General features: G+C 31.5%; 45 protein-coding genes and 1 rRNA gene. 27 read left to right on the top strand and 19 right to left on the bottom strand.

Translation table 11 applies throughout. The features are described from left to right. Window positions 1–236: 236 nt before the first annotated feature. From HY951_10240 to HY951_10275, 8 genes are all read right to left on the bottom strand, one after another. Window positions 237–1,193: a DUF3078 domain-containing protein gene (locus tag HY951_10240; protein MBI5540426.1), complete on the bottom strand. Its 957-nt coding sequence runs from the start codon at window positions 1,191–1,193 to the stop codon at window positions 237–239. A gap of 74 nt (window positions 1,194–1,267) precedes the next feature. Continuing rightward, on the bottom strand, window positions 1,268–1,504 hold the full coding sequence (locus HY951_10245; GenBank protein MBI5540427.1) for a NifU family protein: 237 nt from the start codon (window positions 1,502–1,504) through the stop codon (window positions 1,268–1,270). Window positions 1,505–1,512: 8 nt separating this feature from the next. Next, window positions 1,513–2,598, bottom strand: a complete 1,086-nt coding sequence (locus HY951_10250; GenBank protein ID MBI5540428.1) for an Mrp/NBP35 family ATP-binding protein — start codon at window positions 2,596–2,598, stop codon at window positions 1,513–1,515. A 39-nt stretch (window positions 2,599–2,637) separates the two neighbouring features. Beyond that, entirely contained in the window at window positions 2,638–3,009 is a 372-nt protein-coding gene (locus HY951_10255) for an MGMT family protein (protein MBI5540429.1), read from the bottom strand. After that, the gene (gene trmB / locus HY951_10260; protein MBI5540430.1) at window positions 2,987–3,703 is read right to left on the bottom strand and encodes a tRNA (guanosine(46)-N7)-methyltransferase TrmB; all 717 of its coding nucleotides are present in this window, start codon (window positions 3,701–3,703) and stop codon (window positions 2,987–2,989) included. The genes HY951_10255 and trmB overlap by 23 nt, the downstream gene beginning before the upstream one ends. An 11-nt stretch (window positions 3,704–3,714) precedes the next feature. Beyond that, window positions 3,715–4,188, bottom strand: a complete 474-nt coding sequence (locus HY951_10265; protein ID MBI5540431.1) for a gliding motility lipoprotein GldH — start codon at window positions 4,186–4,188, stop codon at window positions 3,715–3,717. After that, window positions 4,169–5,362: a hypothetical protein gene (locus HY951_10270; protein MBI5540432.1), complete on the bottom strand. Its 1,194-nt coding sequence runs from the start codon at window positions 5,360–5,362 to the stop codon at window positions 4,169–4,171. Before HY951_10270 ends, HY951_10265 begins: the two co-directional genes overlap by 20 nt. 91 nt (window positions 5,363–5,453) lie before the next feature. Further along, on the bottom strand, window positions 5,454–6,575 hold the full coding sequence (locus HY951_10275; protein ID MBI5540433.1) for a DNA polymerase III subunit delta: 1,122 nt from the start codon (window positions 6,573–6,575) through the stop codon (window positions 5,454–5,456). 95 nt (window positions 6,576–6,670) lie between these two features. Between HY951_10275 and HY951_10280 the strand changes: the two genes are divergently transcribed. The 8 genes from HY951_10280 to lpdA all read left to right on the top strand — a co-directional run bounded on the left by HY951_10280 (window position 6,671) and on the right by lpdA (window position 17,299). Continuing rightward, a complete protein-coding gene (locus HY951_10280) occupies window positions 6,671–7,921 on the top strand; it encodes a phosphoglycerate kinase (protein ID MBI5540434.1) in 1,251 nt (416 codons plus the stop codon). A 137-nt stretch (window positions 7,922–8,058) separates the two neighbouring features. Further along, window positions 8,059–9,345 (top strand): phosphoglycerate kinase, encoded by a 1,287-nt coding sequence (locus HY951_10285; protein MBI5540435.1) that lies wholly within the window; start codon window positions 8,059–8,061, stop codon window positions 9,343–9,345. Window positions 9,346–9,372: 27 nt separating this feature from the next. Continuing rightward, complete coding sequence (locus HY951_10290; protein ID MBI5540436.1) at window positions 9,373–10,557, top strand: M28 family peptidase; 1,185 nt, start codon at window positions 9,373–9,375, stop codon at window positions 10,555–10,557. A gap of 153 nt (window positions 10,558–10,710) precedes the next feature. Continuing rightward, window positions 10,711–11,841, top strand: coding sequence for a T9SS type A sorting domain-containing protein (locus tag HY951_10295; protein MBI5540437.1), 1,131 nt, complete (start codon window positions 10,711–10,713; stop codon window positions 11,839–11,841). Between the two features lie 4 nt (window positions 11,842–11,845). After that, the gene (locus tag HY951_10300; protein MBI5540438.1) at window positions 11,846–14,047 is read left to right on the top strand and encodes a M28 family peptidase; all 2,202 of its coding nucleotides are present in this window, start codon (window positions 11,846–11,848) and stop codon (window positions 14,045–14,047) included. 151 nt (window positions 14,048–14,198) lie between these two features. Continuing rightward, a complete protein-coding gene (locus HY951_10305) occupies window positions 14,199–14,573 on the top strand; it encodes a BlaI/MecI/CopY family transcriptional regulator (protein ID MBI5540439.1) in 375 nt (124 codons plus the stop codon). Window positions 14,574–14,575: 2 nt separating this feature from the next. Then, window positions 14,576–15,832: a M56 family metallopeptidase gene (locus tag HY951_10310; GenBank protein MBI5540440.1), complete on the top strand. Its 1,257-nt coding sequence runs from the start codon at window positions 14,576–14,578 to the stop codon at window positions 15,830–15,832. A 78-nt stretch (window positions 15,833–15,910) separates the two neighbouring features. Beyond that, window positions 15,911–17,299, top strand: coding sequence for a dihydrolipoyl dehydrogenase (lpdA, locus tag HY951_10315; protein ID MBI5540441.1), 1,389 nt, complete (start codon window positions 15,911–15,913; stop codon window positions 17,297–17,299). Window positions 17,300–17,436: 137 nt separating this feature from the next. On the opposite strand, the gene HY951_10320 is transcribed toward lpdA, so the two are convergent. Next, window positions 17,437–17,841 carry a hypothetical protein gene (locus HY951_10320; protein ID MBI5540442.1) on the bottom strand — a complete coding sequence of 135 codons (405 nt, stop codon included), beginning with the start codon at window positions 17,839–17,841 and terminating at the stop codon, window positions 17,437–17,439. Window positions 17,842–18,097: 256 nt separating this feature from the next. On the opposite strand from HY951_10320, the gene HY951_10325 reads away from it, so the two are divergent. From HY951_10325 to HY951_10390, 14 genes are all read left to right on the top strand, one after another. Next, window positions 18,098–18,472, top strand: a complete 375-nt coding sequence (locus tag HY951_10325; GenBank protein ID MBI5540443.1) for an NADH-quinone oxidoreductase subunit A — start codon at window positions 18,098–18,100, stop codon at window positions 18,470–18,472. 1 nt (window position 18,473) lies between these two features. After that, a complete protein-coding gene (locus HY951_10330) occupies window positions 18,474–19,010 on the top strand; it encodes an NADH-quinone oxidoreductase subunit B (GenBank protein MBI5540444.1) in 537 nt (178 codons plus the stop codon). 5 nt (window positions 19,011–19,015) lie between these two features. After that, the gene (locus tag HY951_10335; protein MBI5540445.1) at window positions 19,016–19,528 is read left to right on the top strand and encodes an NADH-quinone oxidoreductase subunit C; all 513 of its coding nucleotides are present in this window, start codon (window positions 19,016–19,018) and stop codon (window positions 19,526–19,528) included. Between the two features lie 3 nt (window positions 19,529–19,531). Beyond that, a complete protein-coding gene (locus HY951_10340) occupies window positions 19,532–20,773 on the top strand; it encodes an NADH-quinone oxidoreductase subunit D (protein ID MBI5540446.1) in 1,242 nt (413 codons plus the stop codon). A gap of 98 nt (window positions 20,774–20,871) precedes the next feature. Continuing rightward, the gene (locus tag HY951_10345; GenBank protein ID MBI5540447.1) at window positions 20,872–21,405 is read left to right on the top strand and encodes an NAD(P)H-dependent oxidoreductase subunit E; all 534 of its coding nucleotides are present in this window, start codon (window positions 20,872–20,874) and stop codon (window positions 21,403–21,405) included. A gap of 11 nt (window positions 21,406–21,416) precedes the next feature. Beyond that, on the top strand, window positions 21,417–22,727 hold the full coding sequence (nuoF, locus tag HY951_10350) for an NADH-quinone oxidoreductase subunit NuoF (protein MBI5540448.1): 1,311 nt from the start codon (window positions 21,417–21,419) through the stop codon (window positions 22,725–22,727). Continuing rightward, window positions 22,720–23,658 (top strand): (2Fe-2S)-binding protein, encoded by a 939-nt coding sequence (locus HY951_10355; protein ID MBI5540449.1) that lies wholly within the window; start codon window positions 22,720–22,722, stop codon window positions 23,656–23,658. Before nuoF ends, HY951_10355 begins: the two co-directional genes overlap by 8 nt. After that, entirely contained in the window at window positions 23,658–24,689 is a 1,032-nt protein-coding gene (gene nuoH, locus HY951_10360; protein MBI5540450.1) for an NADH-quinone oxidoreductase subunit NuoH, read from the top strand. Before HY951_10355 ends, nuoH begins: the two co-directional genes overlap by 1 nt. Before the next feature lie 12 nt (window positions 24,690–24,701). Continuing rightward, the gene (locus HY951_10365; GenBank protein ID MBI5540451.1) at window positions 24,702–25,277 is read left to right on the top strand and encodes an NADH-quinone oxidoreductase subunit I; all 576 of its coding nucleotides are present in this window, start codon (window positions 24,702–24,704) and stop codon (window positions 25,275–25,277) included. Window position 25,278: 1 nt separating this feature from the next. Then, window positions 25,279–25,773: an NADH-quinone oxidoreductase subunit J gene (locus HY951_10370; GenBank protein ID MBI5540452.1), complete on the top strand. Its 495-nt coding sequence runs from the start codon at window positions 25,279–25,281 to the stop codon at window positions 25,771–25,773. A 4-nt stretch (window positions 25,774–25,777) separates the two neighbouring features. After that, window positions 25,778–26,107: an NADH-quinone oxidoreductase subunit NuoK gene (nuoK, locus tag HY951_10375; protein ID MBI5540453.1), complete on the top strand. Its 330-nt coding sequence runs from the start codon at window positions 25,778–25,780 to the stop codon at window positions 26,105–26,107. Between the two features lie 2 nt (window positions 26,108–26,109). Next, window positions 26,110–28,014 carry an NADH-quinone oxidoreductase subunit L gene (gene nuoL / locus HY951_10380; protein MBI5540454.1) on the top strand — a complete coding sequence of 635 codons (1,905 nt, stop codon included), beginning with the start codon at window positions 26,110–26,112 and terminating at the stop codon, window positions 28,012–28,014. A 1-nt stretch (window position 28,015) separates the two neighbouring features. After that, the gene (locus HY951_10385) at window positions 28,016–29,470 is read left to right on the top strand and encodes a NuoM family protein (protein MBI5540455.1); all 1,455 of its coding nucleotides are present in this window, start codon (window positions 28,016–28,018) and stop codon (window positions 29,468–29,470) included. Window position 29,471: 1 nt separating this feature from the next. After that, window positions 29,472–30,848, top strand: a complete 1,377-nt coding sequence (locus HY951_10390; GenBank protein MBI5540456.1) for an NADH-quinone oxidoreductase subunit N — start codon at window positions 29,472–29,474, stop codon at window positions 30,846–30,848. Window positions 30,849–30,870: 22 nt separating this feature from the next. Here HY951_10390 and HY951_10395 read toward each other — a convergent pair whose 3' ends face one another. The 5 genes from HY951_10395 to HY951_10415 all read right to left on the bottom strand — a co-directional run bounded on the left by HY951_10395 (window position 30,871) and on the right by HY951_10415 (window position 35,013). Further along, window positions 30,871–31,473, bottom strand: coding sequence for a hypothetical protein (locus HY951_10395; GenBank protein ID MBI5540457.1), 603 nt, complete (start codon window positions 31,471–31,473; stop codon window positions 30,871–30,873). Between the two features lie 450 nt (window positions 31,474–31,923). Beyond that, window positions 31,924–32,571, bottom strand: coding sequence for an NAD-dependent epimerase/dehydratase family protein (locus tag HY951_10400; GenBank protein MBI5540458.1), 648 nt, complete (start codon window positions 32,569–32,571; stop codon window positions 31,924–31,926). Window positions 32,572–32,746: 175 nt separating this feature from the next. Further along, window positions 32,747–33,742: a hypothetical protein gene (locus tag HY951_10405; protein MBI5540459.1), complete on the bottom strand. Its 996-nt coding sequence runs from the start codon at window positions 33,740–33,742 to the stop codon at window positions 32,747–32,749. A 166-nt stretch (window positions 33,743–33,908) separates the two neighbouring features. Further along, on the bottom strand, window positions 33,909–34,619 hold the full coding sequence (locus tag HY951_10410; GenBank protein MBI5540460.1) for a hypothetical protein: 711 nt from the start codon (window positions 34,617–34,619) through the stop codon (window positions 33,909–33,911). A 109-nt stretch (window positions 34,620–34,728) separates the two neighbouring features. Continuing rightward, window positions 34,729–35,013 (bottom strand): hypothetical protein, encoded by a 285-nt coding sequence (locus HY951_10415; protein ID MBI5540461.1) that lies wholly within the window; start codon window positions 35,011–35,013, stop codon window positions 34,729–34,731. Window positions 35,014–35,150: 137 nt separating this feature from the next. Here HY951_10415 and HY951_10420 point away from each other — a divergent pair, with 137 nt between their 5' ends. Continuing rightward, the gene (locus HY951_10420; protein ID MBI5540462.1) at window positions 35,151–36,395 is read left to right on the top strand and encodes a pyridoxal phosphate-dependent aminotransferase family protein; all 1,245 of its coding nucleotides are present in this window, start codon (window positions 35,151–35,153) and stop codon (window positions 36,393–36,395) included. 219 nt (window positions 36,396–36,614) lie between these two features. On the opposite strand, the gene HY951_10425 is transcribed toward HY951_10420, so the two are convergent. From HY951_10425 to HY951_10445, 5 genes are all read right to left on the bottom strand, one after another. Continuing rightward, on the bottom strand, window positions 36,615–37,718 hold the full coding sequence (locus HY951_10425; protein MBI5540463.1) for a glycosyltransferase: 1,104 nt from the start codon (window positions 37,716–37,718) through the stop codon (window positions 36,615–36,617). A 1-nt stretch (window position 37,719) separates the two neighbouring features. Beyond that, window positions 37,720–38,493, bottom strand: coding sequence for a radical SAM protein (locus tag HY951_10430; protein ID MBI5540464.1), 774 nt, complete (start codon window positions 38,491–38,493; stop codon window positions 37,720–37,722). Window positions 38,494–38,641: 148 nt separating this feature from the next. Continuing rightward, a complete protein-coding gene (locus HY951_10435) occupies window positions 38,642–39,937 on the bottom strand; it encodes a T9SS type A sorting domain-containing protein (protein ID MBI5540465.1) in 1,296 nt (431 codons plus the stop codon). Between the two features lie 6 nt (window positions 39,938–39,943). Beyond that, complete coding sequence (locus tag HY951_10440) at window positions 39,944–41,443, bottom strand: hypothetical protein (protein MBI5540466.1); 1,500 nt, start codon at window positions 41,441–41,443, stop codon at window positions 39,944–39,946. Beyond that, a complete protein-coding gene (locus tag HY951_10445) occupies window positions 41,433–41,996 on the bottom strand; it encodes a sigma-70 family RNA polymerase sigma factor (GenBank protein MBI5540467.1) in 564 nt (187 codons plus the stop codon). The genes HY951_10440 and HY951_10445 overlap by 11 nt, the downstream gene beginning before the upstream one ends. Window positions 41,997–42,195: 199 nt before the next feature. Here HY951_10445 and HY951_10450 point away from each other — a divergent pair, with 199 nt between their 5' ends. The 4 genes from HY951_10450 to HY951_10465 form a co-directional block, all read left to right on the top strand. Further along, window positions 42,196–46,920 (top strand): gliding motility-associated C-terminal domain-containing protein, encoded by a 4,725-nt coding sequence (locus tag HY951_10450; GenBank protein MBI5540468.1) that lies wholly within the window; start codon window positions 42,196–42,198, stop codon window positions 46,918–46,920. Between the two features lie 2 nt (window positions 46,921–46,922). Next, a complete protein-coding gene (locus HY951_10455) occupies window positions 46,923–47,933 on the top strand; it encodes a PorP/SprF family type IX secretion system membrane protein (GenBank protein MBI5540469.1) in 1,011 nt (336 codons plus the stop codon). A gap of 4 nt (window positions 47,934–47,937) precedes the next feature. Continuing rightward, window positions 47,938–49,866 (top strand): hypothetical protein, encoded by a 1,929-nt coding sequence (locus HY951_10460; protein ID MBI5540470.1) that lies wholly within the window; start codon window positions 47,938–47,940, stop codon window positions 49,864–49,866. A gap of 581 nt (window positions 49,867–50,447) precedes the next feature. Further along, window positions 50,448–50,813, top strand: a 16S ribosomal RNA gene (locus HY951_10465); the annotation flags it as partial.

The raw sequence follows: 50,813 nt of genomic DNA on the forward strand, positions 1-50,813 counted from the left end.
ATGCATGAAGGTTGGAAGGGTACTGTAAAAGGTGGTGATAAGGCTCCAACCGGAAATTACTCATGGCTGTGTACATTCAGAGATTTTAAACGCATACTGCACGAGAAGACCGGAACGGTAACGGTTATAAGATAAAAATAACAAGGTACAATTAAATATAAAAAAGACCAGAAAATTTATTTTCTGGTCTTTTTTATATTAGAATACCGAAGTCTTTTATATATTGTTAAAATATTTTAAAATTTAAAGGTAAATCCAATAGCTAAAACTTCTTTAAATTGTATGCGTGGACCGTTTTCTTCAATTATACCATCGTTGTTTTTGTCAACAGCATTTATAACATCATCATCATAAATTAAGTTTGTTGAGATAGTGGCAGCAATGTATTTATTTACTTTCATTGAAACCAATGCTTCCCAGTTTATGTCAATATTTTCTGGATGTTTAATATAATTTGAAAAGAAATCTATTTTTGACTGGAAAGTAACATTTTTCACAACATCAGTTTTCCAGAATACTCTCATGTATCCTCCAAACTCAGATCTCATTTTTTTACCGTGAGAAATTAATTTTCCTGTAGTGTCATATGTTGCAGCTTCAACACCATATGAGCCGGCATCTGCCAGCAAAGTGCTGTTTACAATAGTTATTCTTCCAGTAACAGGAGCAATGAAAACTGATAGATTTTCACCTTTTTTAAAGTCCATACCTAATGCAGTTGTTAAGTAGGCAGGTGCAAGAAAATCAGATATTGTGACAGAATCATTAGGGTATTTATAACCAGGCGTCATTTGGGATTTGAAATTTATAAGAGCCGCATAAAACCAGTTTTTAAAAGCATCTCTACCATATTTTGAAGTGAAATCAAGCTTATCATCTGTCTTAATAATCTTTCCATCTGCACCTTGTTTTTGCATTCCATATCCTAAGTCCAGAAAGTTATCCCATGATGAGTGTTCACTTTTATATTTTGCAGAAAGGCTGAACAAGCTATTTATAGCAATACTATTTTGACCGCCGGCAGCCCAATTTGTGAAAGATGATTGAGAGAAATTTACACCTATTACACTACTGGTTTTCCACCCGTTTAAAGTATCACTATCTTTTGTTCTTAATTGTTTTTCGGGATCGACAACTTGTGCAAATGCTATTTTAGTGAACATTATTGCAACAAATAGAAGATATTTATTCATTTTGTTAAGTTTTTAAATTTTATAAAAAATAAAAACCCTTACGGATTGCAAGGGTTTAAAATATATAATAAAAATTATACTCCTACAACTTCTTTTATTTCAGGAATTTCACGACGAATTGCCATCTCAACACCATTTTTTAAAGTCATTAAGCTATGAGGACATGAACCACATGCACCTTGTAAATGAACTTTTACAACCAAATCGTCTGTTACCTCAACTAATTCGATATCTCCACCGTCATCTTGTAAATATGGACGAATAGAATCTATTGCTCCGTTTACTTTGTCTAAAATTTCTTGTTTTTCCATGATTATTTTTATTTAGTGATTTCTACTTTTTTTGTTTTTTCTTTTTGATTTCTTTCTTCAAGTGCAATTAATACTTTTTCAGCTAGGTTTGCAAAAGCCTTCCCATCTGCTCTATTGTTGTTTAATGCTACTGGAGTTCCTGCATCACCAGCTTCACAGATGCTCTGTACTATAGGAATTTGTCCTAATAAAGGAACTTCTAATTCTTCGGCTAATCTTTTACCTCCGCCATTTCCAAATAAATAATATTTATTTTCCGGAAGTTCTTCCGGTGTAAACCAAGCCATATTCTCAACTAAGCCAAGAACCGGAACATTAATGTCTTTATTTCTAAACATATTAACGCCTTTAAGTGCATCAGCTAAAGCAACTTCCTGAGGTGTGGTAACAATAACAACACCAGTAACAGCTACTGACTGAACTAATGTTAAATGAATATCACTTGTGCCAGGAGGCATATCAAGAACAACAACATCAAGTTCGCCCCAGTCGCCTTCTTCCATTAGTTGTTTAATTGCGCTGGTAGCCATTGCTCCGCGCCAGATTAATGCTTGTTCGCGACTTACAAAAAAACCTACCGATAATAATTTTACCCCAAATTTTTCTACTGTAGATATATATTCACGACCATCTATTTTTTTCATTGGAGGTTTTTCATCTTCTACCCCAAACATTTTTGGAACCGATGGACCATAAATGTCGGCATCAAATAGACCAACCTTTAAACCTTTATTTGCAAGAGCTACAGCTAAATTTGCTGCTACTGTTGATTTTCCTACTCCACCTTTACCAGATGCAACAGCAATAATTTTTTTTACATCTTTAAAAGGGATTCTTTCTTCTATTTTTCTCTGAGGAAAAATATTTTCAATCTCAAATTCAAGTTCGTTTCCAAATTTTTGATTTAAAGCCTGGATGCAAGCTCTTTTTACAGAATTAGCTAAAGCATCAACGGGTTTCTTGAATTGTAAAATGATTTTTACTTTCTTTTCATCACCTGAAATATTTACCAATATTCCTGATGAAACAATATCAGTCTTTTCTTCAGGGTGGTTAATTGTTTTTAGTACTTCAATGATTTTATCTTTATCCATCACAAATATTTTTCGCAAAATTACAAAAAAATAATTTATTTAGATTAATTCTTTACAAGGATCCCAAAAATGTTTATTAAAGTTGGTTATTTTATCGTTAATGATTTCTATCCCTTCATTTTTTAGTAAAATTTCCATTTCGTTTTCTGATGAAAAATGATGTTTACCGGTTAATAATCCTATTCGATTTACTACTCTATGGGCAGGAACATTTTTTAATCCATGTGTTTGGTTCATTGCCCAGCCAACCATTCTTGCCGATTTTGCAGAGCCTAGAAATTTTGCAATTGCACCGTAAGATGTAACTCTACCGTATGGAACTTGTCGGGCAACTTCATATACTTTTTCGAAAAACCCTGACTTGTTATCTAATAATGGATCCTGAATCTTATTGCTGAGTTTCTTCTTCATCTGGTGGTTCAGTTAAAGAGTTTTTGGAGTGAATCCTGAATTTTAAATATGTAATATTTTCACCTTTTTCCATAAATAAGGTTTCGTAATGGGTGCGAATACTTCTTATATCGTCGGCAAAATTTGTAGAATATAAATTATCAGTTTCAGTTAATATAGGCAAGTTGTTATAATTTAGTAATTTTCTTGTATAACTAAAAAGTGGAAAACTATCAGTTTTTAAATGTACTATTCCATCATTTTTTAAAAAAGTTCTGTACTTTGTTAAGAATGGTGATGAAGTAAGTCTTTTCTTTGTTCTTTTATTTTTTAATTGAGGATCGGGGAATGTAATCCAAATCTCATCAACTTCTGAATTGTCAAAAAAGGAGTCGATTAATTCTATTCTGGTTCTTAAAAATGCAGCATTAGAAATGTTTTCGTTAAATGATTGTTTTGCACCAACCCACATTCGCGATCCTTTTATATCTACACCTAAAAAATTTTTTTCGGGAAATCGTTTTGCGAGTCCAACTGTATATTCTCCTTTTCCGCAACCAAGCTCTAAAACAAGAGGGTTTTGATTCTTAAAAAATTCTTGTTTCCAGATTCCTTTAAACTTAAAAGTTGTGTTTAAAGCCTGATTAAATGGTACCTGCACAACGTTTGGCAAAGTTTCCATCTCGGCAAAACGTGCTAGTTTATTTTTTCCCACAATGCCAAAAATTATTTTACTTTTTCTATTCTAATGCCAATGTCTTCAACATTTTTAAGATTATCCATTCGCATTGCCTGTTCAATCTCAAAAGTATAGTTTCCTGAAGTTGGAAAAGTAATATCCTTTTTATATAAAAGCTGATTACTATAAATGTCGCCTAATCCACTACCTAGCCATTTCCCCTTATCATCTGCTAAAAGGCAGTTTACTGTATCTCTTAATTTATTACCGTTTGGAGCAATAATATTTATAAAAAGATACATATTACTTTTTTCGTAAAGTCCATTGTGTCGGATGTTAACATATACATTATTTATTGAATGTGTATCTGTTACAGGAACTGTAAACGAAATTATATTATTTCTGTTCCATACTGTTCCAGGTATTTCTTTGTTTTCTTCAAAATATCTTTTACTGTCGCATGAAATTACAACAGATAAAAGCAAGCAAAAACAAAATGTTTTAAATGCCTTTGTTAACATTACCTTGAGGTTTATTTCGGTTGCCCTGATTCCGACGGTTAAAATTATTTTTATTGTTTCTGTGTTTATTGTTATTGTTCTTTTTCTTGTCAAAACGGGTTAAGCTTTCTTGTCCCACAACATTTGTAAAGTCAAGGTTTTCGTCATTTTTAATTTTTTTCTCGACTTCATTAGTAACTTCAGCTTTAATCCCTTGTTTGTTTTGTGCCTGAATTTCAAGTAATCTTTCAACAGAAACAGCTATTAAATCGTTAAGATTGTCTTTTTCTTTTGAATACCATAACAATTTGCGGAAGATATCGGTTTTCTGAATATAAAGTGTTCCTTCTGTAGTTTCAATTTGTTCATATTTTTCAGGAAATCCTTTTCGTGCATCAACGTAAACATCTAGTTCGTAGTTTAAGCAACATTTTAACTTGCTACATTGTCCGGCAAGCTTTTGCGGGTTTAATGAGATATCCTGAATTCTAGCTGAATTTGTAGAAACAGAGTTAAAGTTTGACATCCAGGTAGCACAACAAAGTTCACGACCACAAGCACCAATACCGCCTATTCTTCCAGCTTCCTGGCGAGCTCCGATTTGTTTCATTTCAATTCTGACTTTGAATTCGGCTCCAAGAACTTTGATTAACTCTCTGAAATCTACTCGCTCGTCTGCTATATAATAAAAAATAGCTTTAGTTTTATCGCCCTGATATTCAACGTCACCTATTTTCATGTTAAGATTCAGGCTTACTGCCATTTTTCTTGCCCTGATCATAGTTTTTTCTTCAAGTGAAATAGCTTCTGCCCATTTTTCAATATCAGACCCTTTAGCTTTTCTATAGATTTTTTTAATGTCTGGATTGTCAGGCGAAACATTATATTTTCGCATTTGCTCAGAAACGAGATCTCCTATTAATGACACAATACCAATATCATGTCCGGGATTACTTTCTACAGCAACAACATCACCCTTTTTTAGTGGTAGATCATTTACATTTCTGTAAAAATACTTTCTGCTGTTTTTAAATCTTATTTCAGCAATATCTGTAACTGTTGCTGATGAAGGTACATCTTCTAACCAGTTAAATACATCAAGTTTATTACATGAGCTTGAAGCGTGGCATTGAGTAACGTTTCCTTCAGAACTTTCTATTTGGCATCCTCTTGTTATGCAATTTATATTATTCATTATCAGACCTATTGATTGAAAAAACTTAAAGGAGTTATTCTAAATTTTATTAATTCCTTTAATTTATTTAGAATGCAAAAATAGTCAGAAATTACGATTTAATAACACGTGCAATAGAAAGCATCATATCTAATAAAACAATTTTAGCACTTCCGTTTCTTTCTATGTGAAAATGAGCTTTTTCTACTTCGTCAACTATTTTAAAAACATTTCTTTGATTAATAAAACGATGAAATTTTGTACTGAATTCTGCTTCTTCAGGTCGTTGAATAACTTTTGTTCCGGCACCTTCGGTAATTAAAAAATTATCTCTTATAGTTTTAAGCATGAAAATTAAAAAATCTTTCTGTTTTTCTTTTGAATAGGAAGCAATTTCATCTACCTGCTTAATAATATCAACAATTGTAAAAGTAAAAGAAGCGCGCATTAAAAGTATGAAATTCTCTAAAAATTGCTGATTATTACCAGTATTTTCGAGCATTATAGAAGCTTTTATCATATTCCCTTCTGCAAGAAGAACTGCATTTTTAATATCATGCTCAGTTAGGTCTGACTGTTTTTGCAATGCTTCATATAAATCGGAATCTTTAATAGGTGGAATTTTAACTATTTGACATCTTGATAATAAAGTCGGCAAAAGTTGTTCGGTTTCTTCAGAAACTAAAATAAATACAGTTTTATCAGGTGGTTCCTCAAGAATTTTAAGAAGTTTATTTGCTGCTGCAATATTCATTTTCTCTGGAAGCCAAATTATCATACACTTATATTCGGCTTCAAAAGTTTTTAAATTTAGTTTTTTTATAATTTCAGCAGCTTCTTCTGCATAAATAACTCCTTGCTTATTTTCTCTGCCAATATGTGCATACCATTGCAGTGGAGTAAAATAAATGTCGGCTAAAAGCATTTCACGCCATTCTGCGAGAAATTCATTACATACCAGACTTTGTTCACCTGCCTTCATTAAAGGAAAAACAAAGTGCAAATCAGGGTGAATGAGTTTTTTATATTTTAAACATGAAATGCAGGTTCCACAACTATCGTCCTCCTGAGGATCTTCACAGTTAATATATTGAGAAAAGGCTACTGCCAGTCCAAGTTTTCCACATCCTTCGGGTCCGCTTAATAACAATGCATGAGGAATTCGGTTTTCTTTTTTAGCAAAAACGAGCGAACGCTTTACATTTTTTTGTCCAACTATCTCTGAAAACTTCATTTAACAATTGAAATAATTATTTTTTTATGCATTCAAAAGTAATTAAAAAATAATTCATAATTTAGGAGCCATTAAATAACTAAAACTTTTTATTCATGTTTTCAATCAACGACATAAATTTTAAAGGTAAAAAAGCCCTTATCAGGGTTGACTTTAACGTTCCTCTGAACCACAACAGGCAGGTAATGGACGATACTCGAATTAGAGAGTCAATTCCTACAATAAATAAAGTTTTAAATGATGGCGGTACGGTTATTTTAATGACTCACCTTGGTCGACCAAACGGATATGAAGCAGATTATTCTTTAACTCCAATAGTTCCTGTTTTATCAAAACTTCTTGGGCGTAATGTTATTTTTACACGTGATCTTTTTGGACCAAATACATTTAATGTATGTGGTAAAATGAAACCGGGTGAAGTTGCGATGATGGAAAATCTTCGTTTTTATCCTCAGGAAGAAAGTGGTGACGAAAAATTTGCTAAAGATATTGCATCATTAGGGGATGTTTATATTAATGATGCATTTGCAACATCACACAGAAGCCATGCATCGGTTTGCACTATTGCAAAATATTTTAAAGGCAGAAGCTACTTTGGTCTTTTACTTGAAGGCGAAATAAAAAATCTTGACAGAGTGTTATTTGATGCCCAGCCTTCATTTACAGCAATTATTGGTGGTGGTAAAGTTTCCACTAAAATTGGTATTATTAAGAATATTATAAACAAAGTTGACAATTTAATTATTGGTGGTGGAATGTCTTTTACATTTATGGAGGCATTGGGTGGAAAAGTTGGAGATTCAATAATTGAACGCGATAGAATTGATTTAGCAAAAAGTATTGTACAGGAAGTAATGTTAAAAGGAGTAAATTTATATTTACCAACTGATGCTGTTATTTCAAATGGCTTTTCAAACGAAGCACAATTTAAAACTGTTTCGTCTGATCATATTCCAAACGGATGGATGGGTTTAGATATCGGACCAAAATCATGTCGTCGTTTTGCTGAAATTATTAACCACTCTCAAACTATTTTATGGAATGGACCAATGGGAGTTTTTGAAATGGAAAATTTCAGACAGGGAACTAAATCTATTGCAATTGCTGTTGCCAGTGCAACAATCAGTGGCTCATTCTCATTAATTGGAGGTGGAGATACTGTTGCTGTTCTTAATCAGTTTAATCTAACCGATCAGATGAGTTATGTTTCAACCGGTGGTGGTGCTATGTTAGAATACCTTGAAGGTAAAGATTTGCCTGGCATTGAAGCAATTCGTGGGCCACAAACTGATGCCTTACCTGTAAAAGCGAAAGCAAGCGCTTCTAAATCGCATAAGAAAAAATAATAAATATTATTTTTTGATAATAAAATAAGGAAGAATCTATTTATAATAGGTTCTTCTTTTTTTTAACAGATGTTTTTCATTATAATTTATGTGAATTTTAGTTCATATATTTGAGTAATTGTTATAATTATAATTTTATGATACAAAATTTAAATATTCGTGGCTTGCAGGAAGCTGATTTACGTGGAAAAATTGTATTGGTTCGTGTTGACCATAACGTCGTAAAAAAGGGAGTTATTTATGATCCTTATCGTATTGATGCAACTTTTGGAACTCTATATTATATAAATGCAAAAGGTGGCAAAATAATACTTATGACACATGTTGGTCGTCCAAAAAATAAAAAAACCGGTGAGATAGAAATTCATGATAATACTTCTGTTGAGCCTATTGTTAATTATCTTCAGACAAAATTTCATATAAATGTAAGTGTTCCCGAATTTCATGCACATGAAAAAGATGGCTATTTGGGAGTCGAAACTTCTGTTAATCATTTAATCCGCGATTTAAAAGAAGGGAAAACAGATTGTATTTACCTCCCTAATACTCGTTGGTTTCAAGGTGAAGAATCAAAAGGTGACGAAGCAGAACGTTTCGCAAATCAGTTAGCAGGCTTAGCTGATATTTTTGTTAATGATGCTTTTGGTTCATGGCAACCTCATGCTTCTACGGTAAGAGTAAATAAATATTTGCCATCATATGCTGGTTTTTTAATGCAGAAAGAATTAATAAATCTTGAACGCATTTTTAATCCAGAACAACCATTTGTGGCAGTTGTTGCAGGTTCAAAATTTGACACTAAAATTGAACCTTTGTATGCATTGTTAAAAAAAGCTGATTACCTTGTTCTCGGAGGTGTAATTTACAATGCATATTTATGTGCAAAATATAATTTGCAGATAAGAGGTATAGAACCTGATGATATGGAGCATGCCAAAAAATTTGTTGAATATGCACAGCAGTTTCCAGGTAAGCTTATTGAGCTTCCATATATTGTTGAATCTGACACAATGGATGGTAAAATTGAAGGCAAAAACCGTGTACACGATATAAGAAAAATAGCTTCGGGCACAAGTTTAAATTATGTGCTAGATGTTGCAGCAGAATCATTTCATGAAGAAAATGTTATTGAGATTTTCCATAGTGCAAAAACAATTTTTGTAAACGCTGTTATGGGATTTACTCCTCATTTTAATGAAGGCACAATAGCGCTTGACGAACTTATTGATAAAAGTCCTGAGTCTGTTAAACTTTACGGTGGAGGAGATACAATGCAGGAATTAAAACGATTACTTCCAGGTTTGTATATTGTTGCTCTTGATAGTCCAAGGTATTATATTTTTACAGGTGGTGGAGCAGTTTTAAAGGCAATACAAGAAGGCACTTATGAAGGAATCGCACCGGTAAAAGCATTAATGAAATAGCTGGTTTTTATTAAGTAGTTTTATGTCATGAGAATTTTAGTAGCATTTGTTATTTGTTTTATCTTTTTAATTCAGAGTAGTTTTTCTCAGAATCATTCAGCATTTTATCAGTCTGTTGTTAATGATGTAAAATATGATTCAGTATTAAATTATCTGAAAAAAGTGGAATTATTAGGAGTTAAAAGTCCTGGAACTAATGCACTTGTTAATGCTAAAAACTGGTTGGTAAATAAATATACTTCTTTTGGTTATTCAAATATTCAGATTGATACGTTTACAGATAACGGAGATGTGTTGTATAATGTTATTGTAACTAAAACGGGAACACTTTATCCTAATACATATTTAATTGTATGTGGTCATTATGACTCAAAATCCGGATGGAGTGGAGGAAGTCCCGGTGTTAATGATAATGGGAGTGGAGTTAGTGTAATTTTAGAAATTGCAAGGTTACTTAAAAATGTAAATACAGAATATTCTATAAAATTTATAAACTTTACTGCCGAAGAAACCGGATATACCGGAAGTTTAAATTATTTAAACAATATTGTTATTCCTCAGAACTTAGATATTCGACTTGTTTTTAATATCGACGAGGTTGGTGGAGTAGCAGGGCAGGTAAATGATATTATTAAATGCGAGAGCGATCAATCAAGTCCTTTAGTGAATAATGTTACTTCAGCTGCATTTACTGACACTTTAATGACTTTAACCAGTCTTTATTCAAATCTGGGAACAAACAACACTAATGCATACGGGAGCGATTATGTGCCATTTCAAAATCAGGAATATATAATTACAGGTTATTTTGAGAATAATCAGTCTCCTGTTGTTCATAGCTCAAATGATGACCTGTCACACCTGGATACTTCTTATGTGTATGAAATAGCTCAAGCAGCAACAGGCGCAACTCTTTATTTAGCGCGAGCTTATGAAAATTCTAATGTAATTAGCGAACAGGAAACAAATGTGATTATAAATGTATTCCCCACACCTGTTCAAAACCAGCTTAATATTAATTCTTGTGTTCAAATTTCCAAAATTGAGATATTTGATATTCAAGGCAAGTTGGTATTGAAAATGGCTTTGCCAAACCAATATCAGAACAGTATTAGTTTTTCAGATTTTAAAAATGGAATATATCATTACAGAGTAATTGATACCAATGGAGATATTCTTAAATCAGGAACTTTGGTAAAAGCAACCAATTAATTATTTTAACTTTTTTTTACAGTTAAAATCCTAAAACGTTTATTTGGGAAACCCATATACGTTGTTAGGAAACTCGTTATTGTATTTTGTGTATTCTAGAAATATATTTGATGAAAAAGTGAGATGATTAATGTTTACTAAAATCCAAATATTATGAAAATAGCAATTTTTAGCTTTATGCTTATAATTCTTGGTTGCTTAAATTCAAAAGCACAATGTCCAAATGCAGGTATAGATTTTAGTGTATGTGGTAAATTTGCATATGTTTGTGCAACACCTTGTACAGGCTTTACAAATGGGCAATGGCATGCACCTGGTAGTGGAATTGCTTATTATGATGCCTTAAATGGAACATACACTCCTTCAAACCAGTATTTGCCATGTACTTGGATTAGATACTCTGGAATGAATGACACTGTAAATATGGTATGGTCTGAATTTAATGGTTCTATCTATTTATATGACACTGTTAAAATATATTTTGCTTCTATTCAGCCAGCAATTTCTTTAGTTGATCCGGCAGATTCCATGGTATGTGGTACTGTTTATACATTGTTAAGTGCACAGTATCCTGCATATGGTTATGGTTATTGGATTGATGGCGATAGTTTAACAGCATTTACACCGAATCCTTTAACCCCATCGCCAATTGCTACTGTAAATACAAATAATTATGGTGATCATAATTATTATTGGGTTACTGTTAACGGATTATGTAGAGACACATCTGATGCAGTTCACGTGAATTTTATTGAATATCCAATCGCTAATGCGGGTCCAGACACATCTATACTTGGCTTAACAACTGCTTTTAGCGGTGTTTGGGATTCGATTGGTGTTGGACAATGGAATTGCATAAATAGCATTTATTCTTATGTTTTTGATGTGCATTCGCCAATGTCAAATGTAGAAGTGTATACTGCTGGAACATATATTTTTGTATGGCAAGTAAATAATTTTGGTTGTTTTGATTCAGATACAGTTCAAATTACATTTAATAATGTTAGTTCAAATTATTCCGAAGATTTTGAATATAATATTAAATTTTATCCAAATCCTGCAAATAATAATATTAATATAAGTATTGGTAACTATTCAGAGGAGGTTAATATTCAAATTAATGATAAATTAGGAAATGAAAACATTAAACAAATAATTTCACCAAATAAGCAGTCAATTGAATTAAATATTCAGAATTTAAATTCAGGAATTTATTTTATTAAGCTTACTGATAAAAATGGGAATATTTTAGGGACTGAAAAGTTTATGAAAGAATACAAGTAACATTATGAAAAATATAATTCTAATATTTGTTATATTTAATTTGTTTTTAATAAAAATTAGTGCTAGTGATATTAATAATAAAACTATGCATACAGAAACAATAATAAGCAATTGTCTTTCCGAAATAAATGCCGATAGCATAAGAAGCACCATGCTGGCATTAGAAAATATGGGAACTCGATATTATTTGGCTAATAATAGAAAAGCAGTTGCAGTATGGATTAGAAGTAAATTTCAGTCATATGGTTATAATAATGCATATATTGATTCTTTTGAAGTGACTAATTCTTTAGGTACTACAATGCAATATAATGTAGTAGCTACTTTAGAAGGAACAACAAATCCGGAGATTTTTTATGCTGTTGGTGCACATCATGATTGTAGTTCGAATTCAACTCCATTACTTTTGGCACCTGGTGCAGATGATAATGCAAGTGGTACGGCAGCTACTTTAGAAATAGCTCGTATTCTGAAAAAGACAAATTTTCATTCTGTGTCAAGTATTCGATTTATTACTTTTGCACTAGAAGAAGGTGGGCTTCGTGGAAGTGAATTTTACGCATTAAAAGCGCGTAAAACCAATCAGGATTTGCGTATGTTGATAAATTGTGATATGATTTCAAATGCTCAAACACCTGCTCCGTGGACAATTCATTTACAAAAATATGATAATTCTGCCTGGGTTTCATCACTTGCAAAATATATTATATTAAATTACACGCTACTACAAATACATGAAGTAATGTATAATAGTAATCAATCTGATAGTTATAGTTTTTTTAGTTATCACTTTCCAACAATTTTTTTAGAGGAACTTGAATTCAGTAATTTTTATCATTCAAATGCCGATACTGTTGGAAATTGCAATGTGTTATATTGTGCTGAAATTACAAAAGTTGCATGTGGAATGTTATTGCAGCAATCATTGCATCCGGAAGTTGTAAATGTGCAAGCTGTTATAAAGAATAACTATGTTAAAGTTTTATGGAATAAAAGTAAAGAAACTAATGTTATTGGTTATAATGTCTATAAATCATTAAATCCTGCTTCTGGCTTTACTAAATTGAATAGTGCTCCTATTAACAATAATGATACAATTTTTATTGATCCATCACCTACTCCATTGATACAATCTTACTATTCAGTAGTTACACTTGATTCTGGTTTAGTTGAAGGTGAAATATTTAATTATGATTCTGTGATGAAACTTCCACTAAATCAAGGAATATTAATTGTTGATGATTCTAAAAATGAATATTTAAATCCCATAGATTCTGTTGTAGATAGTTTTTATGATTCGTTATTTAGTGCATACACTATTCATAAATATGACATTGAAGCTTCCGGGGCACTCAAATTATCAGATATAGGTAATTATAGTACTGTAATCTTTTATGGAGGTTGGTTTACTCAAAATTCTCCTAATTTACAAAACGTACTAAAATATTATTTAAAGTCAGGTGGTAATTTGTTAATTACAGTAAATCGCTTTCATCAACTTTCTGACTGGAATAATTCTAATGTGTTTTATCCAAATAGTATTTGTTATGATTTTTTAAAATGTGATAGTTTTTATGTCGATAATAATTCCTGTTTTTTTAAAGCAAACCCATTATCGTCAGGCTACCCTACAATGCAGATTGATACTTTAAAGACTCCAACTTTAAATAATCACCATCTACGATTAATAGAAGCTTTGTATAAACAGAATGATGCAAATTATATTTATTCGTATGATACTAAATTTGATTCATCTAGTGTGCAGGGCAGTATGAAAGGGATGCCGATTGGTATTGAATATATTGGAAATGATTATAAGTTGATTGAACTAAGTTTTGCACTTTGGTATATGAACTTTAATGATGCAAAAGCATTTATTAATTATACTATGCAAAATGTTTTTAACGAAACTTCTTCTGTTCCCGAAACAAATGCAAATATTGGTAACAATGTGCTATTTAATTGTTATCCTAATCCTTTTAGCTCAACAACTACAATAAAATATTATTTATCTGAATCAGATAATGTAAATCTTGCAATTTATGATATAACCGGAAAATTAGTCTCTGAATTAGTAAATAAGCCACAATCTTTTGGAGCATATACTTATACTTTTAATAGTGAAAAATTAAATAATGGTATTTATTTTTGTAAGCTTAAAACAACTAAGTATTCCGAAACAACTAAAATGGTACTTTTAAAATAGCTTATTACTAAAATATAAATGGAGTAATATTTCAACGTGAAATTATTATCCCTAATAATCAGCCAAATACAAATTATTTTTCAATTAACTATAATATTAGTTGACAAACTAAGTTTATAGTTGTATATTTGTATTGAAAAATTATTTGATAATGAAAGAACTTACAAAAGCAGAAGAGCAGGTAATGCAAAATCTCTGGAAATTAGAAAAGGGATTTGTGAAAGATGTAGTCGAACTTTTTGATGATCCAAAACCTGCATATAATACAGTTTCAACAATAATTAGAATTCTTGAGAAAAAGGGATTTGTTTCATATAAAGCATATGGAAATACATATGAATATTTTCCTGTTGTTAGCAAAGAAGAGTATACTCAAAAAACAATGAAAAAATTTGTAGGAAATTATTTTGAAAATTCCTTTCAATCTATGTTTTCGTATTTTTCTAAAAACGAAAATCTGTCGTTAAAAGAACTCGAAGAACTTAAAGCGATTATTGAAAAAGAAATTAATTCTAAAAAGAAATAAATATGACTGATATTTTTTTATATCTGCTTAAAGTAACTGCATGCACTGCGGCATTTTACTTTATTTATTTTGCTTTTTTAAAGAACGAAACTTTTTTTAAGCTAAATAGGTTTTATTTAATTTTTACGGTTGTAAGTTCTTTTATTCTGCCACTGTTTCATTTTTCTAATCAAACAATTAAACTTCCATCAACCTTTTCAGAAACTTTAAATACTGTTAATGTCTTTTCAAATCAATCTTTGGTTTCGAATTATAGTTTAAACATGCTTTCAATAATTCTATTTTTATATATAGGTATTACATCATTTTTTCTATTCAGATATTTATTTAGAATAATAATACTGGCTTCAAATTTTATAAATAAATCAGAAATTATTTCTGGTGGAGATTATAAGTTGATAAAAACAAATAAAGACATTCCACCTTGTTCATTCTTTAATTATATAATAATTCCAAACAGGCTTATAGACTCAAGTGATTTGCCCAAAATTTTAACTCATGAAAATGTTCATGTAAAGCAAATGCATAGTGTAGATAATCTTTTAATAGAGTTAATCACAGCTTTGTTATGGTTTAATCCTTTTGTCTGGAAAATTAAAACTGCAATAAAAAATACCCATGAATATCTGGCTGATGAAGGAGTTGTTGAGCAGGGCTTCGACACAACCGGATATCGTCTGCTCCTTTTAGAACATGCTGTTGGTTTTAAGCTTGGGTTAGCCAACAACTTAAATCAATCAATAACTTTAAAAAGAATGCTTATGTTAAACAAATCAAAGTCAAATTGGGCGGCAAAACTAAAAGTATTGTCGGTTATACCTGTATTGTTTCTTCTGATAGGAGTTTTTTCCTGTGAATCTGAAATGAAAAATCCTGAAAACATTGTAAAAGATGCTTTGTCATCAGATCAATCAACAGAAGCTAATGAAATAAATGCTACAGATTCAGTATTTAATGAAGTTGAAAATGCTCCTGAATTTCCGGGTGGTACTAATGAATTAATGAATTTTATTGCTACTAATGTTAAGTATCCTCAGGTAGCGAAAGAAAACGGTATTACCGGAAAAGTATTTGTGCAATTTGTTGTTTCAAAGGATGGTAGTGTAAAGGATGTTAAAATTGCAAAAGGTGTAGATAAATTTCTCGATGAAGAAGCCATGCGTGTAATAAAATCTTTACCAGACTGGACTCCTGGTAAAAACAGAGGTGTAGCTGTTAATGTTCAATTTACAATTCCAATAAATTTTCAGCTTAATTAGCGGATAAATTATTGTAAACGGGCAGAATTATTTTTTCGTTAAAACATATTACCTTAGCAAAAAATAATTCTACCCTTTATGAATTTCGATTTAATAGTTTTAGGATCTGGACCTGGTGGCTACGTAGCAGCAATCAGAGCATCACAATTAGGATTAAAAACAGCAGTTATTGAACGCTCAGAACTGGGCGGAATTTGCCTTAATTGGGGATGTATTCCTACAAAATCATTATTAAAAAGTGCTCAGGTTTTAGAGTATGCAAAACATTCAGCAGATTATGGAATAATTGTAAATGATGCCAGACCTGATTTTGAAAAAGTAATTGCTCGTAGTCGTGCTGTTGCCGAAGGAATGAGTAAAGGTGTTCAGTTTTTATTAAAGAAAAATAAAATTGAAGTAATTGCAGGTACAGGTAAATTAATCGGGAATAAAGAAGTTCAGGTTACTGCAGCCGATGGAAATGTTCAAACATTTTCTGCAACAAATATTATTATTGCTACAGGAGCTCGTTCGCGTGAATTGCCAAGCTTAAAACAGGACGGAGTTAAAATAATAGGATATCGTCAGGCACTAACTTTACCAACATTGCCAAAATCAATGGTAGTTGTGGGTTCCGGAGCAATAGGCAGCGAAATTGCATATTTTTATAATGCAATGGGAACAAAAGTTACAATAGTTGAATTTATGCCAAATATTGTTCCTTTGGAAGATGAGGAAGTCAGCAAACAACTTGCACGATCATTTAAAAAAGTGGGAATTGAGATTTTACTTGAGGCTAATGTTACAGGAGTAGATTTCGAAAATGATATTTGTAAAGTTAATATCGAAACTAAAAAAGGAAATCAGACAATTGAAGCAGAAATAGTTTTATCGGCAGTTGGAATTACTCCAAATTTAGAAAATATCGGAATCGAGGAATTAGGAATTGAATTGGAAAAAGGAAAAATAAAAGTAGATGATTTTTATAGAACAAATATTCCTGGTGTTTTTGCAATTGGAGATATAGTTCATGGACAGGCATTAGCCCATGTGGCTTCTGCAGAAGGAATTATTTGTGTTGAGAAAATAGCCGGTCAAAATCCTCATCCACTTAATTATAATAATATTCCAGGATGTGTTTATACAACTCCTGAAGTAGCATCAGTTGGAATGACTGAAAAACAAGCAATAGAAAAAGGTCATGAAATAAAAGTTGGAAAATTTCCATTTTCAGCATCAGGTAAAGCAAGTTCAGCAGGAAATAAAGATGGCTTTATAAAACTTATTTTTGATGCAAAATATGGTGAACTTTTAGGAGCTCACATGATTGGACTTAATGTTACAGAAATGATTGCTGAATTAGTTGTTGCAAGAAATTTAGAAACAACGGGTCATGAATTAATTAAATCTGTGCATCCGCATCCAACAATGAGTGAGGCAATAATGGAAGCTGCTGCTGCTGCATACGGCGAAGTTATACACCTATAAAACTTTAATACTTTTTTTGTGTACTAAAAGAATCTTGCTCCAAATTATTTTGCAGTGTTGTTACTCTGAGGTACTCAAAGAGTGACAATGTCATACTTCGAGTGCCTCAGTATGACTTTGGGATTTTAGAAATCAAATTACATCTTAGTGTAAGTAGCGGTTACATTCTCTGGTCCATTACCTTCATCTACAGTATATGTCCATGATATGGAATTATTATTAGAAGCAATGGTTCCGGTTCCATTAAAAATAGTCCCTTGTTGAACAGCATTCGAAATAGTAAGTGATTGTCCACTTTGGCTTGCGGGTACAGTTTTACCTAAACCTAAACCAAAAAAATTATCAATAATTATTTTATTTGATGATGTTGTATCTTTTGAAATATCTACGTAATAATTTTGTGCTCCGTAAGTGGCACTGTTCTCGACACATTTCCAGGTTCCTTCAATACTAGATGGATTATTGGTGGGATCCTCGTCTTTCTGGCATGAACTTAAATATGCAGTTGTTAAAACTAGTAAAGCAAATATTATCTTTTTCATAAAAATCATTTATTAAACAAACCTACATGAATTTTCAAAAATACACAAATTTGGTTTGAGAGTCAAGCAAAAACCAAACCATTGATTAAATCAAAATAAATTGCTATTAAAATATTAAGTTTTTCAATATTTGTTATTAATCTCTGATATACAGAGATTAAATAATATTTTTAATTCTAGATTAGAATAATTCCAAATAACTTTATTTTTCTGTATTAAAATGATTATTTTTGCACACATAAAATTAATCATGAGTCTGGCAAACATATATACTCCGATTGATTATTTACCTATAATGATTCAATCATTTGTAGTGTTAGGTTTTGTTGTAACTACAATGATTGTAACTCATATGCTTGGTCCGAAAAGAAAAACCAAGCAAAAACTCGAAAACTTTGAATGCGGAATAGAGGGAATGGGGAATGCAAGAAGTCCGTTTTCGGTTAAATATTTTGTAATTGCCATACTTTTTGTTTTATTTGATGTTGAAGTCATATTTTTATACCCGTGGGCAGTAAATTTTAAAGAGTTGGGAATTCAGGGATTTATTGGAATCGTTTCTTTTTCTGCTTTATTGCTTTCAGGTTTTGGATATTTAATGCTAAAAGGAGCATTTGATTGGGAAAAATAAAATGGTAAACTACGCTGAAGCACCGGATGGAGTTAGTGGACATGGTTATTTTGCAACCACGTTACAGAAAGCTGTTGGTTTAGCTAGAAAGAATTCGATATGGCCTTTACCATTTGCCACTTCATGCTGTGGAATTGAGTTTATGGCAACTATGGGTGCTCATTATGATTTAGCAAGATTTGGTTCAGAGCGTTTAAGTTTTTCGCCACGTCAGAGCGATTTATTAATGGTAATGGGAACAGTTGCAAAAAAAATGGGACCGGTTCTTAAAGAAGTATATATTCAAATGGCTGAACCACGTTGGGTAATTGCAGTTGGTGCATGTGCTTCAAGTGGAGGAATTTTCGATACTTATAGCGTAATGCAGGGAATTGATAGAGTTATTCCTGTTGATGTATATGTGCCTGGTTGTCCGCCCAGACCTGAACAAATTATAGATGGTATAATGAAAATTCAGGATTTAATTGGTAGTGAAAGTTTGAGGCGTCGACAAAGCGAAGAATACAAAAGACTTTTAAATTCTTATGGTATAGATTAAAAATTATGTTTGTTGTTAATAACAATATAGTAGAAATTCTTAAAAACAAATTGCAGGAGCATTTTGGCTCAGATGTTTCATCATTTGAGATAATTAAGGATATTCCTACTTTTACTATTACTAAAAACAGAATTGTTGAGCTTTTACGCTTTTTACATAAAGATAAAGAATTGCAATTCCAGTTTTTAACAACTCTATGTGGAATGCATTTTCCGGATTCAGATCAGCAATTTGGAGTTGTATACCACTTACATAGTTTTAAAAATAATTTACGAATCAGAATAAAATCATTTACCTCTGGTAATAACCCTGAATTTCCTTCAGCTACAGGAATTTTTAAAGCTGCAAACTGGATGGAAAGAGAAGCTTATGATTTTTTTGGGATAAAATTTTCCTGTCACCCAAATTTGAAACGTATTTTAAATATGGAGGATATTGATTTTTTCCCGATGAGAAAAGATTATCCTTTGGAAGATCAGACAAGAGAAGATAAAAACGATAAAATGTTTGGAAGATAATTAATGGAAAATCTGGAAGAAGATATTAGTAAATATATTGATCCCGCAGATATTGCGCACGAGGAGCATAAAGAGTTTATTACTCTTAATCTTGGTCCAACGCATCCTGCCACTCATGGGGTTTTCCAGAATATTCTTACAATGGATGGTGAATTTATTGACCATACAGAACAAACTATAGGATATATTCATCGTGCATTCGAAAAAATTGCAGAACATCGTCCATTTTATCAGATAACACCATTGCTCGATCGCATGAATTATTGCTCGTCGCCCATAAATAATATGGGTTGGCATATGACAGTTGAAAAACTTTTAGATATTCAATTACCCAAACGAGTAGAATATCTTCGGATTATTGTTATGGAACTTGCAAGAATCTCAGATCACCTGATTTGTAATTCGGTTATAGGAGTTGATAGTGGAGCTTTAACCGGTTTTGTTTACCTTTTTGAAAAACGCGAAGAGATTTACGAAATATACGAAGAGATTTGTGGTACTCGCCTTACAACAAATATGGGTCGTGTTGGTGGTTTCGAAAGAAACTTCAGTGATCTGGCCTGGGTAAAAATTAAAAAGTTTTTAAAAGAATTTCCAGTTGTTTTAAAAGAATTTGAAAGTCTGTTGTTACGAAATAGAATTTTCATGAACAGAACTATTGGTGTTGGTCCAATTGAAGCAAATAAAGCTTTGAATTATGGCTTTGCCGGACCAAACCTTAGAGCTGCAGGTGTTGATTATGATGTTAGAGTAATGAACCCATACAGTTCATACGAAGATTTTGATTTTGATATTCCTGTTGGAACACAAGGCGATACATACGATCGGTTTACAGTTCGTGGTGAAGAGATGTGGCAGAGTCTTAGAATTATTCAACAGGCAATAGAAAAAATTGAGAAAATGGATGATAAGACAATATTTCAGGCGGATTATCCAAGCGTAGTTTTACCTAAAAAGGAGAAAGTCTATAACAATATGGAAGCATTAATTTACCATTTTAAAATTGTGATGGGTGAAATTGATGCTCCAAAAGGAGAAATTTATCATTGTGTTGAAGGTGGTAATGGTGAACTTGGATATTATCTTGTAAGTGATGGCGGAAGAACACCATATCGTTTGCATTTCAGAAGACCTTGTTTTATTTACTATCAGGCATTTCCTGAAATGATTAAAGGAAGTATGTTATCGGATGCAATATTAACAATGAGCAGTATGAATGTTATTGCAGGAGAGTTAGATGCATGATGAAAGTAATTAATTAAAGTCACCTTGAGCGTAGTCGAAAGGTGAACACACTTCGACTACGCTCAGTGTGCCAAAAAAAGTGAAATGTTGAAATAAGAATGAACGTTGAACAAAAAATAATATTCTCAGAACAAACCCTTGCAATTGTAAGCAAGATTGTTTCTCATTACCCTGAAGGAAAACAAAAGTCAGCGTTGTTGCCTGTATTACACATTGCACAAGCAGAATTTGGTGGATGGCTCTCAGTTCCTGTAATGGACTATGTTGCTTCAATTTTAAATATTCTTCCTATTGAAGTATATGAAGTAGCAACATTTTATTCAATGTATAATACAAAACCAGTTGGTAATTGTGTTATTGAGATTTGCAGAACAGGACCATGTTGGCTTTGTGGTGCCGAAGAAATTATTTCACATTTAGAAAGCAAACTTAAAATAAAAGCAGGCGAAACAACTGCTGATGGCAAGTTTACAATAAAACTTGTAGAATGTTTAGCCGATTGTGGAAATGCACCGGTAATTCAGGTGGGTTGGGATTATCATGGAAACATGACAAAAGAAAAAGCAGATGAATTAATAATAGATTTTGATAAAAATAATAAAGTAAGTCATAAAAACCCTTACGAAATATAACAAATTGTAAATTGGAAAAGAAAATTCTTTTGGCGAATATAGAAACTCCTGATTTCGGAAAGTTTGAAACTTTCAGGAAACAGGGTGGTTATGCGGCGGTTGAAAAAGCGCTCAAAACCATGTCGCCAGAGAATGTAGTAGATGAGGTTAAAAAATCAGGATTACGTGGTCGTGGTGGTGCGGGATTCCCTACAGGATTGAAATGGAGTTTTATTGATAAAAGCACAAACAATCCACGTTATTTGTTATGCAATGCTGACGAGGGTGAGCCGGGAACATTTAAAGATCATTATTTGATTCTTAAAAACCCACACTTACTTATTGAAGGAATGATACTTTCGAGTTTTGCTTTAGGTGCAAATACTGCTTATATTTTCCTTAGAGGTGAATGGTTTTACCTGATGAAAATTCTTGATCAGGCTATAGAAGAAGCATATGCAAAAGGGTATTTAGGTAAAAATATTTTAGGAACAGATTTTTCTCTTGATTTATATTGCCACCCTGGTGGTGGAGCTTATATTTGCGGCGAAGAAACCGCATTGATTGAAGCTCTGGAAGGCAAACGTGGAAATCCACGCATGAAACCACCATTCCCTGCAATTAAAGGTTTATACCAAAATCCAACCTGTGTTAACAACGTGGAAACAATTGCTGCTGTTCCATGGATAATAAATAATGGAGGTTGTGAATATGCAAATGTGGGTATTGGAAAAAGCACTGGAACAAAATTGATTTCAGCATGTGGACATATAAATAAACCTGGAGTTTATGAAATTGAAATGGGTTTACCTGTTGAAGAATTTATTTATTCTGAAAAATATTTAGGTGGAATTAAAAACGGGAAAAAGTTAAAAGCTGTAATTGCGGGAGGAAGTTCGGTTCCTATTCTTCCAACTGAACTAATTTTAAAAACTGCTAAAGGTGAGCCTCGCTTACTTTCTTATGAATCACTTGCAGATGGAGGTTTTGAAACAGGAACAATGATGGGTTCGGGTGGATTTATTGTTATGGATGAAACAACGTGCATGGTTAAAAGCCTTTTAAATTATTCAAGATTTTATCATCACGAATCGTGTGGACAATGCAGTCCATGCCGTGAAGGAACAGGATGGATGGAGAAAATATTGCACAGAATTGAGCATGGACAAGGAAATATGCATGATATTGATTTGTTGGTTGATATTGCAAAACATGTTGAAGGTAATACAATTTGTCCTTTGGGTGAAGCTGCAGCATGGCCGGTAAGATCAAGTATTTTGCATTTTCGTAAAGAATTTGAAGCACATGTAATAAATAAAAAATGTACTTTTAACAATGGTTAAAGTAACTATAGATAATATTGAAGTTGAAGTTGAACCCGGCACCACTATTTTGAATGCCGCACGTAAGATTGGAGGAAAAATTGTTCCACCAGCAATGTGCTATTATTCAAAATTAAAAGGAACTGGTGGAAAATGCAGAACCTGTCTTGTTAAAGTAACAAAGGGCTCAGAAAAAGACCCTCGCCCAATGCCGAAATTAGTACCTTCATGTTCAACTGCAGTGATGGATGGAATGGTAGTTCAAAATATTACCTCACCTGAAGTGCTTGAAGCAAGAAAAGCCATTGTTGAATTTTTACTAATAAACCATCCGTTGGATTGTCCAGTATGCGATCAGGCTGGTGAGTGCGATTTGCAGAATCTTTCTTATGAGCATGGATTATCTGAAACCAGATACGAAGAAGAAAGAAGAACATTTGAAAAAATAGATATTGGCGATAAGATTCAATTACACATGACTCGCTGTATTCTTTGTTATCGTTGTGTGTTTGTTGCTGATCAGTTAACTGAGAAAAGGGTTCATGGCATTATGAACCGTGGCGATGTTGCAGAAATCAGCACCTATATTAAAAATTCTGTTGATAATGAATTTTCCGGTAATATGATTGATGCGTGTCCCGTTGGTGCATTAACAGATAAAACTTTCCGTTTTAAAAGTCGTGTATGGTTTGCTAAAGCTTGCGATGCTCACAGAAATTGTACACATTGTGGCGGAAAAGTAACAGTATGGATGGCCGGAAATGATATTTTAAGAGTTACTGGAAGAAAAGATAAATACGGAGAAGTTGAAGAATTTATATGTAACGAATGTAGATTTGAAAAGAAAGATTTAAAAGATTGGGTAATTGAAGGTCCGCGGAAAATAAGCCGTGAATCGGTGATTTCACAGAATCATTATATGAATAAAAACAAACCCGAAAAGAAAAAATAATGGAATTTGCTACCATTTTGTTCAAGACCATACTGCTATTCGTAATATTTGTTATTACGTTACTTGTAGCAATGTATGCAACATGGGCAGAAAGGAAAGTTGCTGCATTTATTCAGGACAGGCGAGGACCAAACAGGGCAGGACCAATGGGATTATTACAACCTCTTGCAGATGGCTTAAAAATGTTTATGAAAGAGGAAATTATTCCGATGACCGCTAATCGTGTTCTCTTTATTATGGGTCCAAGTATTGCAATGACTACTGCATGTTTAACAGGAGCAATAATTCCATGGGGTGGGAATTTAACAATTAACAATAAAATATATTCGCTGCAGATTACCGATTTAAATATTGGAATACTTTACATTTTTGCAATGGTTTCCATTGGTGTCTATGGTATAATGATTGGTGGCTGGGCATCAAATAATAAATATTCTCTACTTGGTGCTATTCGTGCAGCTTCGCAGATGATAAGTTACGAATTAGCAATGGGATTATCCATTATTACCCTAGTCTTAACAACTGGTACACTAAGTCTAAGCGAAATAGTAGATCAACAACAAGGCTGGCACTGGAATATATTTTATCATCCTTTGGGTTTTATAATTTTTTTAATTTGTGCATTTGCAGAGTGTAACCGTTCTCCTTTTGATTTACCAGAATGTGAAACGGAGTTAATAGGTGGTTATCATACTGAATATAGCAGTATGAAACTTGGTTTTTATCTTTTTGCAGAATATATAAATATGTTTATTTCAGCTGCTGTTATATCAACATTATATTTTGGCGGATATCATATGCCATTTATACATCATCTTGATTTATCACCAAATGTTATGACATTAATTGGAAGTGCATTTTTCTTTTTAAAAATATTCTTTTTTATATTTTTATTCATGTGGGTAAGGTGGACATTACCACGTTTCCGTTTTGATCAATTAATGAATTTAGGCTGGAAAAGGTTATTACCATTGGGAATAATAAATATGTTTATTACAGCATTAATAATTTTATTAAACGAATATTTGTAGGTAACATTGTATATGGAAAAGTTAACAGGCAGATCAAAAGTTGTTTCTAACAAAAAGTTATCTTTTTGGGAGAGCATATATTTGCCTGCAATTATTGGAGGAATGTTTATAACAATAAAGCATTTTTTCAGAAAAAAAGTAACTATTAATGTACCGGAACAAACTAGAAAGAGATCTGATGTTTATCGTGGAATGCATGTTTTAAAAAGAGATGATGAAGGTCGTGAGCGTTGTACGGCATGCGGATTATGTGCTTTGTCGTGCCCTGCAGAAGCGATTACAATGGTTGCTGCTGAAAGAAAACCAGGCGAAGAACATTTGTATCGTGAAGAAAAATATGCAACTATTTATGAAATAAATATGTTGCGTTGTATTTTCTGTGGCGACTGTGAGGAAGCCTGTCCTAAAGAGGCAATTTTCTTAACCGACAGATTAGTTGAAAGCGAATACAAAAGAAAAACTTTTATTTATGGCAAAGATCTTTTAGTTGAACCATTAGAAAAGGATAAACGTATTGATGTTTCAAAACGTCAGACACCAGAAGTATTAGAATTTAAAAAGAATAAAAAATTAACACATAACAAATAAGATGGCATTTCTATTTTACCTATTATCTGGAATTGCTTTATTAAGTGCACTGATGGTGGTCTTGTCAAAGAGTCCCATTAATAGTGTGATTTATCTTATTGTTTGCTTTCTTGCAATTGCCGGTCATTATATACTTTTAAATGCTCAGTTTCTTGCAGTGGTTCATATTATTGTATACACTGGTGCTATTATGGTTGTGTTCCTTTTTGTAATTATGCTTTTGAATCTTAATAAAACCAATGAACCGCATAAATCTGTACTTACTAAATTTATGGCAGTAATTTCGGGTGGAATGTTATTTCTTGTGTTGATTGCAGCTGCCAAAGGTGTAAATGAAATGATAGTTGCAAATGAATTTGATGCAAATATTGGATTGGTTGCAAATCTTGGCAAAGTACTTTATACTGATTATATGATTCCTTTTGAAGCATCATCTGTTCTGTTCTTATCAGCAATGATAGGCGCAGTAATGCTTGGAAAGAAAGATAAAAAATAAGATAATGGAAAATATAACATCAGCGATAAGAATTATACCCCTCGAACATTATCTGTTCCTTTGTCTGGCATTGTTCTCTATAGGAGTAATTGGTGTTCTTTTCAGAAGAAATACAATTGTAATTCTAATGTGTATTGAGATGATGCTTAATTCTGTGAATCTTTTGTTAACTGCATTTTCAGCATACAGATCTGATTCTTCGGGACAAGTATTTGTGTTCTTTATTATGGTGGTTGCAGCCGCAGAAGTGGCAGTGGGATTATCCATATTGGTTATGATGAAAAGAAACGTTGATTCAATAGATATAAACTTATTAAATAAATTAAAAGACTGAGCATGTTTCAGAATTCCTGGCTCATATTATTGTTCCCTTTGTTAGGATTTGTCGTTACCGGCATTTTCAGTAAAAAGCTTACAGGAAAAACTTCTGGTATTATTGCCAGTCTTATGGTTCTGGCATCATTTGTTTATTCTGCAATATTATTTTTTCAATTAAAACAAATTACAAATTCATCTGTTTCTGTTGAACTATTTAATTGGATAAGTAGCGGCAAACTTTCAATCTCATTTGGATTTTTAATTGATCCACTTTCGGTAACAATGATGATGATAATAACAGGGGTTGGGTTCTTGATTCATCTATTCTCTATTGGTTATATGCATCATGACGAAAGAGTAAATACATATTTCTCACAACTCAATCTTTTTGTATTCTCGATGTTGTTACTTGTTATGAGTTCCAACTATTTATTAATGTTTGTTGGTTGGGAAGGTGTTGGTTTGTGTTCTTACCTATTAATTGGTTTCTGGTATAGAAAAAATGCTTTTAACAATGCTGCCCGTAAGGCTTTTATAATGAATCGTATTGGTGATTTAGGTTTTATTATAGGTTTAATTGCAATCTTCACAACATTTAATTCATTAGATTTTAATACAGTATTTTCCCAGAGTTCACATTTTTTAAGTGGAGAAACTATAATCACTTTTATAACTTTAATGTTATTTGTTGGTGCAATTGGTAAAAGTGCACAAATTCCATTATTTACATGGCTACCTGATGCAATGGCCGGACCAACTCCTGTGTCAGCATTAATACATGCAGCAACTATGGTAGCTGCTGGTATTTATCTTGTTGTTCGTAGTAGTTCATTATTTATTCTGGCACCAATTACTATGGACGTTATACTTGTTGTTGGAGTTACTACTGCTTTAGTTGCTGCAATAATTGCATTATTACAAAACGACATTAAAAAAGTATTGGCTTATTCAACTGTTAGTCAGTTGGGTTTAATGTTTATTGCGCTTGGACTTGGTGCTTTTTCTACTTCATTGTTTCATGTAACAACACATGCATTTTTTAAAGCATTATTATTCCTCGGAGCAGGCAGTATTATTCACTCATTGCAAGGACAACAGGACATTCGTTTAATGGGAGGTATTAGAAAAAGTATGCCTATAACATTTATCACATTTTTTATTGCAGTACTTGCAATTTCAGGAATTCCGCCATTTTCAGGATTCTTTTCAAAAGATGAAATTTTAGCAGAAGCATTTCATTCAAATCCATTAGTATGGGGATTAATTGTTATTACTTCAATACTGACAAGTTTTTATATGTTTCGATTATTATTTTTGGTTTTCTATGGCTCATATAGGGGGGATTCTAAAACTTTTGGGAAGATTCATGAATCACCTAAAATAATGACCATTCCGCTTATTGTTTTGGCTGTTTTAGCGTTTGCAGGTGGGTTTTTAAATATTCCAGCTATGTTTGGAGGAACTGAAAATTTTGCAACTTTCTTAAAGCCTTCAATAACTTTATTTAATGATTTTGGATTTGAAACTAAAAACCATTTGACTGAAATATTACTTGCTTTAGGAGTGCTTCTTTTGATTATTGTTACAATTCTAGTTTCCTGGTATGTTTTTGTAAAAAAATCTGTGTTGCCAGTTTCAGATTCTACAAAAAGAGGAATAATTTCGAAATTTATTTATAATAAATTTTATTTCGATGAAATTTATAATTTCTTTATAATTAAGCCTTATCATTGGTTCTCAGAAAAATTCACATCATTTATTGAAACTAATATAATCGATTCAATTGTAAATGGAATAGGATCGATAGTTGTTTTTGTAGGAAATAAAGCGCGTTTATTACAAAACGGGAATATTGGTTTTTACATGTTTGTAATGATAATTGCTATGATATCAATGATTGCATGTATAATATGGTTAAAATAGAATGTATACTTTAATACTCATATTAATTCCGTTGCTTGGAAGTCTTGCAGTTCTTTTCTTTAAGAACCAAAAGATTGTTCGACCTCTTGCACTGTTGATTTCGATAGGTCAGCTTGTATTAACAGCGTACACATATTATATATTTGAAAGAGTTTGTCCTTGTAACTTTAAAGAAAATATTCCATGGATTCCTTCTCTTGGAATTAATTTTCACATTGCTTTGGATGGTGTTGGGCTGCTAATGGTATTACTAACAAATATTTTATTTCCCTTAATAATTCTTTCGGGTTTTGGTAAGAATCAGGAAAGAGCAAATATCTTTTATTCTTTAATTTTGCTTATGCAGGCTTCATTAATTGGAGTTTTTGTTTCGCAGAATGCTATATTATTTTACATTTTTTGGGAGTTGGCCCTTATCCCAATATATTTTATTGTTCTATTGTGGGGAGGTGAGCGTAGGCAATCTATAACATTAAAATTCTTTATTTATACTCTTGTTGGTAGTTTGTTTATGTTAGTTGCATTTATTTATTTGTTCTATCTAACTTCAAATACCTCATTTGAAATAAAAGAGTTTCATAAACTTACAATTTCTGCATATGACCAGAACTGGATATTTTTATTTATGTTTTTGGCTTTTGCAATTAAAATGCCATTGTTCCCTTTTCATACTTGGCAACCTGATACATACACAACTGCACCTACACAAGGCTCGATGTTGCTTTCTGGTATAATGTTAAAAATGGGTATTTTTGGAGCAATAAAATGGTTATTGCCAATTGTTCCGTTAGCACTTGTAAAATGGCAAAATCCAATTATTATACTTTCAGTAATCGGTGTCGTTTATGCTTCATTCCTTGCATTCAGACAAAAGGACTTAAAGCGAATGATTGCATATTCTTCAATTGCACATGTTGGATTGATAGGTGCAGGAATATTTGCGGGAACATTTAATTCTCTACAAGGTGTTATGGTGCAAATGTTTGCTCATGGAATCTATGTGGTAGGATTATTTTATATATCAGATATTATTGAAGAAAGATTACAAACCAGACAAATCGCAGACCTTGGCGGTATAAGAAAAATAGCCGGTAATTTTACAATTCTGTTTTTTGTAATTGTATTAGGAAGCATTGCTTTGCCACTTACAAATGGTTTTGTAGGAGAATTTTTATTGTTGTTAGGAATTTACGATATAAATGTTTGGTATACTGTTGTTGGTGGTTTAGGAATGATAATGGGAGCAGTATATATGCTTTTTACTTATCAAAGAATTATGCTTGGTGAATCTAATAAATTAACAGATAGCTTTATTGACATTAAAAAGCATGAGTGGTTTGTACTTATTCCTATTTGTATTTTAATATTATTTTTTGGAGTTCATCCACAACCATTAATTGATTTAACACAATCCACAATATTAGAAATTGTAAAACAAATAAATATTATTAATTAAAATGTTTTCATTAATAACCATAGCAATTACAGGTGTTCTACTACTTTATCTGGGGTTTCTAAAAAACCGCTGGATATATATTTCTGTGGCTATTACCGGATTAATTACTGCACTAGCATTTTCTGTTTTTTCGTGGAATTCTGTAGAAAGCAGTTTTAGTAATATGCTAATTGTTAATAATTATGCTGTTGCCTTTAATTCATTAATGATATTTACCACATTACTTATTTTTCTTCTTGCTCCTCATTATTTTAAAGGTATAGAAAAAAATGTTCCTGAAATATATGCTTTGCTAATATTCTCGCTTGCAGGTGCATGTATGGTAACATCATTCGATAATTTAACTATGCTTTTTATTGGGATAGAAACAATGTCGATTCCATTATACATACTTGCAGGAAGTAAGAAATTCTCAATTCGCTCCAATGAGGCATCATTTAAATATTTTATTTTCAGTTCTCTTGCTACTGCAATTTTCTTATTGGGAATTACATTAGTTTACGGAATGGTAGGCTCATTTCATGTAGGTGATATTTCTAATTATTTTACAATAACAAAGGAAATACCTTCAATTTTGAAAGTAGGAATTGTATTACTTGTAATAAGTTTTGGATTTAAAATAGCAGCAGTTCCATTTCATTTCTGGGCTCCTGATGTTTATGAGGGTTCGCCTACGTTGATAACGGCATTTATGGCGACGGTTGTTAAAATTGCAGGATTTGCAGCATTCTATAAATTGTTATCTTCTTGTTTTATTTTAATTCCAGACACATGGCATCACCTTATCTTAGGTTTGTCAGTATTGTCTTTAATTGTTGGAAATGTAGGAGCTATTAAGCAAAAAGATGTAAAAAGAATGTTGGCTTATTCCAGTATTTCGCATACGGGATTTATGTTATTTGCAGTTTTGTCTTTTAACACTTTTTCGGCAAGTTCTTTATTGTACTACTCTTTTGCTTATGCTTTATCAACAATAGCGGCATTTGGAGTCTTAATGGTTGTAAAAAATCACATGAGCGCTGATGGTTCTATTGAGGCGTTTAATGGGTTGGCAAAAAAGAATCCTATACTGGCAATTGTTATGACAATATCAATGCTCTCTATGGCAGGGATTCCAGTAACTTCAGGATTTTTTGCGAAATATTATATTTTTGTTTCGGCTATTCAGGGAGAATTGTTGTGGATGGTAATAGTTGGAATTATTGCAGCTCTTGTTGGAGTTGCATATTATTTAAAATTAATTATTGCCATGTTTGCAAAAACCAGCGAGACTGAGAAAATTGTTACTAGCCCACTTTATGTAACATCTTTACTTGTAGCTGCAATATTAATTCTGATAGCAGGGATATTGCCGAATTTGATTGTTTCGTTGATATAGCATTTGGTATTATTGTAATAAATTAAAGGGTTTGTTTTTGATTATTTGTACGTCTATAAACTTTTCTTGTATTTATACCAATACCTACTTTAATTTCAGCAAAAAATTCACTTTTTTGATTACATGTTTTATTGGGTATTATATATCCAACTTCAATAGATGCTACAGTTCTGATGCGTCCCATTGAATAATTGTTAGTTGTTATACCGTAACCAATTTTAACATTATAGTTGTTTTTATTTATAGTTTCATTTTCTACTTGTTTTAAGCTGTTTTGAACTATCAAATATGGAATAATTCTGTGTTTACCAATTTTTTTAAATAGTAATTTGCTATAAATACTTATTAGGTTCATTCTAAATTTTAATCCATATTCGTTATAGTTTTTAATAAAACTTTTATTTATGCCAATTGAATAATATGGAAGAAAAAGTTTATTTGAATTTCCTCTTTCAAAATTGAAGCTAAAAGTATTAAGATATCCCGTTTGGCTGCTATAATAGCCACCTGCTAATAATGAAAATGTTTTAAAATTTGGTCCGCAATGAGCGTTTGTTAAAACAGGAATAATTACAATTAATATTATTAATACCTTTCTCAGAATAAATACTTTTAAGTTATTCATGAGTAAAACTGTAAGAAATAATATTTATTGTTTAATAGAAATAGAATTTGTTATTTAATTGAGTTCGATATAAGAGCAATGAATACATTTTAAATATAGTGCAAACATCTACATTGTTATGCTGAGCATCCTTCGCCGTAACAGAACAGCAGATGAAGTATTAATTTAATTGCTCCTTAAAGATCTTTTTTTAATTTCAATTTTATTTTTCTTTTTTCACCAACAAAAAAGAAACAAAAAACCCTCCACAAAGACTAACTCCAATTTTTATAATTAGTTCATAATAATAAATTAATAGATGAAAATAATTTATTGTAACACCGTGTATAATTAGCCCAAAAATTGTAGTTCGCACACTTTGTGGACACCCTACCGCACCGCTTCGATTAAAACTATAAAAAAACTTATAATCTTAATTAGATTAAAGAAACTATAAAAACAAGTAATTATTTAGAATAATGCTAATTCTTTAATCTCTCCAGAAAGATATATTGTTGTTCCTGTTTTTTGATTTATAACACAATGTACTAATGCTTTTGCAATGTCTTTGGCCTTTATAGATTTGTAATGTTTTAATGATCCAAATAGCAATGGGTTAAAGATCGTAATAAAGATTAAACCCATTTTTTCTCCAAATCTTTTTTCTTTTCGTGGTCCTGAAATAATTGATGGACGAAGTATTGAAAAACTTTTAATATTTATGTTTTTCATAGCTTCTTCCATTTGTCCCTTTACTTTGTTATAAAAAATAGATGAATTAGGATTTGCACCCATTGAAGATATTACTGCAACTGTATTACATCCATTATTAATTAATTTATCTGCTAAATAAACAGGCAATTCAAGGTCGATGCTTTTAAAAGCTTCTTTGGTTCTTGCTTTTTTAATTGTAGTGCCTAAACAACAAATAAAAGCATCAGCTTTAATTATATCTGACAATTTGTTATTATCTAATAAAACTTCTTTAAGTTTGTCATGTTTTATACCTGTTTGTTTTCTACCAATTGCAATTACACTTGAAATATTTTCGTTTTGCAATAATTCCTGTAAACAAAAACTTCCTGTTAAACCTGTTGCTCCTGCTATTGCTACTATCATTTTATTTTTGTTCTAAAATTATTTACTAATGTTTAAGATACCCAATACAATGTGATTTCTTGCAGTCCGCCGCGGCGGATTGTCAAGCCGCTGAAATGTATGAATATTGTTATTCGAGTTAAGTTAATCATAACGGCTTGTTGTTATTGAAGGTGGTGTTAAACAAAGTTATTGATTAAAGAAAGGAAGTGTAATAGCGGTTGTTTAACTGAAAATTAAATAGAACTGTTAAAGATTCTTTAGTGTTGCAAGATTTTAAATAACAATTTTTTATAATAAAATATTTATTACTATACTCGCCATACATTAATAAATAAGCATTATTAACTTTCCCACCAAACAACACTTTTTGCAGTGAGTCTGAATTATCTAAAATTGAATTAATTTCATTTTGGCATTCATTGTTGAGTTTATTAACATTATCAATATTATAATTAATCTTAAACGTATAATCATTAATACATTTATAAATATTTTCAGTTATTAATATGTGTTTCTTAATAAAAGTGGAATCCGTATTTTTAGTATCAATAGAATATTTTAATGCAAGATAGTTACCAACTACAGAACAAATAGCTTCGTTATATTTAATATCTATATTATATTTTTTTTGATCAATATAATTATGCATAAGTTCATGAAATACAATAATACTTAACCCTTCCTTTGTTGATGGTAAATCATTATTTAATAATGTCATTGAGTTTAAATTACCATTTAGAATAAGAACATGGTAACCTTTTTTCTTATATTCTTTATATTTTTCTTTTATTCTTTTAAGAACATTGTCGCTGTAAAAATCATAAGTAATGTATTTGTCCTCTTTTTTGATTTTATAACTCTTCATTAAAAATGACATTAAACTACTAATTTTCTGTTTATAGGACGGCTTCTCAACTTTATTTGGTAATGATACACCCAATATATAAAGTGAATCTTCAATTTTAGCTGAATCTGTATAAAAACTACCTTGAAGTTTAAATCCAGTTTCTTTAAAGAAATAGTTTTTGAGATCTTTTATAAATGTGGAGTCGCATTTAGAATTTGTAACAATGTTCTGGTAACTTATTGTTGTAGAATCATGATTATTAAAAGTTCTAACTTTATTGTCATTAGTATTACAACAAATAAACAAAAAAGAGATTAATAAAAAATGAACTATAATTCTCATAATATCAGTTTATTCCAAATTATTTTTAATAGTTTTGCATAACGTTTGAAACTACGTAACTACTAGCAATTGTTTGCAGTCGGTGTCCGCTAAGAATTTTATTTAATGTTAAAATTGCAAAATTTCGCACATTGCTAGTTGTTTTCATAGGTGGTGTTAGCACCTGTTATTTATGATGCCGTTTATAGAATCTTTTCAATTTTTTGTTTATTTTTCGAACTGTTATATTTAAGTTTCTTTCTATTGGAAGTGTGTCAAAAGTCCTAACATAATATGGAAAAGGACGTTTTAATTGTATGAACTTTTCACTTTTAATTACTAATGCACCAAAATCCATTTCTGTTCCGCCATAATAATGGCTAACTTTTTTAACACTCCAATTACCATTAGGTTCATACGAGTAATGTGAAAAACGCTGAATAGTGTCTTTTTCTATTGCTCCAAACTCTGCAATAAGAAAATACTTATTATCAAATTTAATAGTCGTGTCTGCACGTAAACTATCATTAAGAAACACTACTTTGTCAAAAAGACCATCTTTAATATTAATTGAATTATCACTTAAAAAATAATATACAGAACAAAAATTAAAATTTGTCTTAAAAGCATTTAGAATACCTAAATTATATTCGCTTTGTTTTTTTTCGAGTTTAATTGCTTTTTCATTCTTGCCTACTTCTTTTAAAGCTTCAATAGAATTTCTTTTTGTTTGTAATCTAATAAATAATGCACCGTCTTTTAATTTATTTATTTGTTCTTTGCTTAATATTCTATTTTGTTTCCTATTACTAATTTTATTCTTTTTAGTTGGTGTCTCTTGTCCAACCAATGATATAGAAATAAATAGAAATAATATTAAAATAATATTCTTAGGCATTTGTTTTAATAATTGGTGCTAACACATCGCTACTCTTACATTAATAATTTGCAATCATTTAATATCAAAAATATGCATTAACAAATTATAAAACAAAAAAATAAAGCTGTTATTTAACTTTTGTTCTTCTTCTGCGTAGTTTTGTTTGCGATTTGTTAAATGATGCAGGGAAATACTTTTCATGAATTTTCGGAATAACATCAAGGAGAATTAAAACTATTCCAACAAGAATTATTAACCCAATAAAAATATACATGCCCGGAGCCCATAATTTAATTCTCCATGGAGAAATATATGTCCTTATATAAGTCAAAAAAAGTCCAATTAATCCTAGTCCAATAACTTTTAAACCAATTTTTATGTTATCGTTTGGTATTAATTTAAATAGCTTCATTTAACTAGTAAAATTTCAGATTCTGCAAATTTACATTATTAAATAAATGATTATTTTTTTAACAGTGCTTTTTAAATTATAAATGGTATAAAATAAAACTTTAACTTTGCACAAAAATTAACTAAACCCTTTTAGCAATGGATATTTTTGATAAAATCAAAGACCAGAAAGGTCAACTAGGTCAATACCAGAGCGTTGCTCATGGCTATTTTGCTTTTCCAAAATTGGAAGGTGAAATTGCTCCACGTATGAAATTTCGCGGAAAAGAAGTTTTAACATGGAGTTTGAATAATTATTTGGGTCTGGCTAATCATCCTGAAGTTAGAAAAGCTGATGCAGATGCAGCTGAAAAGTGGGGAATGGCATACCCAATGGGAGCAAGAATGATGTCAGGTCATACTTCAATTCATGAAGAATTAGAACAAAAACTTGCTCAGTTTGTAGGTAAAGAAGATGCATACTTATTAAACTTTGGATATCAGGGAATGGTATCAATTATTGATGCATTAGTAAATCGTAATGATGTTATTGTTTATGATAGCGAGGCACATGCCTGTATTATGGATGGGCTAAGATTACATATCGGAAAACGTTTTGTTTACCCTCATAACGATATCGAAAGATTACGTCACCAATTAGAACATGCAAAAAAAGTAGTTGAAAAAACCAATGGTGGTATTTTGGTAATAACCGAAGGAGTATTCGGAATGGCTGGCGATTTAGGTAAATTAAAAGAAATAGTTGAACTTAAAAAAGAATACGATTTTAGATTCTTGGTTGATGATGCTCATGGTTTTGGAACTATGGGTGCAACAGGAGCTGGAACAGGTGAACATTTTGGTGTTCAGGATGGCATAGATATTTATTTTTCAACTTTTGCTAAATCCATGGCAGGTATCGGTGGTTTTGTTGCTTCAACCGAAATGGTTGTTGATTACCTAAGATATAATATGCGTTCTCAGATTTATGCAAAATCTCTTCCAATGCCTATGGTTATTGGTGCTTTAAAACGTTTGGAGCTTTTGCAAAATCATCCTGAAATTCGTGAACATTTATGGAATGTTGTAAAAAGATTACAATCAGGATTAAAAGCAGAAGGACTTAACCTTGGTAAAACAGAATCGTGTGTAACTCCTGTTTTCCTTGATGGAGGTATTCCTGAAGCAACAAATCTTTCTTTTGATTTAAGAGAAAATTATGGTGTGTTCTGTTCTATAGTAATATATCCTGTTGTTCCTAAGGATGTTATTATGTTAAGGGTTATACCAACTGCAGCACATACTTTTGAAGATGTAGATTATACTATTAAAGCTTTTAAAGCTGTAAAAGAAAATTTAGCTGCTAATAAATATTCAAAAGAAACATTGGCTAAAGTAAGATAATTCTAAAATTGAAATATTTGAAAGGCTTCCTGAAAAGGAGGCCTTTTTTTAATGCTTACTTATTGTCGTTTTAGTTATTGGGATTGAAAATCCTCAATTATAATCATCTGGATTACAACTTATTTTAGCGAAGCTAAATCCAGATGAGCTAAGTAAATCCAGATGAGCTGAGTATGAAGTAAGGTCATCCTTCGAGAGCCTCAGGATGACGAGTTGGTTTTATTTTTTCATCAACTGCATTTCAATTCTATCAATTTCTTTTGTAAGTAAATTTTCTTCGGGATTTAAATATAAATTAGAATATACAGAAAGCTTTGCTATAGCATCGTTAATATTAAATTCATCCTGTTTTATTTCAACAAACATTTTTCGTACAGAATAATATTCGGCAAGATATTCCTGTTCTGTTTGTCCGGGTGTGGGAACTAAAATAGCTGAGCGTTTTAATGCAATTAAATCCATAATAGTTGTGTAGCCCGATCGGCTTATAATATATGTAGAATTATTAATTGCTTCTCTCATTTGGGTAGTATTCAGATGTGAAATAACCACAACATTATTAATTTCTTGTCTTTCTTGTACCTCTGTTGGTTTTCCTTTTACAATTAAACATTTGCATTTTAACTGCTGCATTTGTTTTAAAAGAATTTTTTCAAAATTTGTGCGTTGAGGTTCGGGACCGCTAATAATTGCCATTATTTCAAATTTTTCAATAAAATCTTTTTTGTTTGATTTGTTTTCGTCGTTAAATCTTGAAAGTAATCCTACAAAAGATGTTTTTCCGTTTAATGAATATTTATGCGAAAGGTCGCCGGCAATATATGGCATGTTTTCGTTATCTGGAATCCAGCAACGATTGTATTTATAAATAAAAAACCTATTAATTCTGTAAATTAAATATTCTGCAAATTGTAACTTCTTTGGCATTTTAATCATTACCTGATGAGTAATAAAAACTGAATAAGTGGATTTACTCCATAAACCAAAACGATTATCAGAAATTACTAAATCAATATTATACTTTTTAATGATTTTTTTTAAATGGCAATGTTCCTTTTTTATAGAAAACAACAATTTTGGGAAAAGTTTAAAAATATGAAATGCCATTGAACCATTTTTGGGATAAGTAATTTTTAAGCTGGAAAAAGGTTCGTGTTCAATATTGGGGAATTCGTTTTTAAATAATTCAATAGTGCTTTTACTTCCTGCTACTATAACATTGTGCCCTCTTTTAATAAGTTCGCGGATGATGGGAATATCTCTGGTGGCATGACCAAGTCCCCAATCAAGTGGACAAACTAATATGTTTAATTTTTTGTTCAATTTAAAAAGCCATTTGAACAGGAATATTGTTAAGTCTTATTTTTTGAGCAATTATTTCTAATTCTTCAGATTGAATTTTTATTAATTTTTTTGCAGGTGGCTCCCTGTCGATTGAATAAATCATCACATTTACCGGATTAAGATTTTTTACAACTTCTATCCATTTATTTAATTCTTCGTCAGAAGTGTTATCAACATTATTCCCATTAATTTCACCTTTTAAAAACATTGTTTGAACAATAATATTGTTTTTAAAGTTGTTAAGATTATCAATATAATTTTGAAAATTAAAAGAAAGAGGAGGGTTATTTATTAACCTGAAAGTCTTTTCAATTGCTGAGTCAAGTTTTAAAATTGGTAGATCAATTTTTTTTAATGCAGATAATATTTTTGTATTTCCTAAAGTAGTTGCATTACTTAAAACAGCAATTTTTTTATTTGGAAAGTATTTATTTCTAAGTGAAATAACATCGTCAATAATTTCAGAAAATTGTGGATGAAGAGTTGGCTCTCCGTTACCTGCAAAGGTTAAAACATCAAGTGATTCGTTATTCTCTTTTATTTCTATTAGTCGCGATTCGAGTGCGTCATAAACATTTTCTCTTTTGTTAAATCCTGTTGATGGTAATTCATCAGGATTCCAGCCACACTCGCAATAAACACAATTAAAACTACAAATTTTTGAATTAACAGGTAACAAATTAATACCAAGCGAAAATCCTAATCTTCTGCTTTTAATAGGACCAAAAATTATATCATGAAATAATAAAGACATTTTAATAATTTAAAATATTATTGATGTAAATGTACATTACATCAAAAGATAAACAAAATGTTATGGAAAAAACATATTAAGGCGTAAGTTAATGACGAGTAATGGTATAAAGAAGAAAAGTAGAGTCTGTTTAAATCTTTAACAATAATTATTGCTTGATAATTTTTTTGACAACAACAGGCATACCTTCGGCTTTTATTTTAACAAAATATACGCCCGGACTAAAACTGCTAATTGGCAGAATAAAATTTTCGTTACCCTGGCAGGTAAAGTTATCGCTTAGTAAAACATTGCTTCCTGATAAATTTCCTACTTCAATAGAAATTGTTGTTAATTTTTCAGTAGTTATATTTAATATCACACTTTCATGTGCTGGGTTCGGGAAAATATTAATGTTATTTTCGAAATCAGTAAATAATTCATCCTGAATATTACTGTAAATACTACTGGAACCAATAAATAATGATGTGCTTGCATGAGTAGCAGATGATGCCTGCATATTTAGAATAGTTGGAATTGTAACTAAGCCGGCTTTCTCAGGTGATATTTTGTATATTCTTATCGGTAAATTTTTAAATTGAAAACAGCCAAGGCTATCTGAAACTGCATATCTGATAGGCTCATTATTAGAGTTTAATAACAATACAGACATATTTGGTGCTAATTCCAGATTAATTAATCCAGGGCTGTTATTGCCAAACCAGTTATTGCAATAGATATTATATTCGAATGTATTTGGATCGGCTACATGTAAAAAACCTGATATAGTATCAGGACCATATAATATTTCGTTATTACAACTTAGGTTTATATTTTTATTGTAAAGTGAATTGTTTACCAGATCAATTGAGGCAGAATTCTGCCATTTAGTATTATTTCCAAAATATGTAGGTAAATAAGATGGGTAATAATTAATATCCAAATTAAAATTTGGAATGCAATAAGTAGTGTATTCACCAGAATTTAATTGGTTAAATTCATAATGTCCATTATTTAATTGACAGTACCTTATTGCTGTATAATGATTATTAACTTCCTTTAATAAAACAACAATTCCAGAAGGCAATAAAACTGAACCCGCAAATACATTACCTGAAATTGAATAATAGAGTGATGAAGTGTCTAATTCTGAACTTCCAACTTTTATAGTATCGCAAAAAGTATTTTCGCAATTATCTTCTGTAATAATAGTAAGACAGGCAACATATGAGCCTCTTTCCATGTACACATGCCTTGGATTTGGCTGGTTTGATGAAGTGCCATCACCAAAATCCCATTGCCAGTTAATTACTTTTGGTCCGGCATATGCTTTATTTGTAAAATCAATTAATTGGTTAACAGAGTTAACTTCATAAATATAAGTAACGTCACAAAGTGATTTTTGCTGAGCAACTCCTGTAATTGTAAGTGCTAATATTTGAATAAGATATAGTATTCTTTTCATAATAAATTATTTAAAGTTATATCTAATTCCTAATTTAATTCCTAAATTATTAAAACGCTGATTAATTATATTGTCTTTTTTGTATAAAGATAATAAATTAAACCTATAAACCGGTGCCGCAATTATAGAAATATTTTTCGAAGCATCATAAGCTGCCTCAATACCGACTATACCTGAAAACATTATTTTTCTGGTAGTTTTATTTTTTACATTTATTGTTCCAACTTCAGAATAAGGAGAAGGTAAGTTACCCGAAACAGATGTTAGAATTCCTGTAATAATTCCACCTCTAAGTGTGAAATTTAATTTTCCCTGACTAATTGTATAACCTGCAATTAATGGAATTTCAAAATATGAGAAAGTATTTATTGTTTTTTTGTGATCTATGGTATTCTTTTGTATTACCTGAGGTTTTGTTATTGTGTCAAAAGTTGTAATAAGTGTAGAGTCCTGAATTGTAATCCAGACAGAATCGCCATTTAATAAGAGACTATCTAAGTTAAGAACTTCAATTTCGAAGTAGTTATAATCATAATCAGGAATAATTTCAGTAACAATCGACGTAAAATACTTTGTATTTAAATATTTGTAATCTGGTTTATCGGTTAAACGAGTATATGAAAATCCTGTCTGAAATGAAAAATTTAAGTGTTTTGCCTGTACTAATAAACCGCCTGATAATGTTAGATTAGCTTTCGAGCCGCCATAATTTTTACTAAAGCTGTTAATTTCGGAATCATTGATTTTGTATGTTGAGCTTCCAAACATTGGTGTAACAAAGCCTTCAACAGACCAATGCCATTTTTTATTGTTAAAATCAAATTCAAGTCGGCTTTTTAATGAAGAATCAGAAAAAGATTCGGGGATAAGCTTGGGGTTACGATGTAACATTTTTAATAAACCGGAATAATCACGAACATGCAATTCGGTAAATAATTCATCGTTATCTATTATTGGTTCATGAACTGATACTTTATTGTTAATGAGGTTATTAGTATTGTTAAATTTTTCTTTTTTAACTGCAGTTTGATTTTTTTTGTTTAATTCTTTTACAATAATAACTTCTTCATTATTAGTAGTATTCGGATTACTAACTTTTGCATTTACTGAATTATGAATTATTGATACTTCGGTTAAAGTATTTGAATTGTTTATAGTATTTGTTTTGGTGTTTTTTTCAATTGGTGAATTAGTAAATAAAAAATCTTTATCGGAATAATTATAGCTTGTAAATATCAATGTTGAGCAAACAACTAAAATTGCAGACAAGTAATATACATTAAAACTTAATGGTGAGAAAACAATAAAATCTTTAAACCAAAGTCTGAATGCAATTTTTCTCCATGCTTTACTTGTTGGTTGAACGGTATAGTTATAGAATGCATTCTGAATATTAGAATACCACAGATTAGAATTTACGCCTTCCCAAACTTTTTGAGTTGGCTCAACATTCAAATTGTCGAAATTATTTTTAAATAAATCTTCTATATTTTGTTTACCGCTCATTATTTACTATTTCAACTTTTTCTTTTTTTAATTCTAATAACTTTGTTCTAAGAAGTTTTCTGGCTCGCGAATATTGAGATTTAGATGTTGTAACATCAATACCCATCATTTGTGCAATTTCTTTATGTTGAAAACCTTCAATAGCAAACATATTAAAAACCATTCTGTATCCGGGAGGAAGTTCTTGTACTACTTTTAACAGTTCTTCCAACGAAAATTCGTGTTCAACATTACCAGTTTCAAAATCTGTTTCGTTAACATCATCAATAGATTGTTTATAATAATGCTTAAGATTTTGCCTGTAATTAGTAATTGCAGTATTAATTATTATACGCTTCATCCAGCCTTCAAAAGAACCTGATCCTGAATATTGGCTAATTCTGCCAAATATTTTTAAAAATCCATCCTGTAAAATGTCTTCAGCTTCTTGCTTATCTTTAGCATATCTCATGCACATTCCTAAAAACTTAGATGCATAAATTTCATATAACATCTTTTGTGTTTTTCGGTTGTTTTTTAAGCAGCCTTCTATTATTTGCTGTTCGCTGAGCATTCTTTCAGACGTATGTTAGACTGAGTGGTATTTATAAAGGTTGCACATTAATAATACAAATATAATGAATTTTACGCCTATTGCATATTTAATGCACTTAAAATTTGTTTAACTGATGATAAAATGACACATGCACATTATTATGATTGATATTTTTGTTTTGTTGTTTTTTTTAATAAATTTATGGAAAATTTTGAGCATGCGTTATATACCATTTCTAATAATGGTTGTTTTATTTGTTAATAATGCATACTGCCAACCAGGGTTTATTGAAAACAAAGGGCAGTGGCATCCAAATGCATTGTATAAAACCGAACTTCCGGGTGGGGCATTGTTTTTAGAAAAAGATGGATTAACATATAATTTTGTAGACGAAAGGGACATACAACGTTCGCATGCTAACCAAAATTCAGGAAAAGAGAATATAAATAAAGGAACAGTTCATTTACATAGCTATAAAGTAAAATTCGGAAATACTTTTAAAAATGGTATAGTGGCATCCGGTAAGCATAATGACTATACAAACTACTTTGTTGGTAACGATACTAAAAAGTGGGTGTCAAAAGCATTAAAATATGATGAAGTAAGTTACAATAACATTTATCAGAATATTGATTTTAAAATTTATGTAAATAATGAAAAATCTATTCAATATGATTTTATAGTAAATCCAGGTGGTAATACTGATGACATTAGATTAACGTATGAAGGTCAGGAATCATTGTTTGTTGATGCTGACGGATCGTTAACAGTAAAAACAAGTTTTAATAAAATTACAGAATTAAAGCCATTTGCTTATCAGGAAATAAATGGTAATAAAATTAAAATACCTTGTAAGTTTCTTGTTCGTAGTGGGAATGTTGCATTTCAATTTCCAGAAGATTATAATCATAATTATCCTTTAGTAATTGATCCTGTGCTGGTATTTTCAACATATACAGGTTCTACTTATGATAATTGGGGATTTACGGCTACTTTCGACGAAAAATCTAACGTGTTTTCTGGTGGTATTTGTTTTAATGTTGGATATCCGGTATCTGTTGGGGCTTATCAGGTTAACTATGGAGGAGGCGAACAGCCACCAGGCTGGACTTATTATCAATATGGTTGTGACATTGCCATAATTAAATATGATGCGTCGGGAACACAACGCCTATGGGCAACATATCTTGGAGGCTCCCAAAGTGAAGAATTACCACATAGTTTGGTTTGTAACAGAAATGATGATTTAGTTATTTTTGGAACCACTGGTTCAGGCGATTTTCCAACAACAGCAAATGCTTATGATAACTCTTTTAATGGTGGAGATAGTGTAACTTATGATAATGCAATAGTTTTTGGCAATGGGATAGATATTTTTGTTTCAAAATTAAGTTACGATGGCTCACAACTCTTAGGTTCAACACTTATGGGTGGATCAGCTAATGATGGATTTAATTTTCGCCAGTATTATAATTTGATGGAAGGAAATGGTGCCCTTTATTACAATTATGCTGACGGTGCAAGAGGAGAAGTAATATGCGATGGAGCTGGAAATATTTATGTAGGTACATGTACTTTTTCGAGCAATTTTCCTGTTACTACAGGTAGTTTTAATACAGCATACAGTGGAAATCAGGAAGGTGTAGTTTTTAAATTTAATCCCGATTTATCCCAGTTAATGTGGAGCAGTTATTTTGGAGGAAGTAATGATGATGCAATTTATTCACTTGATTTAGATTTTAACGGTGATGTTTATATAGGTGGTGGAACCAATTCTATAAATATTCCGACTACTGGTGGAGTTTATCAGCCACTTGCACTAGGTGGAACAGCTGATGGTTTTTTTGCACATATTTCTGCAAACGGATCATCATTAATAAAATCGTCATATTTTGGTTCTTCACTTTACGATCAGGTATATTTTGTTAGAGTTGACAAATTATTAAATGTTTATATAACAGGTCAGACTACTGCTCCGGGAAGTACATTTATTTCAAATGCTGCTTACGGTACACCTAACAGCGGTCAGTTTATCGCAAAATTTCCGAATAATTTATCTAGTCCGGTTTGGAGTACCGTTTTCGGAACGGGAATAGGTAGGCCAAATATTTCAATTACTGCTTTCTCTGTTGATTATTGTAATCGTATTTATCTTGCAGGATGGGGAAGAGAATGGGCAGGTTATGGTGGAATAACATCATGGTCAAATATTCAGGGAACAAAAAATATGGATATTACTTCAAATGCATATCAATCTGTTACTGACGGGCAGGATTTTTACTTAATGGTAATGGCTGACGATGCTTCACACTTGGAATATGCAACTTATTTTGGCGAACAACATGGTACAGGAAACTGTGGCTATGATCATGTTGACGGAGGTACTAGTAGATTTGATAAAAGAGGATATATTTATGAATCAGTTTGCGCAAGCTGTGGTGCATGTAGCACTTTTCCAACCTCACCAAATCCAGGTGCCTGGTCTAATATAAATGCATCAACCAATTGTAATAATGCAGTTTTTAAATTCAGCTTTGAATTACCCTTAACAATTGCTGAGTTCTCAGCCAACCCCGTTTGTGTAAATGAACTGGTTCAGTTTGATAATACAAGTCAGCTGGCAACAAACTATCTGTGGGACTTTGGCGATGGAGATACTTCTTCTGTATTTGAACCAACACATGTATATAGTGCACCTGGAACTTATAACGTTACATTAATTGCATCTCATCCAACGTCATGTAATTTAGCAGATAGTATTACAAGAACAATAGTAGTTGAACAACTTTTAATTAATACTAATGATGCTGCAATATGTAATGGAAATAGTGCTTCTATTAATGCAAGTGTAACAGGAGCAATGTCAAGTTTAACATATTTATGGTCAACTAATATAAATTTTACTAATATTTTAAATTCTAATCATTCTGTAAGTAACTTGAATGTAAATCCAACCCAAACAACTACTTATTATATTCATGTTTCTTCTCAGCTTTGTGATGTAATAGATTCTGTAATTGTTTTTGTAAACCCTGTTGGGTTAACAATGAGTCCTGATACGGCAGTTTGTACCGGAAGTCAGATATCAATTCATGCATATAGCAGTGTTCCCGGCGACACATTATCATATACATGGTGGCCAACATCAAGTATAATTTCTGGTCAGGGAACATCAGAATTACAAGTGTTGCCTCCAACAAATACAATGTATTATGTTTCTGTAACAAATCAGCATAATTGCACCAGAATAGATTCAATTAATGTAATAGTAGATCAATTTACATTAAGCCCCGGAGCGGTAACAAATGTCAGGTGTTATGGTTTATGTAATGGCTCATTAACTGTTTATGCAAATAATGGAATGAATCCATATACTTTTGATTGGAGTAACGGAGATACATCTTCAGTAATTAATAACCTTTGTCCAAATAATTATACAGTAACTGTTACTGATGCTATTGGATGTAGTCATGTTTTACCATTTACAATTACTGAACCTCCTCAATTAAATGCAATTATTTCAAGTTTATCAACGGCATCTTGTGATCCGGTTCATCCAAATACTGGTTCAGCTGTAGTTACACCCTCCGGTGGTGTACCAAATTATTCTTATATATGGAATATTCCTCAACAGGATTCATTAATTACTAATCTTTTTGTTGGTATATACCATGTAACAGTAACTGATGCAAATAATTGCAGTACAATTTTAACAACTAATATTGTAGATCAGTCAAACCTAGCAATTTCCGCTACTACGCAAATGACACAATGCTATGGTACATGTGATGGTAATGCAACATCAAGTATTACAAGTTCAGGAGTACCACCATATTCATATTTGTGGAGTACTGGAAGTACAACTCCACAGATTTTAAATTTATGTTCGGGTTATTATATTATTTCTATTACAGATGCTGATTTTTGTGTAAGGGTACAAAGTGTTTTTGTTAATCAGCCCGATTCATTAAATTCAAAAATCACAACACCGGGAATAAACTGTTTTGGTGGAACTACTTCAGCAACTGGTTCTGTAATACATGGAGGAACGGCTCCTTACACTTATAGCTGGAGCACAAGCCAGACAGGTCCAACTATTACAGGTTTAACACCTGGCGGATATTGGCTTTATGTTTTAGATGCACATAACTGTCCTGATACTGCATATATAAATATTACACAACCGGCATTATTAACATATGATACAACAATTACTCCTGTTGCTTGTGCGGTTGCATGTAATGGAACAATACAACTTCCGGTTTATGGAGGCACTTTACCTTATCAGTTTAACTGGAGTAATGGTTCACATTCATATTCCTTATCAGAATTATGTGCAGGTAATTATAATGTAACTGTTACTGATGCTAAAGGTTGTACATTTATTGATGATTTTCAGGTAGGGATTTCAGATTATTTGCCTGTTGTTGATGCAACAACTAATGATAATATTATTTATGAAGGACAAAGCACACAACTTTTTGCTATTGCTAATTCAAATTATCAATTTTCATGGTCACCTTCTGGATCTATAAATGGCATTCATTTGCAAAATCCAATAGCTAGCCCAACTCAATCTATAACTTATCAGGTAATTGTTCAGGATAGTTATGGCTGTAGCAATACTGATACTGTTTCAATAATTGTAATGGATGTTATATGTGGTGAACCATATATTTATATTCCAAATGCATTTACTCCAAACAATGACGGACAGAATGATAAACTATATGTAAAAGCTGATATTGCTTCTGAGCTTTATTTTGCAATATATGACAGGTGGGGAGAAAAGGTTTTTTCGACAACTGATTCACATTATGGTTGGGATGGAATTTACAAAGGAAAGGTTTTAGATCCTGCTGTATTTGTATATTATTTAAAAGTTACTTGTATAAATAATTTACAATTTGAGAAAAAGGGAAATATTACACTAATAAGGTAATTGTGGGAAGAATTTATTTAACACTTATTTTCTTAATTATTTTAGCTCTAAAGTCTGTAGCTCAGGATATTCATTTTTCACAGTCAGACTTATCTCCAATAAATTTAAATCCTTCTTTATCAGGCAAGTTTAATTCTGATTATCGTCTTCACTTGAATCAACGAACACAATGGAGAAGTGTAACAGTTCCATATCGAACATTTTCTGCTTCTTTTGATGCTGCATTAAGAAAATTTCCCATTCCGGGATATTTTGGTGCTGGTATAGTTTTTAATACAGATAAAGCTGGTGATGGTGATTTTGGAACAAATCAGGCAAAACTTGCAATTGCATATCATTATAATTTTAAGAGTGATACTAACCTATTTGTTTCAATTGGCTTTGATTTTGCTTATAATCAGCATTCTGTAAATTATTCAAAGTTTTATTTTGGAAATCAGTATAATGGTTATACATACGATCCTAACCTGTTAAATGGAGAAACTTTTCCTTCTGATAATATGCATTATTTAGATGGCTCTTTAGGGTTGTCTGTAAATTATAAATATAAGAATGTTCCTATTGAAGCCGGTGTAGCTTTTCATCATCTGAATAAGCCCAAACAATCTTTTTTTGAGCAGTCTGCCGTAAATCTTGATAGTAAATTTGATCTTCATGCATCTGCTGATTTTACAATTAACGAAAAAACAGTGCTTCTTCCAACAATCTTTTGGTTTAGACAAGGAAAATTTAACGAACTAAATATTGGTGGGTTATTTCAAAAAAAGCTTAACAGTGTAGCTTTTCGATCAGTATATTTTGGAGGTTGGTATAGATTAAAGGATGCAGGAATTGTCTGCTTTGCTTTCGATTATCAGAATTTCAGAATAGGGGTAAGCTATGATATTAATGTTTCTTCATTAAAAGTAGCCAGCGGAGGAAGAGGAGGATTGGAGTTATCATTAAGATATATTTTGGGAAACCCTGATAAAACTATTATTCCAGGAAAACATATTTGTCCGCCTTATATATAAATAAATGAGAAGAGGATTATTTTTATTGTTGTTTGTAGTATTCTTGATTAATGTTGTTGAGGCACAGTCAATAAGGCAACTGGTTCATCGTGGCAACAAAGCTTTTAATTCTGAAAATTTTGAAGCAGCAGTTTTTTTCTATAATAAGGCAATACAAGTTAGTGAAACCCCACTCTTAGCATGGAAACTTGCTGAGTCAGCAAGAATGAACAGGGATTACCAACTTGCAGATAAATGGTATCATTTTGTAGCCGAACGTGAAATTAAAAAATATCCTCTTGCAACCTTTTGGATGGGAACAGTTGAAAAAAGCATGGGTTCTTATCAGAAAGCACAACTAAACTTTAGAAAGTATTTTAATGCAAACATAAAAACTAAAGACTATTTTACAGAAAAAGCCAGACACGAAATAACCTCGTGTGAGAATGCATTGTTCTTAACATTTGATCCTGTTGATACGCCTTTTAATAGAATGGATTCAACTTATAATAGTGCATATAGTGAGTTTCAGATTGCTGATTTTGGTGATACATTAAAATATATTTCTGCATTAAGACCTGAATCAACATCTGATAGTTTGAATTATTTTTCAAGAATTAAGTCATATATAATAAAGGATAGCACACAAAATATTTTATTACTTGACACCAATATTAATATTCCTAATAAAAATATTTCAAGCTTTACATTTATACCAAAATCTAATAAAATAATATTTGCAGCTTGTGATAGGAAGCCAGGTAAGTACAAATGTCAGTTATATCAGTCAGAGAAGCTTGCTAATCAATGGTTGCAACCGACAATATTAAGCAAGACTATAAATGCAGAAGGTTATTCAACAACAAATCCATGTTTTGCAAATACACACCAGGGAAGTTATCTGATATTCGCTTCTGATAGGACTGGTAGTATTGGAAAGCTAGATTTATGGTATAGTAAAATAGATAGTTTGGGAACATTTAACGAACCGGTAAACTTTGGAAAAAATATTAATAGCATCGACGATGAGTGTACTCCTTTTTATGATGATAAAACACAAACATTGTTTTTCGCAAGTGAATGGTTTGATAATCTTGGTGGAACTGATATCTTTTCAGTTCAGGGAAATCTAGTTCAGATGAAATATCCACAAAATATAGGATTTCCACTGAACTCTTCTAGTTATGATGTTTTTTACAATATCTCATCCGATAGAAGTAATGCATATTTCTCCTCTAATAGAACTTTAGATAAAGCTGCTTCAACAGCTGGATGTTGCAACGATTTATTTCAAATAACGCTGCCAAAACCAAAGATAGACTCGGTTCCAGATGTAAAACTTGAAACTAAGCTTATGCAGAAATCAGTAGAACTAATTCCTATTTCATTGTTTTTCCATAATGACGAACCAAATCCAAAAACTTGGGATACCACAACCAATATTAATTATGCTACATCTGCAGAAAATTATCTTTTACTAAAAAACAACTATCTGGATACGTGGTCTCAGAATTTAAAAGATGAAGCAAAAGATAAGGCTATGGTTGAAATTGAAGGTTTTTTTATTGATAGTGTGGAAAAGAATTTCAATAAGCTTATAAAGTTTTCTCAATTAATGGAACAATTACTGTCTATTGGACAGAATATTGAAATTACAATTAAGGGATTTGCAAGCCCTCTTAATAGTAATGCATATAATATTAATCTGTCGAAGAGAAGAATACAGAGTCTTGTAAACTTCTTCAACGAATATAAAGATGGAGTATTTGTACAATATATTAATGGGACAAATTCTAATGGAGCAAAGTTAAATATTAAACGAGAGGCATTTGGAGAAGAAATGGTTGTTACGGGAGTAAGTGATAATTTAAATGATGTTCGGAACTCAGTTTATAGCCCCTCGGCTGCGTGTGAAAGAAAAATTGCTGTCATTGCAGTTTCATTTACCAAGTAAATTCTCTTTTCCAAAATCATTTTTGTAGCTTTTTTGTAATATTTGTTTTCTAATTAAGCTCTGTTTTTGATAAAAAAAAGAACATAAATTAAGAGGAATACTTAAAACTTGTATGTATTTAGTGTTTGTTTTAAGACCAAATTAAACTAAAAATAAGAAGGATTTAATAAAATATTGCGATTCCAGTTTTCATTTCTAAAATTATTAGTTCTGTTATAGAGTATTTTAAAACTTTCTTTTAAAATAAAGTCATAAATGTTTGGAGAATTAAATTCCACCCTTTACCTTTGCATCCTCTTAAAAAAACGTTCTAACAAAATTGTGAAGAAAATATTTTCTAAAAAGTTTGCAGAGAATAAAAATTAGTTTACCTTTGCACTCCCAAAAATTAGAAAAATCGTTCTGATAAAATTGTTAAAAATATTTTCTAAAAAAAGTTTGCAGAGAATAAAATTTGTTTTACCTTTGCACTCCCAAAAATTAGAAAAACCGTTCTTTGAAAATATTGAAAAGGAAAATTTGAGGTAAGTAATTGTTAATTCTAATAGAGAAATTAATCTTGAGTAATATTTAACTCTTTATACTATGAAGAGTTTGATCCTGGCTCAGGATGAACGCTAGCGGCAGGCTTAACACATGCAAGTCGAGGGGCAGCACGAGTAGCAATATTTGGTGGCGACCGGCGCACGGGTGAGTAACGCGTATGCAATCTACCTTTAACTGGGGCATAGCTCCGAGAAATCGGAATTAATACCCCATAACATTAATGAGAGACATCTCTTATTAATTAAAGTTCCAACGGTTAAAGATGAGCATGCGTGCCATTAGCTTGTTGGTAGGGTAACGGCCTACCAAGGCTACGATGGCTAGGGGGTCTGAGAGGATGATCCCCCACACTGGTACTGAGACACGGACCAGACTCCTACGGGAGGCAGCAGTGAGGAATA

The organism is Bacteroidia bacterium, assembly GCA_016218155.1.
In the GTDB taxonomy this organism is placed as follows: domain Bacteria; phylum Bacteroidota; class Bacteroidia; order Bacteroidales; family GWA2-32-17; genus GWA2-32-17.

Bases quoted from the DNA above. Each gene is read 5' to 3' on its own strand.
- HY951_10240 (MBI5540426.1), bottom strand. From the start codon at position 1,193: ATGAATAAATATCTTCTATTTGTTGCAATAATGTTCACTAAAATAGCA.
- HY951_10245 (MBI5540427.1), bottom strand. From the start codon at position 1,504: ATGGAAAAACAAGAAATTTTAGACAAAGTAAACGGAGCAATAGATTCT.
- HY951_10250 (MBI5540428.1), bottom strand. From the start codon at position 2,598: ATGGATAAAGATAAAATCATTGAAGTACTAAAAACAATTAACCACCCT.
- HY951_10255 (MBI5540429.1), bottom strand. From the start codon at position 3,009: ATGAAGAAGAAACTCAGCAATAAGATTCAGGATCCATTATTAGATAAC.
- HY951_10265 (MBI5540431.1), bottom strand. From the start codon at position 4,188: ATGTTAACAAAGGCATTTAAAACATTTTGTTTTTGCTTGCTTTTATCT.
- HY951_10270 (MBI5540432.1), bottom strand. From the start codon at position 5,362: ATGAATAATATAAATTGCATAACAAGAGGATGCCAAATAGAAAGTTCT.
- HY951_10275 (MBI5540433.1), bottom strand. From the start codon at position 6,575: ATGAAGTTTTCAGAGATAGTTGGACAAAAAAATGTAAAGCGTTCGCTC.
- HY951_10280 (MBI5540434.1), top strand. From the start codon at position 6,671: ATGTTTTCAATCAACGACATAAATTTTAAAGGTAAAAAAGCCCTTATC.
- HY951_10285 (MBI5540435.1), top strand. From the start codon at position 8,059: ATGATACAAAATTTAAATATTCGTGGCTTGCAGGAAGCTGATTTACGT.
- HY951_10290 (MBI5540436.1), top strand. From the start codon at position 9,373: ATGAGAATTTTAGTAGCATTTGTTATTTGTTTTATCTTTTTAATTCAG.
- HY951_10295 (MBI5540437.1), top strand. From the start codon at position 10,711: ATGAAAATAGCAATTTTTAGCTTTATGCTTATAATTCTTGGTTGCTTA.
- HY951_10300 (MBI5540438.1), top strand. From the start codon at position 11,846: ATGAAAAATATAATTCTAATATTTGTTATATTTAATTTGTTTTTAATA.
- HY951_10305 (MBI5540439.1), top strand. From the start codon at position 14,199: ATGAAAGAACTTACAAAAGCAGAAGAGCAGGTAATGCAAAATCTCTGG.
- HY951_10310 (MBI5540440.1), top strand. From the start codon at position 14,576: ATGACTGATATTTTTTTATATCTGCTTAAAGTAACTGCATGCACTGCG.
- lpdA (MBI5540441.1), top strand. From the start codon at position 15,911: ATGAATTTCGATTTAATAGTTTTAGGATCTGGACCTGGTGGCTACGTA.
- HY951_10320 (MBI5540442.1), bottom strand. From the start codon at position 17,841: ATGAAAAAGATAATATTTGCTTTACTAGTTTTAACAACTGCATATTTA.
- HY951_10330 (MBI5540444.1), top strand. From the start codon at position 18,474: ATGGTAAACTACGCTGAAGCACCGGATGGAGTTAGTGGACATGGTTAT.
- HY951_10335 (MBI5540445.1), top strand. From the start codon at position 19,016: ATGTTTGTTGTTAATAACAATATAGTAGAAATTCTTAAAAACAAATTG.
- HY951_10340 (MBI5540446.1), top strand. From the start codon at position 19,532: ATGGAAAATCTGGAAGAAGATATTAGTAAATATATTGATCCCGCAGAT.
- HY951_10345 (MBI5540447.1), top strand. From the start codon at position 20,872: ATGAACGTTGAACAAAAAATAATATTCTCAGAACAAACCCTTGCAATT.
- HY951_10355 (MBI5540449.1), top strand. From the start codon at position 22,720: ATGGTTAAAGTAACTATAGATAATATTGAAGTTGAAGTTGAACCCGGC.
- nuoH (MBI5540450.1), top strand. From the start codon at position 23,658: ATGGAATTTGCTACCATTTTGTTCAAGACCATACTGCTATTCGTAATA.
- HY951_10365 (MBI5540451.1), top strand. From the start codon at position 24,702: ATGGAAAAGTTAACAGGCAGATCAAAAGTTGTTTCTAACAAAAAGTTA.
- HY951_10370 (MBI5540452.1), top strand. From the start codon at position 25,279: ATGGCATTTCTATTTTACCTATTATCTGGAATTGCTTTATTAAGTGCA.
- nuoK (MBI5540453.1), top strand. From the start codon at position 25,778: ATGGAAAATATAACATCAGCGATAAGAATTATACCCCTCGAACATTAT.
- nuoL (MBI5540454.1), top strand. From the start codon at position 26,110: ATGTTTCAGAATTCCTGGCTCATATTATTGTTCCCTTTGTTAGGATTT.
- HY951_10385 (MBI5540455.1), top strand. From the start codon at position 28,016: ATGTATACTTTAATACTCATATTAATTCCGTTGCTTGGAAGTCTTGCA.
- HY951_10390 (MBI5540456.1), top strand. From the start codon at position 29,472: ATGTTTTCATTAATAACCATAGCAATTACAGGTGTTCTACTACTTTAT.
- HY951_10395 (MBI5540457.1), bottom strand. From the start codon at position 31,473: ATGAATAACTTAAAAGTATTTATTCTGAGAAAGGTATTAATAATATTA.
- HY951_10400 (MBI5540458.1), bottom strand. From the start codon at position 32,571: ATGATAGTAGCAATAGCAGGAGCAACAGGTTTAACAGGAAGTTTTTGT.
- HY951_10405 (MBI5540459.1), bottom strand. From the start codon at position 33,742: ATGAGAATTATAGTTCATTTTTTATTAATCTCTTTTTTGTTTATTTGT.
- HY951_10410 (MBI5540460.1), bottom strand. From the start codon at position 34,619: ATGCCTAAGAATATTATTTTAATATTATTTCTATTTATTTCTATATCA.
- HY951_10415 (MBI5540461.1), bottom strand. From the start codon at position 35,013: ATGAAGCTATTTAAATTAATACCAAACGATAACATAAAAATTGGTTTA.
- HY951_10420 (MBI5540462.1), top strand. From the start codon at position 35,151: ATGGATATTTTTGATAAAATCAAAGACCAGAAAGGTCAACTAGGTCAA.
- HY951_10430 (MBI5540464.1), bottom strand. From the start codon at position 38,493: ATGTCTTTATTATTTCATGATATAATTTTTGGTCCTATTAAAAGCAGA.
- HY951_10435 (MBI5540465.1), bottom strand. From the start codon at position 39,937: ATGAAAAGAATACTATATCTTATTCAAATATTAGCACTTACAATTACA.
- HY951_10440 (MBI5540466.1), bottom strand. From the start codon at position 41,443: ATGAGCGGTAAACAAAATATAGAAGATTTATTTAAAAATAATTTCGAC.
- HY951_10445 (MBI5540467.1), bottom strand. From the start codon at position 41,996: ATGCTCAGCGAACAGCAAATAATAGAAGGCTGCTTAAAAAACAACCGA.
- HY951_10450 (MBI5540468.1), top strand. From the start codon at position 42,196: ATGCGTTATATACCATTTCTAATAATGGTTGTTTTATTTGTTAATAAT.
- HY951_10460 (MBI5540470.1), top strand. From the start codon at position 47,938: ATGAGAAGAGGATTATTTTTATTGTTGTTTGTAGTATTCTTGATTAAT.